This is a genomic window from Ensifer sp. LC163 (assembly GCF_001695855.1).
Classification (GTDB): domain Bacteria; phylum Pseudomonadota; class Alphaproteobacteria; order Rhizobiales; family Rhizobiaceae; genus Ensifer.
Window position 1 is genome coordinate 112,661 of the sequence record NZ_MBSS01000001.1, and the last position, 53,625, is coordinate 166,285.

Sequence of the window (53,625 nt, forward strand, 5' to 3'; positions counted from 1 at the left end):
TCCAAAGTGGTGAAGGTGACGATCTTCCTGCGCTCGATGGAGAACTTCGGGAAGATCGTCGAGCTGCGCCGCAAATGGTTCTCGGCGCCCTATCCCGCCGACAGCATCATCGAGGTCGCCTCGCTCTATTCGCCGCAGGCGATGATCGAGATCGAGGCGATAGCACTGGCTGGGGATCGCTGAGATGAACGCCCACGGCACGGTTGCCTCGCCGATCCTGACCGGCACGACGCTCAAAGGGTTGGCCTTCGCCAACCGGCTTTCCGTTGCGCCGATGACCCGCATCAGCGCCACGACTATCGGCGTGCCGACCGAAAGGATGGCGCGCTACTACCAGCGCTTCGCCAAGGGTGGGTTCAGCCTCCTGACCACCGAAGGCATTTATCCCGACAAGGCCTATGCGCAGACCTACAAGGGCCAGCCGGGGCTTGCCGACCGGAAACAGGCGGAAGGTTGGAAGAAGATCGTCGATGCCGTCCATGCAGCCGGCGGGCGCATCTTCGCCCAGTTGATGCACGGCGGCGCGCTTGCCCAGGGCAATCCCTTCCGCAGCGACACCATCGCGCCCTCGGCACTGAGGCCGAGAGGCAAGCAGATGGTCTCCTACCACGGCCAAGGCCTCTATGCCGTGCCACGGGAGATGGACGAGACGGATATTGCCGAAGCAATCGCCGGCTTTGCGCAGGCTGCCACGCTTGCCATCGAGGTCGCCGGCTTCGACGGCATCGAGATCCATGGCGCCAACGGCTATCTGCTGGACCAGTTCTTCACCGATTACACCAACCAGCGCCAGGACCGCTGGGGCGGCGACATCGGCAAGCGGCTGGGCCTGAGCCTCGCAGTGCTGGACACCGTTCGCAGCGCCGTCGGCGATACGGTGCCCGTCGGCATCCGCCTGTCCCAGGGCAAGGTCAACGATAACAAGCATAAATGGATGGAAGGCGAGGACGGCGCGGCCATGGTCTTCAAGGCGCTGGCCGCCAGCCCCGCGGACTTCGTGCACGTGACCGAGTTCGAGGCCTGGCAACCGGCCTTTTCGGAGGGAGGCAGATCGCTGGTCACCCTTGCCCGCCAGCATGCTCCGGATCTGTTCGTCATCGCCAATGGCGGACTGCACGATATCGCCCGTGCCGAGCAGGTGCTGCAGGCCGGTGCCGACATGATCGCGCTTGGCCGCGGCGCGCTCGCCAATCCCGACTGGCCGGACATCGCCGCCGGGAAGCGCAAGGCTCGCCCGCTGGCGCTGGAGATGCTGTCGCCCATCAGCGACATCAAGGACAGCGAGCTTCAGCCTTGAGACGACAGAAGGCGGCGCCATGACAAGGCGCCGCCTCAACCTGCCGACAAACCCTGACAATGCCAGCTTGGCCACTTCGCCCCTCCGTTAAAGCCCGGCGACGAAGCGATACCTGGCGCCGTTTCGCTCAGCCCGCCCGATGCCGGGATAGCTCCAGTGGTAGCCGAGCAGCGTCAGTTTTTCCGTGGCCGCCCGGTCGATCAGCGTCTTGCGGGTTTTCAGCGCCAGTTCCGGCTCGGTATCGAAACCGAAATGCCAGTCGGGATGCTCGAAAAAGACGATATTGCTGGTCGCCGCATCGCCTGTGATGACGAGCCCGTCGCCGCCGTCAAGCTCCAGCGAGATATGGCCGGGCGTGTGCCCGCGCGTGTCGAGCACCTGCATCCCGGTCACGATCTCGTCACCGGGCTTCACCAGCGTCAGCCGCTCCTTGACCGCAAAGAGGTCGCGCTGCGCGCCGCGAGCAAAGCCGTGCAGCGCCTTCGGCATGGTCTGCTCGTAGTTCGGGTCCGTCCAGAATGCCCATTCGCGTTCGGAGACGAAATACTGGGCATTCGGGAAGGTGAGCTCACCGCCTGCCCCCACCGTGCCGCCGGCATGATCGGGATGGGCGTGGGTGAAGACGACCTTGGTCACGTCAGCCGGGTCGATGCCTGCCGTCGCCAGATTGGCCGAAAGCTTGCCGGCGCTCGCCTGGAAATTGCCGCCCGATCCGTTGTCGACGACGATCAGGTCGCGGCCGGTTCGAATGATCGGGATATTGGTGTGAAAGGGCGCACCCTCCGGCGTGCCGCCAAGCCGGCGCATGATCCCGTCACGTTCCTCAGGTGCTGCGTCCGGCAGCACGATACTGACCGGCAGCGTCAGGAAGCCGTCGCTGACGACCGCGATATCGAAATTCCCATAGGTGAACCGGCGGGTGTCTGCGGCGTAAACGCCCTTCGGCAGCAGCGGCAAGGCCGCACCTGCCGCCGAACCGGCGAGAAAGGAACGGCGGTTGAGGCACGAGGTTTTATCGTCAATGCGGGTCATGGATCGGTTCCTTCCGTTTCGAGGGAGAGCGCCCGGCCGGCAGCCTTTTCCGCAGCACCGGCCGGCGCCAAGGTTCAAGACCGGGCGAATTCGAGCAGGTCGGCGTTGAGCTGGTCCTTGTGGGTATCGGTGATCCCGTGCGGCGCGCCGGGATAGACCTTCAGGGTGGCGCTCGGCACGAGTTGCTTCGAGGCGCGGGCGGCGGCATCGATCGGCACGATCTGGTCGTCGTCGCCATGGATGATCAGCGTCGGCACGTCGAACTTCTTCAGGTCCTCGGTGAAGTCGGTCTGCGAGAAGGCGACGATCGAGTCATAGGTGTTCTTGTGCCCGCCCATCATGCCCTGCAGCCAGAAACTGTCGATCATGCCCTGCGAGGCCACCGCACCCGGCCGGTTGAAGCCGAAGAACGGACCCGAGGCGATATCGCGATAAAGCTTGGAGCGATCCTTCAGGCTTGCCGCCTGCAGCCCGTCGAACACGTCTTTCGGCAGACCACCGGGATTGCTGTCGGTCTTGACCATCAGCGGCGGCACCGCCGAGATCAGCCCGGCCTTGGCCACTCGGGAGGTTCCATGGCGGCCGATATAGCGGGCGATCTCGCCGCCGCCGGTGGAGAAGCCGGCCAGGAAGATGTCCTTCAGGTCGAGAGCATTGATCAGGTCGGCGAGATCGTCGGCATAGTGATCCATGTCGTTGCCGTCCCAGGGCTGGGAGGAGCGGCCATGACCGCGGCGGTCATGGGTGATGACGCGGAAGCCGTTGTTGGCGAGATGGAAGGCCTGTGCCTCCCAGCTGTCTGATGACAGCGGCCAGCCGTGGCTGAGCACGACCACCGGGCCGTCCTTGCGCCCCCAGTCCTTGTAATAGATCTCGACGCCATCGCGCGTGGTGATGCGGCTGCCCATGGTCGTTGCTCCTTGCGTAATGGTTGTGTTGCTGGGTGCGGTTTCGGCTTTCGCCGGACGAATGACGGCCGGAACGGCGGCGACGGCGGTCGCAGCGCCAAAGGCGGCCGAAAGAACTGTGCGGCGCGAAAGGCCAGTGGAGACTGCTGTGGAAACTGCTTTTGCTTCAATCATTGTCCTGCCCTCTTCCATCTCGGTTGACCGGCGATCTCCGTTCCGGAGCGCTGGTTGAATTGATAGAATGACCGGCCTAACCTCTCGACCGGCAAAGCTGACAACGATGGGGGCAGAAGTGACAAAACGACTCGAAAGCGAACCGGCGGAGATCGGCATCGTCGTTTATCCCAGGGCGCTGAAGTCGGCGATTCACGGCCTGACCGACATGTTCCAGGTGGCCGGCATGCAGGCGACAGAACAGGGCGGCGCAAGCGCACCGCGGATCCGCATCAGCCACTGGCAGCTTCAGGAGGATGGCTCGGTCGAAAAGACGCTCGACACCCACCCCGGCCCCTCCTCCGGTCTCGTTGCGCTGATCCTGCCCCCCACGCTGGCGGAGCTGCCGGTCGGCGGGCGCATGGGCCAACTGCCCGCCTTCGTGCGTGAACAGCATGCAGGCGGCACCACCATCTGCTCGGTCTGTGGCGGCGCCTATCTGCTGGCCGAATCCGGGCTCGTTGCCGGTCGCACGATCACCACCCATTGGTCACACCAGGACCTGATCGCCGATCGCTACCGCGACGTGCGCATCGACACCGACAAGCTGCTGATCGACGAGGGCGATATCATCACCGCCGGCGGGATGATGGCCTGGATCGACCTCGGGCTGAAACTTGTGGACCGGCTCCTCGGAACCAATGTGATGCTGGCAACTGCGCGTTTCATGATCATCGATCCCGGCGCCCGCGAGCAGAGCTACTACAGTGTCTTTGCGCCAAAGCTCGACCATGGTGACAGCATCATCCTGAAGATCCAGCACTGGCTGCACGGCGCCAACACCAAGGGCGTGACGCTGCAGATGATGGCCGAGCGCGCCGGGCTCGGCGACCGCACCTTTCTCAGGCGCTTCCAGAAGGCAACCGGCTTCAACCCGACGGAATATTGCCAGCGGCTGAGGATCGCCAAATCGCGCGACCTGCTGGAGCGCTCGCACCTGTCGATCGAGCAGGTGGCCTGGCAGAGCGGCTACGACGACACCAACGCCTACCGCAAGATCTTCCGCAAGATCCTCGGCCTGTCGCCGCGGGAGTACCGGTTGCGCTTCTCGGTGTCGGACGGCACCCGCCGCCCGGCCATGGCAGGCCTTGCCGCCGCCGCGCCCGCTTGATCAGGGCGGCGCTGGCGTCGGCATGTTTCGCCGAGCATCGCTGAAACGCCCGTCGCGGCAGGGGTCCGGGCGATACTGGACGAATTGCCGCTCGAGCGCGAAGCGATCGTTGCCGCTCTCTTCGAAGCGGCTGTGTTCCATCTGGGACGGCACCCCGAACAGGTGACATGCCAGCAGACCGATTCTGAGAAGACACATGGGATGACGCCAATCCTCATTGTTGGAGCATTGGCGGCAAATTCGACTGATTTCATTACCCCAGCATTGCACTGACCCGTGCTGCCGGTTTCGCCCTTACATGCCTTGCCGTTCGCCCGACCCGCCCTTCGAGCATCGGGAATGCGGTTCAGGCCCGGGCGATCACCCGACGTCGGCGCAACGGTCCTGCCCTACTGCATAATTCCTTAAATCGGAATCGATTTAAGGAGAAAATTATGCAGCAGATTTAAGGCGTTACAGCGTCCTTTGCGCGTCGTATTTGACGCGCGGCGCTGCAGCGAATCTGAAAAGATCGCGCAGCGCGTTAGATCCAGCGGTCGTTCTGCGCCGTGCGATCGCCACCGGCATGGCCGGTGTTGAGAACGCCACGCGGTTCGATCAGCAGCAACCGCACCTCGCTCTCTGCGAACGGCTTGTGCTCGACGCCCCGAGGCACGACGAACATCTCGCCCGGGCCAAGCCGCACGGCGCCATCGCGGAAGTCGATCCGCAGCACACCGTCGAGCACGATGAACGTCTCGTCGGTCTCCGGATGGTCGTGCCAGATGAAATCGCCCTCGATGCGCACCAGCTTGAACTGGTAATCGTTCATTTCGGCGACCACGCGCGGTTGCCACAGTTCCACAATCATCTCCAGCTTCTCGGAAAAATTGATTGCCTTGCGATCGGTCGTCTCGATGCTATCCGTCATGTCGTTCCTCGTGTCGATGGAGCGCCAGCATGCATAAAGCACAGATGCCGATCTTGAACGATCGTGCGCGTGGCGGTTCGGTGTTTGCGCAAACACAGCCGCAGGAATGGCTCACATCTCTCGGCGGCCGGCGCAGGCAAATATTTCCGTATTGCCCAGTATCGCGACTGATGTATCCTCTCTTCTTTCGGCATTGGCTATGGACGTCCATGAAGGAGGTTCGAATGCATGATCTCCCGGAGGCTTCGGGCAGTGAATTGAGTCCGGATGACATCGAAATGCTGCAGCGGGTATTCGACGCGACCTGCTTTGCCGCACACGTCCCGCGCCGCGGCGAAAGTGCCAACCGGCTGGCCAAGTTCATCATGGATGAGTTTCGCATCGGCAATAGCAACGAGCGCACGCTGCTCGAACGCGCGCTATGGCGCGAACTGCGAAGGATGCCGTCAAAGACAGAAGAGATGGAAACCGTCGACATCTGGGTCGCCAGACCCGCTCGGCGCAGCCCGCATCACCGCTGAGGCGGTGACAAAAAAATGCGGCCTCTCCGTGGATAAACGAGACCGCATTCAAGATAATGTGTAATGGCGCATTCTATTCCGGTCCCGCTTGCAGAACCACAACTGCAACGGGCCGCGTGTGGCGATTTCTGGCCTATCACAGAAAATTGTCGACAACCGTCGGTCGTGAGGCTGCCTGGGCAGATGAATTTTCACCGAACACAAGGCGACGCGTGCCGTGCAGACGTCCCCGGCTGCGCCGCGGGCAAGATGGCGCTCCGCGCATCGAGAGCAGGGTCTGAACGCACCTGAAAACGGAATTTTCAACACCGTGGAACCACCGTTCGCATCGGGAATTTATCCTCCAGAACGGGAGGTTCGTTATGTTTGCATCAGACACGAAAGGACAGTTCGGCCGAGTCGTCAAAAACTGGAACACGCGATACGATCTGGAGGAGTTTATAGCCGCCTCCGGCCTGCCGCCGCTGGAGGCCCGTGAGGTTTTCGCAAAGCACGGACCGTATAAAACGGACCTCGACCAGCTGATACGTCAGCGCAAGCCGATACGGGCCGACAAGGCAAGATAAGAACCGCCGCAGTCGCATATGGGAGGTTCAAATGCAGCATCATTCCAAGCGTCTGGACTGTGCGTTCAGCCCGGCTGAGATCGCCATGCTCCAGCGAGTCCTCAATACCGCCTGCCTTGCCGCAAGCATGCCACGCACCGACTATCGCGCCGATCGCCTGGCGAAATTCATCATCGGCGAATTTCGCGGCGGCACGCGTGACGAGGCAGCCCTGTGCGAGCGGGCCTTGTGGTTCGAGCGCAGAAGCGCGCCATGGTCGGTGGCACCCGACCAGTAATGTGGTCGAAGCAGCAAGGACGATCGGCGCCGGCACGGATTGCAGATGGTTCGCCTGCCGGCTCACCGTTACCAGCATCATGACGTGCAAAAGACGCCGGGGTTGCAAAGCAACCCCGGCCGCACCTATCCTATTGTATGGTAATCGCCTTTCGGCCTATCAAGACGTCAAACCGCCCTTGCCTGACCGGCCGCGCAAATGCAGCCTCGCCACGCAGGCAAGGGCCAGGGACCGTCACAGGATTGGTTCGCTCAGTCAGGACATGTTATAAACGCTCATGACCCAAACAGAAGAAGACCTCGAGCTTTCGGAATTGTCCGGCGAGTTTGCCGACGACGACGTCGTCGTCCATATCCGCATATCACGCCCGACGGGCTCCAATCTCGACTGGACGCTCGAGGTAATCGACGAGGAAGGCTACTCCACCGTCTGGGAAGATTCCTTCCCCACGGACCGAGAAGCCTATGAAGAGTTCCTCGCCACCATCGAACGCGACGGCATCCACACCTTCACCGAACACCCCGTCCAGACGCTTCATTAGACTTCGCATAGGTTGGGCCAGTCCCAATCGAACCATTTCAGCAGCCCCCATCATGCCTCATGCTCTGCTGACACCGCAGAGATAGCGGTAGGTCATCGGGCACTCATCTCCTGCGTTCACGCCGTCCGGCCAAGGCGAACCAGTGCCCTCGGATGGCACCGTCACCCCTTGCCGACAATGACGAATACGATCCGCCTTATCGCCTCGGCAAAGCTGACTCCGAGCGCCATGGCGGCGATGCCGGTAACGCCGAGTGCGCCGATGCCCATCAGCTTCCAGCGCTTGACGTCGTCGGTCACCGGTTTCATCTCCGCGACGTCACCGCCGAGCGTGGAAACGGAAGTCTCCAGATCGCCGACACGATCAACCAGATGGTCCATCCGTTGATGGACGCCGGCCCGGCTGCTTGTCGCCTTGTCTTCGGCACGTTGCGCGCCCTCCTCGATCCGGCGGATCGATTCCTGCAGACCGCGCATGCCCGCGACCAGTTCGCCGAGCTGGCGATGCACGCTGACGTCGATGTCAGCGGGAGACATTCTGACGCCCTCCATGCCGTGTGCAGTCCGCCTTTGACCAGACTGCCGCCGCGCACAGGCCGACGACTGTCCTGTCTATCTTGCGTTGATCTGCCGGCGTCGCGCCGCGCGCGCCGACAAGATCGACGCCGACGACGCTTCTAAGACCGATGACATTTTCCGGCCCCGAAGTCCCACAGCCCGCCAGCATCAAGGCAGGAATCGTAATCAAGGCGCTTCTCCTGAGCGCGGTTCGCAGCGTCATTGTTCTGCCTTTCGATCGCATGAAGAACGGACCGGGCGCCGTCCGCCCGGATTTCGAGCACGGCCCAGGTGATGGCAGCGAGCACAAGCCCGCCGGATAGGATCTTCGGCCAGGCGATCATGCCGGATCGAGCCTCTTGCGCAGAAAGAGGAAGGCGCCGATCGCGAAGGCAGCGGCAATGATGCCGGCAAATGCCCATTGCAGCGGGCCGTTGCCCGTAAACGCGAAGCCGAGCGAGGAAAGAATGCCGGCGAGCCACGAGATGTTCTCCTTGCTCACCACTTCGGGCGGATTCGGCGCGGCTGTAACGGTGTTGGAGGCGACGAACTCGCCCTTGGCCCAAAGCCCGGCTTCAGCAGACCGGCGATTGACCAGTCCCTTCACCCGCCTGCCGCCGGCATTGACCCACTTCATCAGCTCCAGCGGCACGGCGTCATAGTCACCGGCATTCAGCTTTTTGAGCAATGTCGATTTGCCGAGCCTGCCGGTGTTGAAATCGAAGGAGACAAGCACGGCGAACTGGTTGTCGGTAAGCGGCACCTTGACGAGGCGCGACACCCGCTCTTCGAATGTCGCCAGGTCCGTCCTCAAGATTTCCTCTGCCTGCGCCTCGGTAATCGCCATTCCCGGCTTGACCATCGGAGCGCCCGCAGCGCTGGTGTGGCCATAACCGATGGTCCAGATGCCGGCGACGTCCCGATAGGCCTTCGTCTTCAGGCCTTCCCATTGTTTGACGAGCGAAAGGCCCGCCGCATTGATGCGTCGGTTCATGTTCATGTCGTTTGTCCTGTTTAGATTGGGAACCAGAAGCAACGGTGACGCGTTGCTAGGCATGTCGCGCAAAAGTGTGCAGCGGTTTTGCGAGAACGACATGCGCGAAAACGATAGCGTAAAGCGCAGAAAGCGCATCTGAAGGACCGCGATGCGCTTTAGGCGATCAAAGGGGAGATTTCGCCATGATGGATGCCGCATTCGTGAAGATGACCGCACTGGCCATCGTGCTTGTCAGCTGTGTCGTTATGGTACAGCCCTACTGACAGGCCGGAACTCGACGGCAATACTTTTGGCGCGCCCCGCATCGTGCAGGCGCCAGTGGCGGCCCTGTTCGATTGGCTGGTGGGTAGAAGCCGCCAGTCTTGAGCAATTCCAGGAAAAGTATGAAACGGTTTTCCGTCCGGAATTGCGTAGTTTCAAAGAGTTAGATCATTTCGCTGTTTCAATGAAACAATGAAATGATCTAGGAAACGGATGGCGGCTTTGGTGGCGACAATGAACCCAGCAGCTTCTTGAGGCTTTCGCTGTCGGCGAGGTGTTCTTTCTCGCCGCGGTCGTCGCTACATCTCGAACGCAGGCCACGCAGAAACAGGGCGACATCGCAGAGTTCGCCGACCTCCACGCGCACCTGCGCCTCGATCGTCCTGTAGATTTCGTCCAGCTCCGATGCTTCATCAGCGTCGACGGAGGCGGAAAGGGCCGAAACCTTCTTCTTGAAGTCGTCCAACAACCCGTCGAACTCGCTCACGTCGCGCGCGGCTTTCGCCTCCAGGCTTGCAATCAGCATGTCGAGAATATCCAGGTGCCTGCGCTCCACCGACTGCATGTCGAAGGCCGCGCGCAGGTCCTTGCGGGTGCGTTCGCCCTTGCGCAGATGCGCCTTGAGGCGCACACCGTTTTCCGCGCAACGCTTCCTGATTTCATCGATGGAGAACTGCCCCTCCGCCAATTGGTCGAGAAAGGGCCGGATAAGCGCCGGCGGTACCGTGACATTCAGTGCGGCCGAATAGAGGGCCAGGTCGATCGAAGCATCCGGCATGCGCTACCTCCGCCTCACATGGAGCCACGTGACGCCAGACTAGCAGCATCCAGAATGCGGAAGCATAGTTTTGTCGACAATGCTTTCCTATTTGTTAAGCAGAATCATCGATCGTCCGCGTCACGATATAAAAGTCGGCGGAACGAGACGATGAGCTACGATTGGACCGGCGCACGCCGCCGCCGCATCACAGTGGCCATATACGGCGCCGCCCTTCTGATGGCTACGCTTCTCCTGGTACTCGTGGCTTCAGTCGCAAGTTGGGCTTGAACCTGAGCAGCTTACCATTGATCTTTCTTGCTCCCTCAATCGCAAAAAGAGATAGGCTGTGAACGGACACGGCTGGGCAAGAGGCGGATCCGTAAGCGTGAAGGCATCGTCAGTCGCCAGCCGGCGCATTACCGCACTTAACGGCGGACTGTTCGACGCATCGAGCTCTGAGCCCACCCCGCACTTGCCAACACCTCCACCATGCAATTCGCCCCGACAGCACCGCAAGCGCGCGAAGTCAGCGAAAGCCTCACAACACTTGCCGACAATTTAGAGCTGGCTCGGGAAATTTGAACAGCCGGGATAAGTGGAATTTCTGCCTGACGTTGGCTTAGATGCCGGAAACAGGAGAAAGCATGACGAGACGACCACGCCGGAACCACAGCCCGGCTTTCAAGGCGAAGGTGGCGCTCGCCGTCATCAGGGGCGAACAGACGCTGGTGGAATTATCCCAACAGTTCGACGTGCACGCCAATCAGATCAAACAGGGAAAGACCAGCTGCTTGAGGGGGCGACGGGTGTTTTCGGCGATGAAGCCAGGACGGAGCCGGCAGGCCCAACCGTCGATGTCAAAACCCTGCATGCCAAGATTGGAGAACTGACGCTGGAGAACGATTTTTTGTCCGGTGCCCTCGGCAATGCCGGGTTGCTGAGCGGAAAGAAATGATCAACCGCGGGCACAAACTGTCGGTCGTCCGCCAGGCGAAGCTTCTCGGGTTCAGTCGGGGCAGCGTCTATTATTCGCCGCGTCCTGTGTCAGACGGCGATCTGACGCTGATGCGACGGATCGACGAACTGCATCTCGACTTTCCATTTGCCGGAAGCCGGATGTTGCAGGGGCTTTTGAAGGCGGAAGGGCTTCAGACAGGACGGCTTCACGTCGCGACGCTGACGAAGAAGATGGGCATTGAGGCGATTTACCGTCGTCCCAACACGTCTAAACCGGCACCTGGTCACAAGGTCTATCCGTATCTTCTGCGCAAGCTGGCGGTCACCAGACCCAATCAGGTCTGGGCTATGGACATCAGCTACATCCCAATGGCGCGGGGCTTCGTCTATCTCTGCGCTGTGGTCGATTGGTTCACTCGTCGGGTTCTGTCGTGGCGGCTGTCGATCACGATGGAGACGGCTTTCTGTATCGAGGCAGTCGAGGAAGCTCTTGCTCAGTATGGCAAGCCGGACATCTTCAACACGGACCAGGGATCACAGTTCACCTCCGTCGACTTCACGGCGGCGCTGAAGAAGGCTGAGATCGACATCTCGATGGACGGCAGGGGCGCGTGGCGGGACAACGTCTTCGTCGAGCGGTTCTGGCGGTTGATCAAATATGAAGAAGTCTACCTCCACGCCTACAAATGCATGCCGGAGGCCCGTGTTGGAATTGGTCGCTATACAGGCTTTTACAACCAACGACGCCCACATTCATCGCTTGACCGGCAGACGCCGGATCAGGCTTACTGACCTGAGACCCTAAACTTCCTCCGAATTTTGTAGAGTCCGTCGCAAATGTGAACCGCCCCAAGTTTCTGGACCAGCGGATGGTAGAGTTTGAAGGGTTCAGATCAGTTCAGATCAATGACGGACCATTGCCGATCGCTCAACCAGAATTCGCTTCCCATGATCCAACTCCAATCTGCTCGAAAGAGAATCATAGAAATCAAGCACCATCAATATGCTGATTGGGTTTTGACTTTAGCCCGCTGTGAAGCGCGATGAGTTACGCGAGCGACTGACGCCAGACCCCACGACCATCGAGGAGTATGAAGATCTCTGTCATAAACTGGAGGACGACATTATCAAGATGCTCGCCGGTGTGAGCCCCCCGTACAGTCCGTTGAGGCAGCATCCTCAGAGGCTAACCGCTGCGAGCCACATTGCGTCAATCTGGGTATCACTCAGGCGGAGCGCGGCGCCGACGGTCGCGATCAGCGGGTGCATTCGGTTGAAGCTCGTCGCATAATCCCACTCCACCTTACGGTATTCACGTTGATTCGGATCCGGAATCGCAGCGATTGCAGTATCAACCGCCGAGAGACTGTATCCGTTGGTAATGAGTCCGAGCCGGAGTTGTCTGGCAGTGAGGCTGGGCATTCGCGCCCTGACTTCTTCCGGAGTCGGGAGCTCAGGCTCATACGGAATGATCGGAAATTCCGGATTCATTTCAAGCCACTGACGCACAGACGGACCGATCCCGTAAGGATCATCCTGGCGGCTAATGAAGATGTCTCTCCTGACGTCTTCATCCAGAGTCGTGATTGTAGCATCCACCTCGTACACACCAGAGGTGGCCGTGGCTTTAACCGAGTGAACTTTATGCAGCGTAGTCATAGGTTTCCCTCTTATGCGACTCGTTGAACTATCCAACTATACGAACCCCCACCGTGTGATGCGGTTAGTCCACGGAGTCGCCAAGTTCCGGCCAAAGCCGCTCCGCTTGCGTATCCGACATACTGCCCGGAGTCCCCAGCGTAGAGGCTTGGAATAATTGTCGCGTTTCTGGCAATGATGCCGCCATTGTGAGACAGAGAAATGACGTGACCGACAGGGAAATTTGTATCGTTGGCACCGCCACCTGTGTAAAGCTGAGCGAAGGCCGAGGCATGGAGACCATCGACCGTGTCAGCATTACCTGCGCCGTTGGCGAAGTTCACATTGAAATTCGACGGGTTGTACACGTACATGTTGATGCCGTCGTTACCGCCCCAAAGCCAAGACGGTTGCCCACCTTGACCAGACCAGTTGAAGTTCAGGTCACCACCACCGATCCTGCGAGGGTACGAACGACCATCGGTGGTGATCTTGCTGTTGAGGACGTTACTAAGGTAGTTCCCCGCCCACGGCATGTAGACGTTCCCGTCGCCTTGGTAGATGGCGCCGCCGGTGATGGTTAGATTACCGCCGATGCTGAGACCGGCCGCCGGCATGATATAGTTGGCACCGTCGTAGTGCAGGTAGCGCGAACCACCTCCAAGGAAGACCACCCCAGTACCGTTGCCTCGGCTGGCAGTAACATCCTGGGCGTTGATACCGCCGGCACCGTTGCGCTGCACTGCCGTCCATGCTGACGCATTGGTGTCAGGAACGACGCCGCGCACTGTGTCAGCATCGAGGCCCGAGCCGGACCCGTCGTTGCCCTCGTGCCAGACCTTATTGTTACCCCAACTGATACCGCCGTCGTGGTTGAGCACGAGGTCACGATACCAGGTGCCTGCGGGGTCAAACAGGCTGACAATTATTGCGTTGGCGCTTTGATCGTGTCGCACCATGCCGCGCGTAACACCTGCTGCAGAGCGAAGTACAACGTTGCGGTTCCCATCCGAGTCGATCGCGACCGTATCTTTGGCGGCGATAGGAGAGCTGAACGTCTTCCCTCCCATCGTCGTCGGCAGCCGCGCGTCACTGACGGTACCAGCCGTCAGGTTCGATGCATTGTTCGCCCCTAGCGTCGCCCGAGCAGTTGCCGCGTCCGCGTCATCGAGCAGCGTTCGAGCAAATGGCGTCAGTGCGGTTGTGGCGTACACGTCCAACGCGGTCGTGTAGATAATCTGGTCAGCGACGGTCACCAGACCGGCGATCGACTGCAAGCCTGCATCATACGCCTGCACGTTGGTTCCGATCTCAACGCCGAGTGCTGTTCGAGCACCACTTGCCGACGTCGCTCCGGTACCGCCGGTCGTGACCGGGCGAGCCGCATTGGCATCCGCCGCCAAGTCATCGATCAGCGTGTTGTAAGGCACGCTCTGGATTGTCGTGTTCGGCACCCCTTTGGTGCCGGCGGGGGGCGAGTAGACGCCGCCTGTTCTGGGCATGGCTTTTCTCCATAGAAACACCCCGTGACAGGGGCTTCCAAGTCGTTCGAGTTATTGGTGAGATGGTTGCGCTGCAGCCCCGGTGCATCTGCTTAGGCGCACGAAGGTCCCTGCCAGACCTTGGCCAGCTATGTTGTTTCGCAGTTGGATCGAGATTTGACTGCCCTTGTCGTAGATCGGATTGAAAGCCGGTGGCCGCCGTTGCGCTCGCCGCCTGAATCTGGGCCGCCTCGCAAGACGTCCGCAAACACGGCGGCCTGCCACAACGGCATCCCCGTCAAATGCCTCCGTTGTCGGGTCAGACGCGTCGAAGTGGCAGGCGATGTCGCGCGATTTCGTCGGCGGTCAGCCGCTGGGACCCGTGGCGTATCAAGCACCGCAAGCCGCCTACCGCTTCTTCCTCCCGGCGGAAAACAGCCGGCCATAGTCGACGCGGCGCATGCCGTCCGGGTCGCAGCTGACGGCGTCGGGGCGGGTCTTTTCCACCTCCTGCGCCATCACGCCGATGTGCTTAGCGCCACGCTGCGGCTCGTCCTTGTAACGGTATTCGTAGAGCGAATGCCCGTCGAGTTTGCCGACTTTCTTGATGTCCTTCTTGAGCCGACGATCCGATTGGGTTCCCTTGCCAAAGTTGAACATACCGAGCACATTTCCCAGCAAACCACTGGCCGCCTGTTGGCGCGTCCTATAAGCGTCCAATTGTCCTTGATAGTTGCTCTGCACCAGCCCGGCATAATTCACCGGCTCGATCCGCTGCCCCTGCGTCGGCACGAAGTTGGGGTTGCTCACCTGGGCGCCAGAAAGCAGGCTGGAGATCTCGTTGATCGGCTGGTTGCGCTGGGCATACATTTCGTTGAGATATTGCGCCCTTGCCGCGTTCTGCGCGGCTATCTGCGCCTGCTGGGCGTTATAGGTTTGGTCCTTCAGCGCGTTGTTGGCAGCCGCTGCCGACTGGCCGTTCTGGTGCATCTGCTGCTGCGCCTCGTTGCTGAAGCCGGCGGCCGCCAGCGCCTGGTTGAAGCTCTGCTGCTGGGCGGCGTTCATCGCCTGCTGCTGCGCCTGGTTCTGGGCAAAGAGCTGCTGCTGCGCAGCATTCGCCTGCTGCATGGTGTTGGCGTTCTGGGTGTATTGCTGGTTCTGCGCCTGATTGGCGAATTGGCCGCTCGTCAGCGTCTGGTTATAGGCCTGTTGCTGGGCATTGTTCTGGAAACCAGCCGCATCGCGCGCCAGCCCCACGAGCCGCGATTGTTCCTGCCCGGCATTGAGAATGGCGCCGAAACGTGCATCGTTTGCCTGCCGGCTCGCCTGGTCGATCGCCCGGTTGTAGGCTTCCGAGCCCGGCTGCAGGCCCTGGTTGGCAAGCTGCGTTTCCAGTGCCGCCCGATCCCGCTCGAGCTGCGGGTTCATCCGCGCCATCAGCGCGTCCTCGTAGCGCTTGGTGTCGAAGTTCGTCTCGTAGGAGCGGGTAATGTCGCCGGCGTTGCCGACAGACGTCTGAATGGTACCGGCATTGCCGACACTCTTCTGAATGTCGCCGGCCCCGGCAATCGTGTTCTGGATGGTGCCGGTGTTGCCGAGGTTTGTCTGCAGGCTCGGACCGCCGCCATATTGCACGTAGTTCGGCAGGCTGATCGAGGACGGATTGCCGGCTGCCGGCGCCCCGGAAAGGTCGATCGGCTTGCCGAGCAGGTCGTTCAGCCTGCCCGACTGGTTGTTGGCAAGCGTCGCCAGGTTCTTTTCCGCGGCGTCCGTCTGATCCTTGATCGCCTGTTGCGCCGGCGAGAGCGTCTGCGTCGCCGTCACGGTCGGCAGATCGTAGACAGCGCCGCTCATCGGGTCACGCCACTTGTTCGTGCCGGTCTGCGTATAGGTCAGGCTGCCATCGGGCGTTACCTGGTTGACGTTGCCGATATAGCCGTTCGCTACCGCAGTGGCGATGTTCGTCGAGGTTTGCGCCGCCGCGGTTTCGCGCGGATCCGGCGGCTTCGGTGCTTTGGACTTGCCCATGTTACCTGCCTTTGCCCATGTTGATTACCTTTGATTGACGGGATGTGCCCGCCAGTCGTTGTCAGTGAGTGTGAAGATGATTTCCGCCTCATCCCGCCCGCGCAGGCGCGGGATGCGGTAGCTGTCAAAGCCGAAGCGCTTGGCGATGGCGATCATGCCAGTGTTGCGCTCGGAGACGCGCAGCACCACCATCTGGCAGCCGATCTCGTCCAGCGGATAGCCGAACATGGCTTTCAGCACCTGCCGCGTCAGCCAGCGCTTGCTTGTCGAGGCGGAGGAAAGCTCGATGACGCCGGCCTCCGGCACATAATTGTGAAAGACCACACCGGCGATCAGCTTGTCCCCCTCGGTCACGCCCATGGTAGTGAAGTCGGCAAAGCCGCGTTCGCAGCCGTCGATGTGGCCGGCGACGAAGTCGGCGATCGCCTGGTTTGTCGCCGGGTTGCCGGCGCCGCCCCAGATGATATTCATGTGCTCGCCTCGCCGGCTGCCACCTGCAACGTCGCGAGGTCCACCTCGAGGTCGAGCTTTGCAGGCCCGCCCGAGGTGATGACACAGCCAACGGCGAGCATGTCGCCTGCCGCGCGCACGTTCTGGCGAAAACTGTAGCGCTGCTGCTGCGACAGCCCGTCCCAGACGCCGACGTCCCAAAGCCCCACGTCCCACTCCGATGACGCGGCATCGCCTGCGGTCACAGTGGTGAAGGTCGGTATTGCGTTGTCGAAATCGGCGCGGGCAAAGAGGCGAACCTTCGGCTCGGACTTCGCCCGGAAATACATGTGTGCCATCGTCGCCGCCGTGCGCTGACCGAACTGGCCGGCCGATGCAAACTGCGAAAGATAGGCGGCGGTAAAGGTCAGCCCGTCATCCGTGCCTGTCGTGTCGCCCTGCCAGCACAGACCGTTGAGCGAGCCGAAAAACAGGCCGCCCTGCAGGGTCTCGTAGCAGGTCGCCTTCCAGTTGCTGATGGTCGACCAGCGGCCGTTCAGCACGTTGAGCACGAAGGTCGTGTCGATGACCACGGCATTGGCAGGAAAGGCGATGAACACCAGGTTCTGCTCCGGCCATTGCTTCATCACCCAGCCGGCACCCGTGGCGTTTGCCGCTCGGCGCCAGTCGTCCTCGATCGGCCGCGACACCGATACCTGGCTCAGCGCCTGCCGGTCGCGCTGAAACACCTGCGAAATCGGCGTCAACCCGTCGCTGGTGGCGATCAGGATGTCGCCGCCGGCACGGATCCAGGCATTTTTGCCGAGTGGCCGGCCGATCTGGTAGACGCCCTTCAATGCAAAACTATTGGCGTCACCAGGGTCGGAGCCGGCATAAACGGCCACCTCTCCTTCGCTCGAGACGAACACGCAGAGATCGGAAAGACCGTCGCCGCTTTCGACCGACCAGGAAAAACCGGTCAGGAGTGAGCCGCCCTTCTTCATCACCCCGCCAAGCGGAAACACCGCAGCCGCCCCGCCAATGGCGTTGACAGGCAGGTAGTAGGCATCAAGCGTCGCATTCTTCAGGAAGAACTGACGGTTCTTGAAGAGCCAGCCGTAGTTCAGCTGGGCGGCAGTTGTTGCATCGGAAAAGGTGATCGCCGGTGTCGTCGCCCATGTGCTGCCGTTGTAGACGCGGCGCTGGTCGGCGCCGTTGAGGCAGATGAGGAAGGAGTTGCCGGCGTTGGTGTGCTGGAACGTGCACCAGTCGCCGCTGGTCAGTCCGGCCGTTGCCGCCGACGTCGTCGCCGGCGGTGCGGCCGGCGACGTCATGTCGTAGATCGCCGTATCGGTCGCCATGAACAGCTTTTCGATCGCGCCGTATTTGTATTTGAAGGCACTGCGGATCGTGCCGCCATCGAGAGCCTTTCCACGCTTCTGCGATCCGCCGCGAATGCGGCATCCCACCAGCGTCGGCAGGAAGTTGCGTAGCACAGTGGCCGAGCCCGACTGTTGCGAGGCCATGTCCGCCGTTGTCACCAGACCGTTCTTCGGCGCCGGAAAGGTGATCGGCTGCGACGTCTGCTGACGCCCGATGGCGACCGCCCCGCGGTTGCTCTGCCCGATCCGGCCGGGCCGCACATCCATTCTCATGATGCCCCCCGGTCGGCGTTGATTTCCTGGATCAGCTCGGCCTCGAATTCGGCCAGGCTGTCGTCATAGGGCAGCCCCTTCTGGCGCTTCCACCGCCAGAGGATGCCCTTGGTCAGAAGCCGCTCGGCAAACAGCGGCCGGTCGTCGTCGGCCTTCAGCGTGTCGCGCTCCTCGAAGGGATCGCCAAGCACCCAGTTCCTGGCGACGTAGTCGATGACGGCGCCCACCCCGGCAGAAGCCGGAGACAGGTGGATCTGGTTGTCCCTGATGAAGAAGTAGGGTTGCGCCGGAGCGGCCGCGGCAATCACTGCCCACTGCGAACTGTTGGTGATCGGTCGGAAAAAGCTGCCCGTGGCGGTGCGGATCGCGCCGCCCGGCGTCAGGCGCTGATAGTCCGCCGGCAGGCTCAGCGGCAGAGCCAGCACCACGTGCTGCTTCAGCATGCGCTGCCAGTCGCCGCGCCGCGAGATCTCCTCGCCCGCCTCCTGCGCCAGCGCCACCATCGTCTGGGCGTTCGGGTCGTTCGATCCATAGACGCTGTCGAAACGGTCGAGCGAAACGATGTCGCAGACCTCGTTGATTACGGAAATCAGGGTCATGGCGTGGCTCCTCCGACAGTCATCTGTGCATCACCCCAGCGCGCGCGTTCGTCGCCGATCTTGAGGCCCGAAAGCGCCATCAGTTTCAGTTCCTGCGCCGCCCCGGCCTTGCCGGCATCGCGCTCCCAGACGGCGATTTCCTCGACCAGTGCGTAGAGGTAGACATCGGCCGCCTTCTCCAGGAGCCAGTTCGTTGGATTGGCGGGGGAAAGCGGCGGGACCTTGCGGTAATAGGTCATCGTCAGCCCATGGTTGCCGCCAGGCAGAACCTTGATCCGGTTTCCGACAATGGCATATCCGACCGGCGGCCCCGCCCCTCCTTGCGCATTGGCAGCAAGCTGCTGTAGCGCGACGGCCCGGATCGGCAGGCCGCTTGCCGAAAGCACCTGCCGCGTCTCCAGGAAATCGGCCGGCAAGGGCGCCTCGCCGTCGATGACGGCAATCGGCGCCTTGTGCTCCATGTCGCTGACGCGCAGCGCGCGGTTGAGCTTCAGCTCGGCAAGGCCGAGGAAGCGGGAAAAGAGATGGGCGACGTCGTTGCGGCCGCTGTATTCGCCCGCATCGACGATCAGGGAGGCATAGTCGGAAATTGTCATAGCTGCCCGTCCTTCGTGCGCCAGGCACGGTTGTCGCCATCGTTGAGAAACCGTTTGACGAACCGGTCGTCACCCTGCGAATGCGCCTCGACGAGGCCGGAGGAATGCGCGACGTTGAGAGGAATGGAGGCAACGCGGTGCCAGTCGCCGCGCCAGACCTTTTCGGCGCTGTTGCGCACATCGAGGTTTTCGCTGATCAGGTTGTCGACGGGATAGTCGACGCGATAGACGTCCTTCTCCCCGTCGAACTGGTGCCAGACGCACCGGCCGCTCGCCATGTCGTGGTCGTAGAGCGTCCACGCCCCGTCACGGATCAGCATGATCACTCCCCCGGCAGCGGATCGGCGCGCTCGGCCTTGCCGGCCGCGATCAGCGCCTTGGCCTCGTCGAGGCCGACGGACACGACAGCACCGGCAGCCGTGCGTTCGCCTTCCTGGAACCAGACGTCATAGACGAGACGGACCGGCACGGATTTCTTTGTTTCGGACATCAAAATTCTCCATGAAAAAAGGCGGCTCCGAAGAACCGCCTTGCCAAGATTTGTTCGATTGAAAGTGGCACACAGCCGCGCATCAGCACGACGGCGCTGCAACACCACCCAGCGATACTACGGATTCAGTGCCATCTCGGCACTACGCAGACCGGTGCCAACGGGCGGTCAATGCCACCCCTATTGGCACGCATTCCGGGTGATATCGGCGGTGTTCGACAGTGCCTCGACGCTTCGTGAAGGACCGTGCCGCCGATTATCGATCGGAGAAGCCGGAACCCGAAAAGGCCGGTGATCGGTTACCTCGGCTTCCCGTTTCGATCTCATCGCTTGAACAAGCTTTCGGGCTCGGGGAAGACCGTCATGTCGCCCATCATGTCAGCGGTTGCACCACAAAGCACATTTATGAGCATCGGGAAATGCGACGGTTCGACCTTGAAGACACGGTAGGCGGATTCCTTCGCCGCCTCACCGACAGCATTCGCCCGAGGGCGCGTTTCCATCACCCATTCCCCCCAGCCGGTGCGTTGCGCCTTACTCAGGGTCTCGGCGCGCGTCGAGAGCCAATGGGCAGCGAGCCGCGCGTCGTCCTTCGCACGGAACCCCCACCAGAAAGCAACCGGCTTGCTGTCCTTCTTGTGCAGCATCTGGGTATACCCTGTCAGATCCAGCCCGTAAGCTCTGACTGGCTCGGCAAAGGTCACCGGCGACCGGGAAAAGCCCACTCCAGAAGCCTTCTTCCCTCAAAGGGGCTTTCGACCGCCAGTTGTCGGAGTTTGCCTGCCTCCATCCTTCACAGGTAGCTAAAAGCAATAAAGGGATGAAATCATTGCGAAATGCAATCGCGTCAACCGCGGTTTCGGCAACCTTGAAACAGAGCCACGGCGCGTATCCGCTTCCTACTTACAGTGGCAACAACAGATATCTAACAAATAACACTGCGGACAATGCCCCAACGAATCTGACAACTGCCGGTGGCACACCCCCCATTCTTGGTGCGATCTTTAGAATTTCCCCAAGCAGTGAAATAAACAAGTGCACAAATGCGGCAAATATCAGCGCTTCCTTAAGATGGTGCATATCTGGGCCCTTTGAGGGAGAGACGGTCTGCTCGACCCTTGCATAGGGGAGACCCGCATCGCTTTCAACGCAGGCCGCTCAGATCGCCGTTGAAACCGCCTCGCCCCACGGCCCTGCCGGTTTCCTTCAGGAGGCCCGGCCCATAGCCTCCGAGATAGTGCCCGCCAACAGCACCCGCAACCGACGCCGCGCCGCTACCAAGGAGGCCCCCAATCGCGGAACCAAGCACAGAACCAAATTCACTCCAGCCGATATCGTTGGATCCGTCCCGAGTGGATTTCATGGCAGCGTTCATGCGGCCACCTTCGGCGACACGATCTCTGCCTCCAGCTTTCGAGGCAATATTGTCGGCGGCCCGATCTGTCGCCACCAACTGTCGAAAGCTCTCGGTTGGAAGCAAGGGATGGCGCGTGCTGAAGCTGCCGATGCCGGGAGCCCCGTGGGAGGGCATTGCCCCAACGCCGAAATCGTCACTCAGGAGTTCGCTTACCGGCGGATAGCGGAAGCGCGCTTCCGCGCTGTGCGGCGCCTCGACTTGAGCAATACGTTTATTGCTCAGGGCCGGACTTTCGTCGAAATAGTTGATCGCCTCGCGAACGGATTGAATTCTGGCGGGCAAGCCCACCCAGTTGAGCGTCTTGTCATTTTGGGTCACATCTCAACTCTCGTTATCATGGTTTGTCGTGCGTACGCCGTCGCCAATCCCGGTTCGGGTGGATCATCACCGTGCCGAACGGGCCCTCGTAATAGTCGGCCGTCGCCACGATGGTGTTGCGCTCACCCCCTTGCGAAACAGAGCAGCGGAACGGCGCCACGTTCGCGTCGGACATGAAGGTGACGAACACCGATTTCACATAGGGCGAAACCGAGACGTGGCGGAAGTTGGCGCCGTTCTGGTAGCCCGTCTGCATCACCTGTTCGAGGATCGCCTTGGTAAGGGGCGCTGACTGTACAGAACATTTCAAGAACAAGTGCGAGATCAGACAGAATGAAACGCCTCCAGTCCCTTACGCTCTCGGCTGGCGGCGCCGCAAACGCCCTTGCGATCTGGAGTTCGGGAAAGGTCAGAGGGTCGTGTCACGGACGCGCCCGGGTATCGGCGTCCTTGAGGGGCGGTGATCGTAAAGCGTGTCCGTTTCGTAGTTTGACAGCTTCATCGCGTCGCCGGCCGCATTCTGTCGCCTGTCCAGATGCGCCAGGCTTTTGTTTGGAGACAGAAACGTGTCGGACACGCGTTTCGTTGCAGATTGAAGCTCGTCGGTGGCGTAGAGTGAGTTCATGAACTCATCCCAGCATCGGTAGCAGTGCTTGGACCTTTGCTCCCAGCGTGCTCAATCCAGCCAACCAAAAATCCAGGCTTGCCATCGGCTCCCGCTGGCCCAAGTCTCGGAAAACAAATCCACGACGTCCGGTAAGGACCAGATGTTGCCGAGATCTTTTCGTCCCGAATGACATTCCAGATTGGCGCCGGTTTCCCCGGCCAGTCTCGGCTTTGAAATCGCGAAGAGTTTCCCCGGCTGATCCGGATACCCCTTTGTCGCCTGCAGCATGTCAACGGTTCCCCGGAAGGGCTTCTCGCCGGGAAAGTACTTCCAAAGGGCGAGGGCAGTCCCTACGGGCGTTTCATCAACCTGAAACCCCCAGGAAAAGGCGGAAGGCCGAAGGCCGTAATTCAGCACCGTGTCCTGTCTATAGCTGGTGAGGCGAAGGCCAAGCACTTCCACCGGCGGATCAAATTCGACAATGTCTGTACGCAGATGTTCGTAAAGGACCGTCCTGACTTCCTGAGAACGGAACGCCGATCGCTCACTTTTCAGAACCTCGAAAAAGTCGGTGTCGCAGGCAAACAACGCCTCGACCACCCGTTCCGCCCCAGCGGCGGCGGGTAACGCGAAACCAAAAAACCAGAGGGTGGCCAGGGCCGATACTGTCACTCTAAACAAGAAGCCTCTCCGACTCACGCCGAACGCCTTTGACTACCGATATGTTATGTTTTCCGTCCGCGCTCGTGCATCCCAACGAATGCGACCGATGCGTTTACAAGCCATTATTTACCCGCTCAACCTGTAGAACATTTCCGGAACAAACGCAAGACACCGGCCGCCTATCGGAGCTTGGCAGCGCATGCCCGCCCACGCTCGCGCTAAAAAGCCCCCGCTCCCAAGTCGTCACTCAAAAATCCGGAGCGCGTCTCGCAGCGAGAAACTGCGTCGGTTTCGAGCACCATCGGGATCCCAACGGTTGTCCGCCTCAGGCGCCGCCGCCGGAGCATACTTTCGCTCAAGCGCCTCAAACGTGAAGTCATCGGAATCATATTCGGGATAGGACACATTCAACTCAGCCGACTGCCCGGTCTTCCGGTAGAAGTCGGCGAAACGATCCATCCCGTTCGTAAGATCGATGCAACCGGCCGACCCTGGGTCCGTGCCGCCATGGATCGAAAAGCCACTCCGGTGCGCAGCCTTAGGATGTGTCGTTGATGTTGCGTTTAGAAACGCCCTGGAATTGCCCCAGGCATTCTCCAACCCCTTCCACGTCCCCCTGTTAATTCGGCCCTTGAAACGCTCCCAGCTCCCCGCCGGCGGCGGATACTGAAGCTGATCAACGTCATAGACCCCCTCGGGTATCGGCCCCCTATCAATAATCTCCTGCCATTGGGGTTCTTGAAGACCCTTTTCGCCACTCACCCCATCCCAACCACCGGCATACCGACCATTCTCGGTAGCATTCAGTCGCTTCCCATCGAAGTGAAGCTTGATTCTTTTCCCGTTGTTTCCCTGGTTCATCGCATCGTTCCTTTGTTAGACTCCTGACAGATCGGCGATCCGCATCGGATGCCTGGGCCGACCATCATCATCCCCGTGGCGCGCACGAGGACGATGATCTGAATCTGCTCGCTAGAAGACCAGCTCGCAGCACTCAGCCCAAACAGGTCCGCCGCAACACCGAGGCCCTTTTCGTTGTGCACCTTCAGCGTGCCCTCGCCGATGATCACGCCCTTGTCGGCGTCGCCGGTCTTGGCCACGTCCTTGTCCTCCTGGATCTTGCGCAGCCACAGGAAGGACAGCATGTCGGTGTCGAGGAAGAAGGCGTTGCGCGCGAGCTTGGCGGTGCCCGCCTGTACCCGGTTCGGGTGGATCATCACCGTGCCGAACGGGCCTTCGTAATAGTCGGCGGTCGCCACGATGGTATTGCGCTCGCCCCCTTGCGAAACGGCGTAGCGGAACGGCGCGACGTTGGCGTCGAACATGAAGGTGACGAACACCGATTTCACATAGGGCGAGGGCGAGACAGAGACATGGCGAAAGTTGGCGCCGTTCTGGTAGCCGGCCTGCATCACCTGGTCGAGGATCGCCTTGGTGAACGGGCGCTGCGTGCCGTCGGTCGGCGCCACCGTCAGCCCGGTCGTCGGAAGGATACCGCCTGGCTTTTACTTTCCCTGTTCGTTCCGAAAGAGGTCGGCCGGCTCTGGCGGCTTCTTGCCGGAACCAAGGGGTGTCGTGCAACCGATGAAGCCGTCAGCGAAGCCCAGCGCCTCAGAAGGCGTATAGACGGTCGCGTCGGCTTCTAGGTTCAGCGCCCACCCGTCCTTCTCTACATAATTGCTTCCGGTGCGGTTCTCCGCAACACGAATAAGTTCGTATTCATTTCCCGGCGTTTGGAAACCCCAGATCAGTTTCGGCTCGCCGGCGACATTGACACGTTGCTGAATGTACCCGGTCAAGAGAAGGCTTGAAACATATACCGGCTTCTCAAACGCTACTCGCAGTGTCGCACGTGCAGCGTCTTCAGGCTTTCGATATGGTCCCATGGCCGCCTTGAACGTCACCTTGCCAAAGGCGTCCGTCTCCTCACCAAGCGCCGCAAAGAAATCCCGCCGGCATTGCAAGAGCGCGTTCATCAGCCTGTTGCCGCCGATCAGCGGCGGCGGCCCGAACTGGGCCAATCCGAAAGTCTCTTCCGCCCACGGCAAGCGGAAGCCTCTCGTTTCGCTTTCGTCGGGCTCACAGGTTACGGCTGTCTGCTGGTCGGGATCAAAGTAGGAATCGAACTCCAGGTCCTTCGACACTGGGCCGGCAGCGGCATCCTTTGAGCTTAGCCACCAGGAACCAGTTTCAAATCTCACACGGTATCGCTCCGCAATGGCGCGCGCGGCCTCACCGGGCGTTGCGATCACCTGAAAAGCCCAGGCAAAGCGCGTCGGTTTGCCCTCCTGAATCGACTTTCGCTGAAAGAAGCGCACGACGGAAAAATCACCGACTTTAATGGGACGCTCGAACGTCACGGCTTCGCTGTAGGTACTCTCGGCCCCGGGAACATGAGGCATATTTTCTGGGCTTTCAAAGGCTTCGACCCGGAACCGCGGAAAGGTCTTTCTTTCGTCCCAAAGCACATTGAAGAACGAAGGCCTGCAGGCGACGAAAGCATCGAGAATTTTGTCGGCTTTAACGCCCGGCACTTTCGCCGATGGAAACAGGTCCTCCGGTGAAGGCAAACGCTTCCTGCCCGTCTCCCCGTTGGTTGCCAGATCCGACATCCGATCCTTGGAAGCGTCGCACATCACCAGTGCTTGCGTGGGGTTATTCGCCTGGCGAATGACGATTTTCCTGTAGCTGTCCTCCGGCGCGACCGATGCGTCGCCGTGTTGCGCCTCCGGCTCGGTGTCGAGCTTCAGTTCGAGCATATGGCCATCTTTGGCGACGAACCTGGCTCCGGGTAGCAGTTCCTCGATCACCTTGGCAACCTCAGGCACATTCCGCTCCACCTCGAAGCCCCAGGCGAAGTGCGGAACGGCAATGCCGACGGCTTCGAACTGGACATACCGGCTAAGCGGCAGTCCAGAGGCGTCGACAGGCGCTGCGAACGCGATGTAGTGCCCGGTTACTCCGTCCGACGCGTAGTCATAAGGGGCGATCGTTATTGCGCGAAAGTCTGCCTCATCGCTCGTGAGGAGGGAAAAGATGTCGGCATTGCACGCCAGGAACGCGCCGAACACCCGTCCCGCATCGATACGCTCAGCCGTCGCTGCAGGCGTCGCAAGTGCGAGCAGACAAAGGACCGCGCAAAAACGCTTGAGGCTCATGGACACCATTGGGAACCCGCATAGTTTGTAGAACATTACTGCTTCGCCGTCAGAAACAGTGTGGCAGGGTCGGATTCTGCTCCATCGGCCGGCACGGTACAGGTGAGGAGCCCATCAGCGATCTTGAAAGAGGGCGACGGCGCATAGCCCGTATCCTCGGTCGTCAGATCAAGCCCCCAGCGGTCACCTTCGAGCGGCTGAGCGCCAGTGCGTAACCGCAGCACCTCGGCAAGCTGATCCCGTCCATCTCTCGTCTGGAAGCCCCAGGTCAATTGCCGCTTGCCGTCCACGGAGTCCGTCCGCTGTGTATAGCCCGTGATTGCGATACCCCAGATCTCTATCGGCACCGGGAAAATGACCAAGGCGGCAGCGCGCGAAGGCTTTTTGGATTTTGACTGGCTCGATGACAGCACAGTCCGCCGCTCAAAGACTTCCGTTTCCCCGAATGACGCCCTCTCCTTCTTGAGTCTGACGAAAAAGTCTGGCTCGCAGAATAGAAGCGCCTTCATCAGGCCGTCGGTGTCCTTGAGGGGTGGCAACCCGATCTGAGGCGCCCCAAAAACCTGTACGGCCTCAGGCATTCGGAAGTCGCCGATATCCCCTGACTCGAGTTCGCAGGTGATTGTCGTCGTCCCGCCATCATAGCCCGCGATTTTCAGCAGGGTGGATATCCCGCCTTGTTCCTCCGGCGCTGCCTCCGGAGCCACGCCCCAGGCTCCCATGACCCAGGGCCTGACCAGTTCCACGCCGTAGCGCTCCTCCATCAACCGCCTGACATCCGTCAGTGTGGCAGCCACCTGGAATGCCCAGCTATAGCTCTCCGGCTTGCCGGCAACGATGTGTCGTCGCTGCAAGAAGCGCAGAAGGGAGAAACCATCAGCGTTGACCGGCTGGCCGAACGTCACTGCTGACCAGTATTCGCTTTGTGCGCCCGGTCCGTGCAGAGCGTTTTTGGGGTCATCGAATACTTGGATCTGGACGGGGCCGAATGCCTGACGCTCAGCCTTCAGCAGCGCAAAAAAATCAGGCTTGCATGCACGCAAAGCGTCAAACACACGTTTTGCACTGGCAGATGACGCTTGCGAAGAGGATGCGGGGATTGCTGAACTCAAGACAAACAAAGCCGCTAGGGCCGACACCCACAATCTGAACAAGGCTTCTCCTCGGTCGGCGTGCCGAACGCTATTTATGAGTGGAAAATTGAGAACGAATGCGGGGGCCGACGCTCAGTGCGCAGGCGAATGCGAACGATACGCTTATCCCTTCATTCGCTCGCAAAACGAGTAGAACATTGAGAGAACAAACACAAGGGATTTTTTAGCGGAAATCGTGTCACTCGCAAGGCACAACCGCACTCGCCACAACGACAGCGTCTGTCGTGACGAAGCTCGGCCCCGGCAGCGAACTCATTCGAACCAATTGCCTGCGGCATCCTTCAGGGATCTGCGGCGTCCAAACAAACGATCCCAAAATCCCGGGGCATCCGAAGGAGGCGTCGATGAAGCGGGGTCCACGCCACCGTCCTGGGATAGTTTCGTGCCGGGGTCGCCCCCCGCAGGCCGCAGCAAGTGTTGACGCAGCTCTTCAACTTTTCCGGCAAGCGCCATTTGAAGCGGTCCATCTTGTTCGGTAGGGGGAATCGTGACGGATAGCCTGTCTTCAAAGGGCCGCCCCTGCGGTATCGGCATCCGGCCCTCACGCGCGCGCAGGTTCATCTGATAGGTGTCTAGAAATTGCTCCGGCGTCATGCGCTGCTCTTTGCCACCAGGTAAGCTTGTCCAGGTCGTCGCCAGATTGCCGCCAGCAGCCTTGATTGTACTGGGGTCTGCGGACATCAGCGCTTCATCCAAGTCTCCTCCCTTCGTTACTCGCCGGTAGGCGTCCTGCGCGATTTTCCAGGCTGCGCGATCCTGATTGTGCGGCGAGAAGTCCTCCAGTCGCATCTTTTTCGCATAGGGGTCCCACGTCGGGGCCCGGATCTGATATCTGCCGGCGGCGGAACTCATTTTGCCTTTGTTCTCTCCCTTGTCGATCCGGCTTGGATTGCGAGGATGATCGGAGAAATCGACAATGCGCGCCTTTCCCTTCGGGCCGTACATGTTGTCGTACTCGCCACCTTCCGCGGTGGCTATCGTATCGAAAAGAGCGCGCTGGTACCGCTCAAATGGATCTCGCTTGCTTTTCAAGAGCATCGCCTGGCGAAAACCGGGCATATCACCTGACTCGTTTCCCACTTACTTGTCCCTTTCGAAAGAAAGTTGCCTGCGCAGCCCTTCGTGCGCGGAAGTTTACCAACACAGCCAAAGGACGGCCGCTCCTGGCGCTGCCTCAATGGCAAAGGCGGACCTACGCCCGCCCCACCACTTCTCGCTTGCCTGCTAGTCAGCTCGCAGCACTCAGCCCAAACAGGTCCGCCGCAACGCCGAGGCCCTTTTCGTTGTGCACCTTCAGCGTGCCCTCTCCGATGATCACGCCCTTGTCGGCGTCGCCGGTCTTGGCCACGTCCTTGTCTTCCTGGATCTTGCGCAGCCACAGGAAGGACAGCATGTCGGTGTCGAGGAAGAAGGCGTTGCGCGCGAGCTTGGCGGTGCCCGCCTGTACCCGGTTCGGGTGGATCATCACCGTGCCGAACGGACCTTCGTAGTAGTCGGCCGTCGCCACGATGGTGTTGCGCTCGCCGCCTTGCGAGACGGAGTAGCGGAACGGCGCGACGTTGGCGTCGGACATGAAGGTGACGAATACCGATTTCACATAGGGCGAGACAGAGACATGGCGGAAGTTGGCGCCGTTCTGGTAGCCGGCCTGCATCACCTGGTCGAGGATCGCCTTGGTGAACGGGCGCTGCGTGCCGTCGGTCGGCGCCACCGTCAGGCCCGTCGTCGGGTTATAGCCGCCATTGGCGCCGGTCGCCCCGCGCGAGACGTTGGTGGTGATCCAGGTCGGCAGCGAACCGAATTCGCGCGTCGCACCGGAGACGGAAGCATTGGTGTCGACGATGGCGTATTCGATGTCCTTGCGGATCTCCACGCCCTTCTTCAGCTTCTGGTACTTGCGCTTCTGCACGTTGCCGGCCTCGGAAACGACTTCCTGCGTCGCCGAGATGATCCAGTCCTTGCGCATGATCTGGGTGTAGTTACCGAGCCTGGTCGGCGCGATGATCGTGCCGAAGGTGTATTCCTCGCCTTCCTGGCGGATGTTTTCGCCGGGCGAGGCCAGTTCGTCGGTTTCCCATTCCGGGTGGTGCGTCTTGCACGTGCCCTTTTCGATCAGCGAGTAGATCGGCGTATCCTCGGGCGTGATGCGGGAAACGACGTCGGAGAGGTCCTCGCGGTTGCCCACGGCCTGAGAGGTGGTGAAGGTGTTTGCTACAACAGCCATGATAGTGGTCCTTGAATGTTGGGATGGATCGCACGCGCCGGCCTGAGGCGAGCGCGGGCGATACGGATCGGTTTTGGTCGGGGCATGTCGCCACCACGTGAGCGGCCCAGGGAATGTGCGCGCAACCGCGCCTCGCCGGAAAGCACGTAAAGACAAGGCGCTAGAGCCGTTTCCGGACTCTGTTTGTGCGCTTTGCGCGAACATCGATCAGTCGAAGTCGACCGCCATCGCGTCGCGGATCGAGCCGGTTTTCGACAGTCGCTTCATCGCCTCCAGGCTTTCGCGCGGGGAGCGTTCCGCCTTTGCCGACGGCCTTGGGCGCGCCACCGGCGACGGCGCCCTTTTCAGCTTGGCCATTGCCCGCGTCTTTGCCTGTTCGGCCGCAAGGCCGAGCCGGGCGTAATGCGCGAGCTTGAACATGCGGTGGTCGGCGACCTCGCGCACCTCCTCTTCGGAGAAGCCGAGGGTCCGCGCCACGTCGAAAGCGCCGGCGAAGAAGGCCAGACGCCCCTCCTCGTGCGCGGTCTGCGGAAAGGCTTCGATCAGCTTGGCGTTTTCGGCCTCGAGCTCATCGTCGCTGGCCACTGATGCCAGCGCGTCGACGACGTTTGCCGGCCCTTCTGCAATCGCGAGGATCTCGTCGATCCGCTCGAGCCCCGCCTGATGCAGTCCCCATTGGCGGCGATAGCCGTCGGGGTCGAGCGCCGCCATATGTTCCGGCGGCTCCGGCGGTATCTGGCTTGCCAATAGGTTGGCGAAAGCGTTGGCAGATTGGGCGACGCGGTTGGCCATACCTTCCAGCGCCCGCCCGCGGTTGGCGATGTCCTGCGTCTTGTGGCGGTAGTCGCGGTCCCGCATGTATCCGAGCTTCAGCTCCGAGAACGGCACGTCCTCGCCGCCCTTGAGCCGCACCAGGAAATCCTCGGCTTCGTTGGCCGCCTCGTCCTCGTGAGGCTCGGTCGGCTCGTCGTCAAGGTCTGCGGGTTCACCGGATGTCAGGCCATCGTCGATGGCCGCATCCGTCTCGCCGTCATAGTCCGCCTCGTAGAGTTCCGGGTTGGCCCAGTCATCGATATGCGGCTCCCGGAAGTTCAGGTTTTCGGGGTCGTCCAGATCGGTCGAGCGGTCAACGGTTTTGCTCCCGCCGTAAGGCAGGTTGGCACTATCGTTCATCATGGTGTGACCTTTTTGAAAGGTGGTTCAATGCATTGGGTCATTCCGGCGAAAGCCTGGAACGACCATAGAAAGCGCTTGCCCTTAAGCGGGTGCGCCCTTGCCGTCAGCCTTGGCTTGCTCCGTCAGGAACTTGAGCTTGGCTCGGAAATTTCGGATGGCACGGGTCTCGGCGGCATAGGCCGCCCGGCCCGCGTCGTCGGTCAGGCCGGCATGGATGCAGCCGTTGATGGCCGCCCCCTCCAACTCGTTCATCAGTTCGTCGAAATAGGGCACGTCGAGTATGGCGCGCGCAGCGGCCGCCCGTTCGTCCGGTTTCATGCTGTTGACCTCCGCTGGAGAGCGGCGAATTCGACCGAAATTTTCATCGAAGGCCGCCTTGATTCTGCTTTTGTTCCGCACTACCCATGTGTGAACTTGAGTGATTTGCCATCCTAGGTAGCCACCCCATCTGCGACCGAAATGATACCTGAGCGGCCGTTTCTGCATCAGAGGCCTCGGTCCGCGTTGCCCGTCCCTGCGCAAGGCCCGAACAGAGCGGATGGCCGGCGCCAGTCATCGACACGCGCTCGTCTATCGAATGAGGAACACATGAGAAGATTATCGAGCTTGATATTGTCCGCCCTGCTTCTCGCTGCCGCGGCTTCGCCAGTCACCGCGATCGGCCAATCGGGAGAGCCGCGCTACCTCGTCAAGGTCTTCCTGCTCAAGACGGACAAAACCTTCGATCACGCGACTGGCTGGTGCGGCCAGGACAGCGTCTGCACCCTAATGGTCGGCGATTATTTGGTCGGCTTACGCTTCTTCCTGAGTGGCGAAAGCTACCGCCTGCGTGTCAAGCCGTCCTCGGATGGCGACGATCGCTGCTGCGTCTTTAAGGATGGAAGCGACGAGGCCTCCGTCGCAAACGGTCGTCCGCACGACGAAAGGCTCTATTACAGGACAGCCTCTGGCCGCCGGGAGCTCGGCACACTCTACATCGCACTCGAAAACCTCGAATAGCCGCGCGGCGGCTCACTCCTTCCATTTGTCGAGCGCTGTCCTCAGTGAAATGGGCTGCTCCCGTGTAGGATTGTTCCAGGGCATATCTTGCCAGTTCTTTGGCAACTGCGGGTGGTTCCTAAAGGGATCCTCGTAGAAGCTCTGGTACTCCTTCAAGCTCAGCTGTTCTTGCAACGATTGAATGGACGAGACGATGTCCTTCAAAGTTGCCGTCCCGTCGTCGTTCGAGACCTTGGACTGCAGTAAGTCGAGCTCGGTCTTTACGTCTTCAACGTTTTTCTGCATTCCGCTCAGGCCCCGACGTCGTCCGGCGCTGTTGGCGTCGTCACCGCGAGGATCCTTCGACAGTGCCCCAGAGGCTTCCGCAACCCCTCCGCCGTGTAGGCTTTCGGCCCCTCGAAAGCGCTACGCAAAAGGTCTTCCGCATAGGCTCTCGCATCGTCGGGACTTAGATAGCCCGCCCCAGGGCTAGGCAGATTGCGCCGCTCCACGGCACCGGAACCGGGCTTCGCTCGACGCGGCGAGATGAAATCATCCATGGCTTTTCCTTTCAAGATTGATGGTCAGTGGCTCTGCGCGCAGGGCTTCGTTGCGCCCCGGTGCAAAGCGTCGGCACACACGGCACCCGTCTGGCTACAGCACGAGGCAGATAACGCCGCTCATGCGATCAAGCGCACGACAGGACAAGGTTAGATTGATTCTTGCTTTGTTCTTAATTATCTATTGGGAAACGCATTATGAGCGATACCCCCAGGCGACGGTAGCAGCGAAAGCCCGTACGCATTCTGCGACTGGGCAAAACAGGGTTGGAAACATGAAGAAAATTGCCCTTGCCTTTGATGTTGTCGTCGGGACGATTTTCAACCTCATCGACCTTCTCATCTTCGAGTTTCTCCTGCATCGGACTGCCCGCGTCATCGTACCGCTGGTCAGCTTCGGCAAGATTGAAGTCGAGGATATTCATGCAGTCCCTACCGGCTTCAACTGGCTGGGTCTAAAGCGCCGGGATGACGGCCGATATGTCCTGAACTCTACCATGAGCATGTTGGCGGCCGCGATCTTCTGGCTTCTTTGCCTGGTCGTCTATTTCGCCTTCACCCGCGATTTCTGAAACCATACGGCGCGCACGGCATTCGGCCTCATTCACGCCACTTGCGCTGCGCCTCTCGCAGGGTTGCTCGTCCGGGAAAAAGCCCGCCCCAAAAACCGCCGCCCTTGGATGGTTGGTCGCCAGCAGGCGCCACTGGCAGCCGGGACGTTCGGGACACAGGCGCCATTTTCGGACCATTCTTGGGAACGTTTGGATCGCCCTTATACGCATCCTCCCAGAATCCCGGGTTCTGGCCATAGATTTCATACGCGTCGTGCCATTCGTTGCCAAAGTCCTGTGCAATCCTGTCCGCGTAGGCTTCGGGTCCATTGAGCGTGTCGTTAAACATCGACTTGCCCAATTTCCTGCCGACCCACTTCAGTCCCTGATCGATCAACAAGGGATTCATGTAACTCTCCGTGATAGGCGCGAAGCCCGGGCCGGGCCGCGCAGAGACGCAGGCCGTGCGGCAGTTCTTGGCGCCATTGTCTAGATGTTGTTGGGATTTGTCAGATGAGCGCGAGTGGCTTCCGCCACGTGCTCTCGTGGAATTTCACGCCGGCATAGCCGAGATGTGGCGGGCTCATCAGCGGCCAGGCTCTGCTGGCGTTTGAGGTTAAGTTCGGCGTCGATCTGGTAGCGCTTCAGCGCCCCGTTCTGCTGAATCTCGGCAAGCTTCAACTCGCGCTCCATCTCCAGCTTGCGTCGTGCGGTCTCGCTTTCCACGCGGGTCTTTTCAGCCGCAAGCTGCGCTTCCACCTGCAGACGCTGCATCGCCACATCCGGCGGCTGCTGCTGCGTCGCCTGCATCCGCTTCTGGATGTCCTCCGGCGTCGGCTTGGTGAAATAGAGATCGGGCGATTTCAGCCCCGCCGCCTCCACCGTCTTGGCAATGCAGGTGAGCGCACGTCCCGCTGACTGCCGGCAGTAGCGCTAGGGCTAGATCGTGCCCTCGCGCGCAGGCGCTGCAATCTGTGCCTTGGCAAGTTTTCTGACTGGAAGGTCGAGGGCGATATAGGTCAGCAGAAACACGAAGGTCTGGGGTCCAAGAAGGCCAAACAAGACCACAATTGCGATTCTTTCCAAAAGAAGATTGACACTGTCCGTGCCGTCGACAACGACGAAGTACCCGAATGGCACGATCATCAAAACGACAGCCGCCAAGGTGATATACAGAAGCCGCTTCCACAAACGCACGGCCGGAAGCGGCACGAAGGCGAATAGGTAGAGCGACGAAAACAGCAGGGCCATGGTGAGGTCCAAGCGACCGAAAAACCAGGCAACGGTTGTCAGCATGGCGCTATAGCTCAGCAGAACCCGGATCGTATTGAGAGCCATGTAGCGCATGACATACCTGAAGTGTGAAGTGTCGATCTTGCCGGCCTAAACTCTAGCAGGCCGATCGTCACTGCTTAGAAGCCAACCGTGGCACATCTACGCCCTCAGTGCGAGAGGACGGCAAAGAAGCTCTCCCTGATTGCACAAGGCATCGCCCGATCTATTTGTTCGCGCCCACCCGGCCCTTTTTCGCCATCAGGCGCCGAAGGCTCTCGACATCATTGGCTTCGCCGACGTGTTTACCCAAACTGCGCAACTGATTGTCGAGCGCAACTGGCCACTCTGTTTTCTCGACCTCACCAAATGGTCCGATACCGAGTATCGCCTTGGTCACATTGGTCGTACAATCAAAAACTCCCCCACCGCCAAGATCGTCGATCCGCTCCTGAATTTCGGCTTCCTGCTCGGGCGTTGTGTTGAATTTGCGCACAGTTACATTGGGCCCGCCGGTCAAGTGATACCGCAGGTAATCTTCGGGCGAGACTTCCGGTCCATAAAGAGCATCCCCGGTGCCCATCTCTCTGGGCTTGTAGTGGCCGGAGGGATCGTAGAGGAGCCGTCCCTCGGGGTCGCCGTCATCGGGCATGATGAAGAGACCGGTGTGAGAATTGTTACCGAGGAAGGGGTAACCCGTTGGATTGGTATTGGACATGACATAGGTGGCTGCCACCTCCACGCCCTCGTCACGCCCGCGCTCCTTGCCCCAAATCGGCAATCGGCTGCTGGCTTCCTCGCCGAACTCGCGCAGTTCCAGAGCCGTCGTTGACTTTGGGCCAGTCTCGTAAGCGTCGTCGTCCGGCGCGAGACCAAAGGTGTTGAAGCCCGGTTTGACGCCTTGGGCGTCATAACCCCGCTTGTTAATTCTGATCATCCCGGCAGTCCTCCGATATGCGCTGTGCTGAGCGCCGTGCCGCCGGCCATTTCGGCCAGGTTCTGCTCGCGTTTGAGGTTGAGTTCGGCGTCGATCTGGTAGCGCTTCAACGCCCCGTTCTGCTGGATTTCGGCAAGCTTCAGCTCGCGTTCCATCTCCAGCTTCCGCCGAGCGGTCTCGCTCTCCATGCGGGTCTTCTCGGCGGCAAGCTGCGCCTCCATCTGCAGCCGCTGCATCGCCGCATCCGGAGGCTGCGGCTGCGCCGCCTGCATCCGCTTCTGGATGTCCTCGGGCGTCGGCTTGGTGAAATAGAGGTCGGGCGATTTCAGCCCCGCCGCCTCCACCGTCTTGGCAATGCCGTTATAGAGATTGTCGGACGAGACATAAGGATTGTCGGACCCGAGCGTCGTGAGCAGCTTTTCCTGCAACTGCTGGATCATCTGGATCATCAGCATGTCGCGCTCGCGCGTGCCGGCGCCAAGGCCGGTGTTGACGGTCGCGTCTATGCCGGCATTCCAGTGGCGCGGATCGAAGGCCACTCCCAGTTTGTCGGGCGAATGGCATCTACGCGTTTAGTCTTTGGAGCCGAAAAGGCAGCTACTCGCTCGGAACATTACCGCTCGCACGGTCACGTCGTTCGCATTCGGAATGCCAACACTGAGCCGGAGCTATGGGATCAACCCGAAGACAGTTCTGAAGTGGCGCAAGCGGGCTACGGTCGAGGACCTCAAGACCGGGCCGAAGGAGCCGCACTCAACTGTTCTCAGCGAAGAAGAAGAGGCGATCATCATCGCATTCCGGCGGCACACGTTGCTGGCGCTGGATGATTGCCTCTACGCTCTTCAACCGACGATCCCGCATCTGACGCGATCTTCATTGCATCGATGCCTGCAGCGCCATGGGATTTCGAGACTGCCGGATGTGGAGGGCGACAAGCCGTCGAGGAAGAAGTTCAAAGCGTACGCAATCGGCTATTTTCACATCGACCTGGCTGAGGTCCAGACCGGAGAAGGCAAGCTCTACCTCTACGTCGCTATCGACAGGACCTCAAAGTTCGCCTTCGTCCAATTGGTCGAGCGCGCTACCACCCGAACGGCGTCAGACTTCCTGGAAACGCTGGTTGCAGCTGTGCCCTACGAAATCCACACGGTGCTGACCGACAACGGCATTCAGTTCGCCGACATTCCGAAGAACCGCAACGGACCCACCGCGCAGTTCCGGGGCCATCCGTTCGACCGGGCATGCTGGCGACATGGCATCGAACATCGGCTGACCAAGCCCAAGCATCCTTGGACAAACGGCCAGGTCGAGCGGATGAACCGGACAATCAAGGAGGCAACTGTCAAACGCTATCATTATGACAGCCACGACCAGCTCCGCAGACATCTCGGCGACTTCGTCTCGGCATACAATTTCGCCCGCCGCCTCAAGACGCTCAAAGGCCTCACGCCCTATGAATTTATCTGCAAGGTCTGGACTTCACAGCCAGAGAGATTCACTCTGAATCCGATCCATCAATTGCCGGGACTGAACAGCTAGGCCCCGATCGACACACTTCGCGATCGCGCCGACCGTCTTTGGCAATAGTGTGGCAATCGCCATCAGATCAACGCCCCACATCATAAAGCCTGCCAAAAGTTCTGGCAGCGGGCGCAGACTTTTCATCATCCGGTTTCGCAAATTGCTGATACCCCACGCCGACAGGCGCAGCGTAGGGAAGGATCTTGCCATTGAACTGGATAACATTCCGAAGGCGGGAATTGTCATTCACGTAAGACCGAATGCGCGCGGCCGTCTGCGGCGCTATCGTCTTCATCGTGTTCGGATTGGCCATGCGGGCGCCATGTCTTTCCCGCAGCCTTCCGCCGGCTCAGTTCTCAATCGGCCAGCCCGGACAAATACTCCCTTGCGCGCACCAGTTTGGCTCGCATTGCCTCAGCATTGTAAAGAAATTCACCGCCTTCCGGACGGTACATGGCAAGCATGGCCACCAGGTCCCGGACATAGTCGTTATCCGGGTAGGCATCATCCAGCGCGACCTCGATCTCGTTCGCCAGGAGAATGCTGGGACGATCTGCGGCAATGAACTCGTCCAGCATCGCCTCAATAGTCTTGTTCATCGGATTACCGGCCCGGCCCCAATCTAATCCCTGATCCGCGCGCCTTCTTCACCCGGCCTCTCGATCGCAACAGCCTTGGCCCGGATAGTGGTCTTGACGTTCACATAATCCCCGAGCTCGTAGCCCGAGCCGATTTCCATCACAACTGTGAAGCGATCGCCGTCGTAGCCAAGAAACTCGACGACGCCGAACTCGTCGTTCAGCAAGCGACCAGGCGGGTCGAAGGAAATGTGATCGACCCCTTCGAACACCAGGAAGCCATCGTCTATATCTTCCTCATAGTTCCAGATCCCCCCCCGAAGACGCGACACTGCGTTCATCTGGATCTTCACCTCACCCTTCCAACCGTCAAGGACGACGGCCTTACAGGCACGGTCGCCCAAGTAAATGCTGCTCAAGAACTCGTCCGGTTTCATCATTCTTATCTCATCGGCCAATGTGCATCAGGACTGTTCCAGGGCACGATGTTTCCAAGGACATCGAGCGAGGGACCCTGCCCGCTGGTGTATGGCCCCCTTCCTTCGAGATGACCATGGGTATGCGGTGTTTTTCTGGGACCATGCCCCTGCGGATTCAGCCTATGGTAGTTTGATCCATTCGGATAGAGCGTGTGGGTGTCAACGGGATTTTGACCCGGCACAGTGCGGCCTCCCAACGGCTCGAACATGATATTGCCTCTGCTGTCGCCGATAAAACGCTGGATCGGCCAGCCCGTGCGCTGATCGGTGAGATAGGCTCTTTGAAGCTCTTCCAGCCGACGCTGTAGGCTGTCTCTCGCCTGCACGGAGTAGGAGCCGCCGGCGGGTTCCAGAAATGTCTCGTTCGGATTGAGCCGCTTTATCTCGCGCATCAGGCGGCCGATCTGAAATCCCATCGCTTCTTGAACGGGGTCTCTCGGCTGGGTTCCGCGCCGCGCCGGTAGCCGCGCCTGGGCAAACTCTTGGCCGCCCCGGCGATCGCTGCCGGCACTCGGCGCCCGATTCGGCAGCCAGCTGTTCGCCTCCTCGCCAAAATCGCGAAGCTCCAGCGCGCCGCCAAGCCCGGTCGGCGCCTCGTAAAAATCGTCATAGTCGCTGATGCGTCTCATCCCGGAGTTCCCCCGATATGCGCCGTCGTCAGCGCCGTACCGCCGGCCATTTCGGCCAGGTTCTGCTCGCGTTTGAGGTTGAGTTCGGCGTCGATCTGGTAGCGTTTCAAGGCGCCGTCCTGCTGGATCTCCTCAAGCTTCAGCTCGCGCTCCATCTCCAGCTTGCGCCGCGCGGCCTCGCTTTCCATCCGCGTCTTTTCGGCGGCAAGCTGCGCTTCCATCTGCAGCCGCTGCATGCCCACATCGGGCTGCTGCTGCGGCTTCGCCGCCTGCATCCGCTTCTGGATGTCCTCCGGCGTCGGCTTGGTGAAGTAGAGGTCGGGCGATTTCAGCCCCGCCGCCTCCACCGTCTTGGCAATGCCGTTGTAGAGGTTGTCGGGCGAGACGTAAGGATTGTCGGGCCCGAGCGTCATCAAGAGTTTTTCCTGCAATTGCTGGATCATCTGGATCATCAGCATGTCGCGCTCGCGGGTGCCGGCGCCAAGGCCGGTGTTGACGGTCGCGTCCATGCCTGCGTTCCAGTGGCGTGGGTCGAACGTCACCCATTGACCGCGCAGGCGCACCGCCCGCGGCCGGTCCTGGTGCTTGATGACGAGGCCAAGCAGGCCCTTGAACACCCGCTTCAACCCTTGCGCAAAGGTGCGCACCATCAGCTCCGTCTGGCCGATGCCCGCCTGCTCGACCAGCGCGGTTGCCTTCGCCGTCATGTTCTGCAGCGCGTCCGGCGCCATGCCGCTCGAGGCGTCCGAAATCCCGGTGCGATCGGTCGCCTCCTGGTCGAGATAGCCGAGCATCGAGAAGGATTCCCGCGCCACGAACGGCACCGCCGTGTAGCCGACGGCGCCGCGCACATCGACGCCCTGGCCGACGCGGATCGGCTGGCCGAACTTCGGGTTCAGCACCGATTCCGGGTTCTGGATCACACCTTCCTGCACGATCGGCTGCTGGTTGTTCTGCCAGTAGAGATTGTCGAGCGTCTGGCGCAGAAGCACCGTCTTCACCCGCTGGATCTCGGCCATGTCGTCGGTGACGGAGTTGCCCTCGCGCTGGTGCGGGCGGCGCTCGGTGATGAGGTCGGCAAAGGGCACCTCGTCCCATTCCTCGTCCTCAAGCAGGTTGTCCGGCCCGGTGCCGCCGGCAAAGACCAGGCGCCTGAGCTCGGCAATGCCGTCGTCGTCGGCATCCACCTTCACGTAGAGTTCGTAATACTCCACCTCCTGCAGCGCCGTGGCAGTCGCCTCGCCGTCGCCAAAGACGTCGCGGCGACGGGCAAATGCCTCATCGTCGCCGTCATGGTCGCCGGCAACGGCAAAACCTTCCACCTTCGCCCGGTCATAACCCATGGCGATGAGATCGGAGCGGCGCATGCGCAGGTTAATGCCGGTGATCGGACTATCGTCGATCGAGATCGCATCCGGATGGATGAGGAATTCCTCAAGCGGCACCGCGGCAAGCCGCGTCGTGCCACGCTCGCCCGTGCGACGGATCTTCACGTTGAAGACCGGCTGTTCCACCCGGCCGGTCGGCAGCTCGATCGTCTCGATCGATTGCGATTGCTCCAGCACCTCCACCGCATCGTCGGCGATCAGTTGCACCAGCGCCGCTTCGTCGAGCCCGGTATGGCTCGAGACCTCAACGGTCTGCTTCTTCTCGTACCACCAGCGGATCACGCCGTTCCTGAGCTTCAGCGCGTCGTGCGCGGCGTCCTGCACCGCGTCGTAGCCGTCGCTCTCGGGAAAAACGATATAGTTGATGTAGTCGGTCGCCTGCTCGGCACCCGCCTCATCGCCCTGGTTGACCGGCTCGTACTCGACCACCTTGTCATTGCCGAGCACCGTGCGGATCAAGGAAGGCAGTACCTTCTTCACCGCCGCGCGCACATCGCGCGAAACCACCTTCGAGCGGTTGCTGTCGGACGGCACGTCCTTCATCACCCCGTCGTAATATTCCATCGCCCGGATGCGATCGACCGACAGCGCGTCGCGGTAGGTTTCGCAATCCCTGACGAGCTGGCTCACCAGCGACGTCAGTTCCGGTTTTGTCATCGCTGCCATTAGGGAACCTTCCGATTGAAACTCTAGTTTGTGTTTGCTTGCATTCGCCTCGACGCAACATTTCTTTCTGACAACCAAGCTCAGAACGAACGACGGCACCAAAAGTGCCCCTTCAAGACAACCTAGGTCTGTGCGAAGCCGTAACTTCGACCTCATCGAGCACTGGCTTGCCTAAGTCTCAGCCATCGCGCGGTTCGAACGCGGCGAAACTTCGGGGGATCGGACAATCATCGATCTCGAGAGCGCCCTTGAATCTGCCGGCGTCGAGTTCATTGCCGAGAACGGTGGCGGTGCCGGCGTCAGGCTCAGGAAGAACAAGCCATGATCCGAACCGAGAGCGCAGTATCGCCACAGCAGGTGCAGCAGCCGGTCGTCATTGCTCCGTTCGCCAGTGTTCATCTGGATAATGTCGGCTAATCATGCAATATTTCCGTGAGCCCGGCGGGTCAGGATACAACTGACCTGCGAAACAACGAACAAAGCCGGCAGTTGCCGGGCCGGGCAGGACGGTCGCTTGCCGAAACCAGCCTCTGAGCGGACAAGCCCGGCGGGAAGGCATCGCGTTCAGCGATGATGGAGGACCTTATGCGATTCATCGATCTGGCTATCGCATCTGTCTTTGCCGCGACCATACTGGCTTCGGCACCGGCGTTGGCTGTGGAGAAGAAGGTGGTGCCCGGAGGAAACCTAGGCATCCGCAAAGTCGCGCCGCCGATTGCTGCCGGCAACACGCTCGAATGCGGGGGAAAGACGTACAAAGTGAAGACCGGGACCAATGCCGGGACTTGTAAGCAGTCGAAAGACAGCGCGGGTAACGTTTATCAGGTTATTTGCAACGACGGCGAGAACCATGCATCCGCAACTTGCGGGAAGGGTTGCGGAGCAACCTATGGCGCAGGCGACTGCGATCTCAAATAGGTGCGTTCCGTGGGGCTGCTGCCTCAGCTCCCGCAAGCGCAGCCACGACCCGAAATGCAAGTTGAGCGGCTTCAAGCGTGAGGCTGACGAAAGGCTGATCGTTCAGCTTGTTCCTTGAAGGCTGAAGCGCGGCGTTGCGAGACTGGGCACAAGCGCTGTTGACAACCCCGAATCCGGTTTCGTCATCGCTGCCATCAGAGAACACTCCGGTCGGTAAAGGCCCAGGCGGCGTCATTGGCCTTCACCCGGGCAAAGCGTTTCATCATCAGCGCGTAGCGGCAGGCCGAAAGAACGTCGTCGCGTTCCTTGACGATCCGGCCGTCCTTGCGGTGGTAGAGCCTGAACTCCTCGAACCATTCGCTAGCGGTGGAAAACACCTTGAAGCGCCCGGTCTGCATGCGCTGCAGCATGTCGGAGATCCCCGCCTCGACGCCATTGGTGCCGTCGTCGAAGGTCGCCCGCTCCTGGAGCATCGCCAGCCCCTGCCCGCGATATTGCGCCGCCAGTTGCTCGCCCGAGCCCTTGTCGTGCTGCAGGCCGTCATGCGGCCATGCCCAGGGCAGCCAGGCGCCCCAGGGTTTCAGCGCCGCTGAGTGAATGATCGGCGTCGCTTCGCGCTCGCGGTAAACCTTCGTCACGTAGAAGACGTCCGCATCCCGGTCCCAGGCGCAGGCAACTGCCGCAAACGGGTGATCCCAACCGAAATCGAGCCCGCCGATCTGCACCCAATGTTGGGGGAGCTCGAAAGGGTCGATGCGGATCTGTTCCTCGGTCACCGGGAAGATCCGGCCCGAGCCCAGCGTCGGCACGCCCTTGGTGCGCGCTTCCTTCTCATGCGCGGGATAGCTCGCAATGATCTTCGCGCGCTCTTCCGGCGTGTAATGCTCGGCATCGTCGATCGTCATGGTCACCACCACCCTGTCCTCGGAGGGCTCCAGCAGGTAGCGACTGACCACCGAGCTCATGCCCTTCAGCGGTGTAAACGTCACGGCGACGGAGCCGCCGGTCGCATTGGTGCGGGTGATGCCCTCGAAATAGACGTCCTCCGGCGGCTCCTCGTCGAACCAGACATAGTCCACCGTGTTTGCCTGCCATTTGGCGCGGCCCTGTTCGTAGGCCTTCAGGAGCAGCGTCGAGGTGCTGCCCGTCGCATGGCGCACCGTCACGCTGTCGAGCGCGCCGGATGCGCTGGATCTGCGCGTCCAGCCCGCTATCGCAGCCTTCGGGATATAGCCGGTGCCCCAATCCTCTTCGTTCATCGGCGGGCCGACGAGCAGCCGCTGCACGCCATCGCGCGTCAGCTCGTGCGATTCCGAGCCGCCGATCATCACGATCGGACGGTCGAAGCGTCGGCCCGCCCACCATTCGGGGTAGTCGCCGGTCAGGTGCATTGCCGCTTCGGCAGCACCGGCCAGCGTCTTTCCGAGCTGGTTTCCGGCCATGAACAGCCGCTCGCGGAAGGTGGCGCCCGCCTCGTGAAAGGCGGTCTGCCTGGCATAGGGCCGGTAATAGCGCAGCCTATTGCTGCTCTGCCGCCGCCCGATCTCCGTCGCCAGTTCCATCCGCTCCCTGAGCAGCGAGGAAAGGCTTGATGGTCTGGTCGAGCTTGCGGATCCGCTCGAGGAGTTGCTCATCCGTCATCTCGCCGATCTGGTTGACATTGACGTTCACGTCCTTCGGCATCAGCGAGGCCACGGCCTTGAGGAAATCGTGCGGACTCTTTTCGATCAGCGCATGGATCGCAGCCGCCCCCCGGCTCTCCCAGGCGGAAAGCATGTCTTCGAGAAACAGCTCACCGAGCTTGGTGCGCACCGCCTTGCGGGCGCGCGTCCGGACTGGTGTCCCCGCCCCCGGCACGCGCGGCAGGAAGCGCCCCGTCTTCGGGTCCTTGGCTGGCTTGCCGATGCTCATGATGATGGCTCCCATGCAGCGCTACCGCGCCGCAAAGCTCTCTAAAGTCGTTCAGGCACCCACGCGCACAACGACGGGAAAACAGTCGGCGGCCATCGGATATCCACGGCGAATTGCATTCACCCACTTGACCTTAGGTTGCATTCTGTCACCAATATGGAGTTAAGCGTCGTGCATTCGCGGCGGATAGGGCGGCCAAAGGCGCCGCTCACCGGACATGACAGGCAGGCAACGCATGTCGCGCAAAAGTGTGCAGCGGTTTTGCGATAACGACATGCGCAGGAACATGAACCTGAAGCGCGGCAAGCGAATCCTAGAGATCGTAACGCGCTTTAGATACATAACACTTTCAAATCGCAGCATAATTTATCCGTTCGATCGATCCCGATTTTTAGGAATTATGCGAAGAATAAGACGGGTGTCTGATGATCCAGAACGCAGTCAGAAGGTTGAAGACCATTTTCACGCCGCGGCTCTCGGCCGCAAACGTCTCGCCAAGGTTGCTCGAACTCGCCACGTCAGGAAATCTCGAGGCCCAGGCGGTGCTTGGAGACATCTATTTCAACGATGGCCGCGAGGAGCATTACGCCGCATCCTATCTCTGGAACGGGCAAGCCGCCCGTCAGGGCCATGCCGCATCGCAAGTCCGCCTCGCAACGATCTATCACAAGGGCCTCGGCATCGAGCCCGACCCGCAGGAGGCGTTTCGCTGGTGGCGCAGCGCTGCGCGCAAGGGTCATCACGGCGCCCGCCAGGCGATCGACCGTCCCCATCAGGGCGAGAGCAGCGCCGAACTGAACACGGCACCAGCCGGCTTCTGGGCGGCAATCCATCCCAGCGGAAGACACGAAAGACCAACCGAAGACATGCCGGCGGAGAACCTGTCAAATCAGGCGCGTGAGATGGCCGAAGACGAGCAGAGAATGCCGGGCGCGGTTGAGCGCAGCGAGCGACCCGCGAGAGCATCGCGCACCCGATTCCGTTGACCCATATCAGCGCGGGCAAGAATCCCGCGAGCCTCGAACTTGTCGGGCTCTCATATCGATCGGCCCTGAAAATCGCCCGACGAGCAGCGTGTGCGGGTTGCGACACGCCTGGCGCCAGATGTTCGCGGAAGGCGGTAGACACTACAGCGCCGCGCGTCAAATATGACGCGCAAAGGACGCTGTAACGCCTTAAATCTGCTGCATAATTTTCTCCTTAAATCGATTCCGATTTAAGGAATTATGCAGTAGGGCGGACGAGCCGCCTGTCCCGCCGAAACAAAAAAGGCCGCTTCGATTGCGAAACGACCATCCTGTAATATCCTTAGCCCGCTTCCGGACGCATGGCAACCCCCTCGGACAAAATTTGTTCTGGCTTTGTTCGGTTTTTCTCGAACATTGCCCCCCGCCTTCGGATGTGATCTTCCTTCACCGATCGCCGGCGCATTCGGCCGCGGCGCCAGGACACTCCGGTTATCGCCCCGCGGATCCTTTCCTGCGTCGGAACCGCTAAACTGTGGCCCGGCATTGCCGCCTCGCCGCGCACTTCCCCGGGAATAATGTATATTAGCATCTCGATATCCGCATCGGGCTGCCGCGGCGCACCGGCCAGATAGCGGCTCGTTCGAACCGGAACTGGCGCCTCGTCCCGGACAGCCAACAGAGCGGGCGGTCGCCGGGCGGCAAAAGGAAGATGTGACGCCGACACAAATCACCTGCGTGGCCACGACGGCTGCGCCAAGTCAGGCCCGCATAACGTCAAGGCGCATCGCTTTACCGCCGGGAGGGCGGGTAGCGCCTATAGAATGGGAGGAAAACATGAACCATCCTTTCCTGATCCTCACCCTCGTGATCGCGCTGTTCTCGCTTGGCGCCTGCACCAGCGCGCAGCCGAGCCGAAATGCCGGCTCCGCGCAGAGCGAAGGCAGCCGCGACAGCGGCGGCTCCGGCTACTGAACCGCCGTGCACCTATTGCATTACTTCTTAGGTCCGGATCGGGTTTTGAGAAAATTATGCAAGAAATTTAAAGCGTTACAGCCCCTTTTGTGCATCACAATTGACGCGCAGCGCCGCAATGCGTCTCGCGCGAATGTCGGCGACGGTTTCGGGACGACGACATGCATGACATGGGCGCAAAGCGCGTTGCATGGTCCGGTTCTCAGGCGACGTGTTTTTGGGACGCCGGAACAATGTAGGTGCCGGCCTCGTTGCACGTTCGGGTTTGAGGACTCCGGTTCTCGCGAGCGTGCGCATATTTGGTTGTGCGCGTCCGATTGTGTTATCATCCCCGTCGGGAGGAGAATGTCATGGAGAATTTCTTCGCACTACTCGCCGTTGTCGTCGGTTCCGCCGTGCTGGGGCTTGCCCTCGCCTACGGCATGCGCCGCCAGAAGGAAGCGCACCGCCCACCCGAACATGACGACGCCCGACTGAAGTTCTAAACCCGCCACAGCTTTCCGGTAAATCAGGTACACGGTCGAGGCTTCCGCGCGCGCCTGCCCCGTCAAAGGTGAGAGCTCGGCCGGCATCGATGCTCACCTGGCGATCAGGAATGAGCGAGAAGCGCCCAACGGTCTTTTGAGGGACGACAGCCTTCCCAATCCGTGGCTTGCAGGCCAGGTGGAGCGCCGTGCAGGAAGCCCGCCGGCCAATTGCGACCGGCGGGCCTGATCACCTCAATAATACGGCGAGTAGCACTGCTGCCGCGGGCCGCCATAGGGCTGGAACGAGTTGTCCCAGGCGCGGTAGGAGCGGTAGCGATCATAGCACCAGTTGGTGTGCCGCGGGTTCACGCCGGATTCGACGCGGCGCGGCGGCGCGGCGATCGCACCGCCGATGATGGCGCCGGCGCCGAAGGCTGCCAGCGGATACCACCAGCCGTCATTGTGACGACGATATCCGTCGCGATAACCGCGATAGCCGCGGTGTCCGTTGTACCAGCCATAGCGGTATCCGCCACCGCCATGCCAGCCCGGCCGTGGGCGGTAGCCGCCGTGCCAACCCGGACGCGGCCGATATCCGCCATGGTTCCAGCCTGGCCGTGGCCGATGCCTGTCGCCGCCCCATTCGCGATATTGCACCCTATCGACGTCGCTCTGCTGCGCCAGCTGAACCGCTGCAACCGGCACGGCATTCGCAGGCGCGTAGCTCGTCAGAGCCGTCACCGCCGCAAGGATCACAATGCCTATCTTCTTCATCTCGACACCTATCCGTTTCGAATAGGTGCAAGCTATGCCCCCTTGACGTGAACCCATGGTGAATGCGCCCTTCGTCATATTAGCATGTAAAAACATAGCGATATCGATGACAGCTGACTTCACCCGGAACCCGGCGCGGCGCGGTGGTCGATCTCGCTGCCCGCGTATCTTGCCACCCGCGGCAGGCGACATATCTTTGCGAAGAGGCCTTCTCCGCGCTCGCCGGCGATACCACCTGAGCACACGGCCAGGCGTTGCAGAAACTCTGCGCTCCCTCTTTGCGTGGGTTCACGTCGAGGCCACGACGGGTTGCGGAAAAAAGTTTGGGCACAATGTCGGCCCCACCGTGGCCCGTTCGTCATTCAAGCAGAGGGGCCGCCGTGGCTTCGTCGATCAAAGGAGAAAAGACCATGCGCGTGATAGTTATGGTGAAGGCGACCGAGGATAGCGAAGCGGGCAAGATGCCCTCGACCGAGCTGCTGGAAGCCATGGGAAAGTTCAACGAAGAGCTGGTCAATGCCGGCATCATGCTGGCGGGCGAAGGCCTGCACCCCTCGTCCAGGGGCAAGCGCGTCGCCTTCGACGGCGCAAGCCGCCTTGTTATCGACGGCCCTTTCACCGAGACCAAGGAACTGGTCGCCGGCTTCTGGATCTGGCAGGTCAAGGACATGGACGAGGCCATCGCCTGGGTGAAGCGCTGCCCCAACCCGATGCCGGGCCCAAGCGAGATCGAAATCCGCCCGGTCTTCGAGGCGGCCGACTTCGGCGACGCACTCACCCCGGAGATCGCCGAGCTGGACGACCGCCTGCGCGAACGCATCGGCGGCAATTGAGGTCGTCTACTACAGGCAAAGCATTGCGGGGAGCCGGGGTTCCGACGAAGCCCGGCTCTCAACGCTGGCAATGACCCCGTCACCTTTGCGGGGGGTGTTACGCCAACCAATCATTGGTACAGAGTTCTCAGGATTAAGCGCCAGGCGGCAAGCGAGTTCCGTTGTTCCTCACTGCATCAGCGTATTCTTGTAGATGATGCCGTCCTTCATGATGATCTTGAAGTTGTTGGCGGGGTCGGCCACCAGGTCGATGTTCTCCAACGGATTGCCATCGACGAGCAAGAGATCCGCAAGCGCGCCTTCCTCGATCACGCCGAGCTTTCCCGGATAGGGATTGCGCGGACCGGAAAGCGCCAGCAATTCCGCATTGGTTCCGGTCGCCATGGAGAGGGCTTCGGCAGGCGTGTACCAATGCGTGAGCGAGGCCAAGATTGCCCCCTGCTGCTGTGCCAACGCGCGGGAGAACAAGACATCGGTGCCCCACGCCGTCTTGATCTTGTACTTCTTTGCCAGATCGTAGGCTCTGCCGATGCCGGGCCACACCTCATCCGCCTTGGCCCGCTCGACTGAGCCCTGCGGAAAGCCTTGCCTCAATAGGTCGGGAAGCGGCTGCAGGCTTAGCCAAATGCCCTTCTCGGCAATCAGCTTGGCGCTTTCCTCGTCCATGAGGAAGCCGTGTTCGATACACTTCACGCCGGCTGCAATCGCTGTTCTGATGGCATGCGGAGTGAAGGCGTGCGCGGCGACGTAGGTGCCCCAATTGTCGGCTATCTCAACCCCGGCCCGCAGCTCAGCCTCGGTAAACGTGGTAACTTCGAGCGGGCTGTGAGGTGACGACACCCCGCCGCCCGCCGTCATCTTGATCAGCGCCGCCCCCTGCATCAGTTGCTCACGGACCCGCATGCGCACCTCGTCGGGACTGTCGACCACCATGCTGCCGCCGATCTGCTCCATGCGGGTGAGCGGGCCGCCGATCGTCCGCGGCAGGTCGGTGAGCTGGCGGAAATCGCCATGCCCGCTGGTCACGGTGAGCATGGCGCCGGAGGGGTAGATGCGCGGTCCGTCGACGACACCAGCGTCGATCGCGCGCTTGAGACCGAACACCGGTCCGCCCACATCGCGCACGGTGGTGAAGCCGCGCATCAGCGTGTCCGTCGCCTCGTCGCCAGCCACAAGATTGTTGAAGCCGACGTCGCCGAACGCCTCGGCCGGAGTGGGCCGAGCCAGCATTGCGTGCCAGTGCGCATCGATCAGGCCCGGCATGAGCGTTCGGCCGTTCCCGGCAATGCGCTGTGCACCCTGCGCCTCGACAGGGCCTGTTGAGATGCGAGCGATCACATTGCCTTTGACCAGCACATTCGACGCAGCGGAAAGTGAGGTGGCGCCTTTTCCATCGAAGATGCGGACGTTTTCGAAAAGGACGTCATCCGCCCTCGCGGCCGGGCAAACCCCGAGCACCAGAGCTGCCACAAGCCACCGTCTGCTGGACAGCACCATCTTGAAAGCTGTGCGGGCATAAGCGTGCACCGCTGCGGCGTGCGACAAGGCACGCGCCGCAAACGTGGCTTTCATCAACTCCTGCGATTCCAAAGATTTGATACGCACGGCGGTTCTCCGACCTTGAGGAAGGGATGGGTCGTGGCAAGAGAGAAAGTCGTAGCATCCATTGCGATAGGGCCAAGGCGCGAGCCACCGCTCGTCCATGCGATTGCACGGCCACGTTCGCAGTCAGGCCGATCGCAAGCGGCACGAAACAATATCAACGTCTGCTTGTAGGAACAAGCAGACGTTGAGGACGCAAGCCGAAGCTCGCCTTGGCCACAAGGGCGAGAACAGGGAGAACGGAGCCACTCCCAGGCATTCTCAGCAATTACCGGCAACCTGAAGCGGCCCTGCCAGAGGCCGCGCCCTCGGCAATCGGCTCGCGTTCAAACCGCTTCCTTCTCCCTGGAAAGCCCAAGGTGCCAGTGCAGTTCGGTCAGGCCGCGCTTCAGCCAGGCCAGTTGCGGTTCCGGCATGGTGCGCAGCACCTCGTAGTCCATGACGCAGACGTTGAAGACCGTGGTCTTCACCCGCGGCCCTTCCGGCAGTTTCAAAAGCACGCCCTCGAGCTCCATCATCCGGTTGGCCGCAGCCCTTGCTGCCCGCGTGCGCTCGGCGGTCGTCTCGCCTTCAAAGCCCTTGACGCTGAACAGCGACTGCGCCCTGACACTGGGAAAGGGAATGCCGGTCAGGCTGTAGTAGCGCGCCATCTGCCGGGCATATTCGTCGCCCGCCTCGCGCTCATGCGCGGTGAGCTTGCCGTCGAGAAACATCCGGCCAAGCGTGTAGCCGGCAAACGGGCTGCCGGCATCCACGCCCTTGGCGCCTGAGAAATGCATGCGCTGCCGCGCCGCGATAGCGACGGAGCGCACTTCCCTTTCCGTTTCGCCATGCTTGATCTGCCCGCCGGGATAGCGCGCCACGTCGGCCTTGCGCGGCCGGCCCGCCTTGCTTGCCCGCTTGATGCGTATGCGTTCCGCCTTGGATGTCATCGTCCTCTTTCCTTCTCTTGGTCTGCGTTCCATAGGCCGCGCTCGTCCGCCCGAGGGCCGGAGTCCGGTTGCGGCGATGCCAATGCCCGTTCTGAAAATGTTTGTCTGTCGGTGCGCGCCCCGTGCGGCGTGCGGGCACACGCCGCCTTTCCCTTGCGGCTCGCAACCACGACGATCCGCCACCCAAGGCCGACCGTCCCATCGCCACCGATCATGATCGCCCCTGCCCCTGGCCATGACCCTTCGGTCGTAGCGCTCAGGTTCCGGCACATCGCTTCGCCCTGCCCTTGTTGACCGCGTGCAGCACCGAGGTGTGGTCGCGCCGGAAGATGCGGCCGAGCGCCGGCAGCGACAGGTCCTCGCGCTCGTCGTAGACCGCCGCCATGCAGCGATGGCGCGGCTCCACCAGCCGGCGCTCCCGGCGAACCCCGATCACATCGGCCCAGCCGATGCCGGGATAGGCAAGCAGCACCTCCTCGACGATTTCGCGCACCGGCCGACGGCTGAAGAGACCGCCCTCGCCGCCAGCGCCCGTGCCGCAGAGCAATTGCGCCTGCGAAAGGATGCGCGCTTCGGCATCGGCAAGCGCAAGCTCCAGCTCCAGCACCCGCAAGCGCTGCGCCTTCACATGCGCGCTCAGCGCGCCGAGCAGTTCGTCAGGCGTCGGGACCTGCTGTGGTTCGTCCTGCCCGGCACTGGCGGTCGCCGCACCGCCTGCGATCTGCAGGACGTCCGGTGCCCACCCGGCACTCGGCCTGCCATGTCCGCCGTGGGCGGCGATCGCATCGCTTGCGGTTCCATCCCTTGCGGCTCCATCCAGGGCGCGCAGTCCCGCCAATTGCATCGTCGAATGTCTCGTTTCAGGCTGCATCGCTCGTCCCCTCCATGGTGAAATTTGTTGCCGCACCGCGCCCTGCGCGGTGGGCCGTGTCGCGCTCCAGCCTCACCCGAAAGGCGCGCTGCTCGTTCGTGACATCGGCGGTATCGGGAAGGTCGAGCATCCGGGCCAGCGCGCCGGCCCGCTCGACCGAAGGCGTTTCCCCCGGCATGGGCGCTACCGCCTTGGCGGCGGTGTGCTCGGCGCGAAACTGCCGAAGCCGCACCCTCACCCGCTCGCGGATCTCGGGCGAGCGCTCGGCCACGTTCAATGTCGGATTCAGCGCCTCGGCGAGGTCGCGTCTGCGGGCCAGCTCGGCGCGGGTCGCCGCCGCCTCGCTCTTGGCCAGCGCCGCCAGCACCGGGGGCTTGGGAATGGTGCCCAGAAGCACGTTGGCGTTGGCGGCATAGTCGCCGCGGATCAGCTTCTGCGTCGCCGCTGAAAGCCCGCAGGCAGGCACCCCTGCCAGCGCATATCGGTAAACCGGTAGAAGCTTCCCAGGGTCGATGCCCTGCGGCATGGTCATGCCGGCGGTCTGCATCGCGTTGAGGCTGCGCAGGATCGCATCGTCGCTTGCCGGCGCCAGCCGGTCAGTGAGCGCGGTAATCTCCCGGCTCAAGGTCGAAAGTCGGTTGCGTGTTGATAAGGTCGTCATTGTCTCGGTTTCCATTCAGTTCTCGCTCTATCGCTTGTCGGCATTCCCGCTGGTGGCGGGCAAAGGCGCTTTCGCGTGGCGGCGCCTGCGGCCGGTGACTGCTGCGCGGCCTTGCGGCGTTGCGCATCCAGTTGCGCCAGGTGGCGAGCCAGTCGAGCTTGGCCGCGTCCCGTCCGGATTTTGCCGTCCAGTAGTCGCGGAATTTTTCAAGCTCCAGCTCCGTCTCCGCCGCGCCGAAGCCCAGCCGGATGGCAAAATCGCGGTCCGGCTCGAATTGCTCGGGAAGGCGCATGGCCCGCCTGCCGCCTGGCACAAGGCGCGATGGCGCAGGGGCCTGGGTCTTGCGCGATGGCGCGGGGGCTTGGGTGTTGTCGGGAGAGTTAATTTCTTTAGGGGGTGTGGGGGACCTTTCTTTATCAGAGAGGGGCACCGTCGCCGTGACGGCTCGTGACGTCACGTGAGCGCGGCGGCGCTGTTGCCGTTCGCGATCGCTCGCCCGACGCTTTTCGATGTCCGATTGCTGACCGGCTTCCGCCGCGCGCACGGCGCACAGGATCATTTCCGGCGTCGCGCCGCATAGAACCAGAGCCTCGACGATCAACGTGATCCGCATCGCCTAGACCTCGACCGTCAAGGCGAGCGCCACGCGGCCGAAGCAACCGGCTTGCCGCCGCGGCAAGAGCTGCTGCACAAATCTGTTGATCCGGCCCGCACACGAGCACCGTCGAGCGAGCGGGACGCGCCTCGCCAGGACCACTGCCACCGGCGAAAACGCACAACAATCCCCCCGCACAACAGCAGCAAGCACACTGCCCCATCGCGAAGATCGCACAGCCACGTCGCGCCGGCCGCGCTTGCCCCGGCACGAACGAGAGGTCGAGCCGTTGGCGCACTCCGCCACGCCTTCTTCTGCCGAGGGGTATGGCGCACAGAAAATTCTCTGCAAATTCACAACAGGCATGACGTCGTCTCCGCAAGAATGGCCGCACGGGTTCGCCTCGCCTGAATCGACGATCGGTCTCCACGTGCGCTGCACCTGTTCTGGTTTTCCCCGCGCTCTCGCCGGCAAGCCGCCCGAACCCCGCTCATACTTCGCCGAGGCGGGTCCTTTCGAACCCGCGCATGATCACGCACCGAGATCGCGTGCGATCATCGGGGGCATGCGTCAGAAACGGCTTGCCGGCGCCGAAATGGAAGCGAGGGGCCACCGGGGAGGAGGTGGGCAGCAGCCCCTCGCTGTGATCGCCGCCGCGGCTGCGCCCGCGTGCCGGGTCGGCACGCAACGGACGCTGCCAACGCGCCACATGTCACCCACACCGAACCGATCGGGCAACCAGGCAGGAGGGCGACGATCAGTCTCGTCTATGGCCTCGCCCGTCGTTGCCGACGAAGCGAACGCCCCACAATTCCTTGGCCCCTCGCCCCTTCACCCAAGGGGTGAACGAGGGAGCGTCCCCCTCCTCGCCTTCAGCCGGCGGCGGCAAACCACCGGCAAGGGCAATGACGACAGTCGGGCCGAACATCAGTATTTCCTCCTGTCTCGCCACACCGACGCGAACGCCTCGTCCATGGCCGGCCCGCTCCGGGTCGGAGCGGCATCCGGAAAACCCGGTCCCGTAAGAAGCGATTGACTGCTTGTTTCCGTTCATATCCTATCAATAATAGGATCCCGTCGCTTTATCAAGAGGAAAAATCCTATTGGACGCAGGAAACGAAATCTGGGATGCCATTCCGATGGATCAATTGCGGCACCTTATCCGGGAAGCAGTCGACGCGAAGAAGACGACCTACAAGGATCTGTCTATCGCGATCGGGAAAAACCACGCCTATATCCAGCAGTTCGTCGAGCGCGAGAGCCCGCGCGAACTGCGCGAGCGCGACGTCCGCACGATCACCGACCTGATCAGCGCGACGCCGGACGCGGGCGAGGCCAGCCAGCCCCGCAGCCCCACCGGCTTCAATCCTCAGATCGTTCCCGGCGAGCAGCTCGTCGGCCATCGCGATCTGCCGATCTTCGTCGCCGCCCAGGGCGGCGACGGCCATGTGATCGTCACCTTCGATGCCGTTGAATACGTCAAGCGCCCCTCGGTGCTCGAAGGCGTCAAGGGCGCCTATGGCATTTACCTCACCGGCACCTCGATGATCCCGGCCTATGAGCCCGGCGACATGGCCCTGGTGCATCCGCACCTGCCGCCCGCCCGCGACAAGGACGTCGTGCTCTATCACGTGCCGCCCGCCAACGATGCCGAGGCGATCATCAAGCGCCTCGTTTCGTTCAACGACCGGGAATGGACGCTGAAGCAGTACAATCCCTACCTGGAATTCACCGAGAGCCGGGTGGAATGGTCGTTCTGCCATCGGGTCGTCGGCAAATACAGCGCCCGCTGACGCCGCCTGGCATCACAGCTCAGTGGCAGCACCGCAGAGCAACACCATAACCATTTGAAAAACAAAATATTTATCGCGTCGACGCAACACCTGATCCTACGTCAGGCACCGATCAGGCAGCGAAAGCTGCCAATGTCGACGTGACCGGCAGCAAGATGCAGCAGATCCCGCCGATCCGCCGCGCGCCATTCCAGGTATGCGCGCACCAAACAATAAGCCCGAGAACCG

At 61.3% G+C, this 53,625-nt stretch carries 64 protein-coding genes and 3 pseudogenes (1 of these 67 running past the window's edge); 17 read left to right on the forward strand and 50 right to left on the reverse strand.

Translation table 11 applies throughout. From position 1 onward, the window contains the following. Both BC360_RS00535 and BC360_RS00540 read left to right on the forward strand, forming a co-directional pair. Positions 1-183: the 3' end of a RidA family protein gene (locus BC360_RS00535; RefSeq protein ID WP_065783424.1), read on the forward strand. Its footprint begins 210 nt before the window's first position; the window shows 183 of its 393 coding nt (coding positions 211-393); its start codon lies off the left edge, out of view; the stop codon is at positions 181-183. Position 184: 1 nt separating this feature from the next. After that, positions 185-1,297 carry an NADH:flavin oxidoreductase gene (locus BC360_RS00540; RefSeq protein ID WP_065793878.1) on the forward strand — a complete coding sequence of 371 codons (1,113 nt, stop codon included), beginning with the start codon at positions 185-187 and terminating at the stop codon, positions 1,295-1,297. A gap of 87 nt (positions 1,298-1,384) precedes the next feature. Here the strand turns inward: BC360_RS00540 and BC360_RS00545 are convergent, their stop codons facing one another. After that, entirely contained in the window at positions 1,385-2,329 is a 945-nt protein-coding gene (locus BC360_RS00545; protein WP_065793879.1) for an MBL fold metallo-hydrolase, read from the reverse strand. 74 nt (positions 2,330-2,403) lie between these two features. Then, on the reverse strand, positions 2,404-3,411 hold the full coding sequence (locus tag BC360_RS00550; RefSeq protein WP_065793880.1) for an alpha/beta fold hydrolase: 1,008 nt from the start codon (positions 3,409-3,411) through the stop codon (positions 2,404-2,406). A gap of 118 nt (positions 3,412-3,529) precedes the next feature. On the opposite strand from BC360_RS00550, the gene BC360_RS00555 reads away from it, so the two are divergent. Beyond that, entirely contained in the window at positions 3,530-4,561 is a 1,032-nt protein-coding gene (locus BC360_RS00555; protein ID WP_244512642.1) for a GlxA family transcriptional regulator, read from the forward strand. Here the strand turns inward: BC360_RS00555 and BC360_RS00560 are convergent, their stop codons facing one another. Together BC360_RS00560 and BC360_RS00565 are read right to left on the reverse strand one after the other, a co-directional pair. Beyond that, the gene (locus tag BC360_RS00560) at positions 4,562-4,759 is read right to left on the reverse strand and encodes a hypothetical protein (protein WP_065783429.1); all 198 of its coding nucleotides are present in this window, start codon (positions 4,757-4,759) and stop codon (positions 4,562-4,564) included. It abuts the gene before it with no gap. Positions 4,760-5,084: 325 nt separating this feature from the next. Next, the gene (locus BC360_RS00565) at positions 5,085-5,471 is read right to left on the reverse strand and encodes a cupin domain-containing protein (RefSeq protein ID WP_065783430.1); all 387 of its coding nucleotides are present in this window, start codon (positions 5,469-5,471) and stop codon (positions 5,085-5,087) included. A gap of 224 nt (positions 5,472-5,695) precedes the next feature. Here BC360_RS00565 and BC360_RS32050 point away from each other — a divergent pair, with 224 nt between their 5' ends. The 4 genes from BC360_RS32050 to BC360_RS00585 all read left to right on the forward strand — a co-directional run bounded on the left by BC360_RS32050 (position 5,696) and on the right by BC360_RS00585 (position 7,376). Continuing rightward, a complete protein-coding gene (locus BC360_RS32050) occupies positions 5,696-5,992 on the forward strand; it encodes a hypothetical protein (RefSeq protein ID WP_065783431.1) in 297 nt (98 codons plus the stop codon). Positions 5,993-6,354: 362 nt separating this feature from the next. After that, on the forward strand, positions 6,355-6,558 hold the full coding sequence (locus BC360_RS00575) for a hypothetical protein (RefSeq protein ID WP_065783432.1): 204 nt from the start codon (positions 6,355-6,357) through the stop codon (positions 6,556-6,558). Positions 6,559-6,589: 31 nt separating this feature from the next. Then, positions 6,590-6,835: a hypothetical protein gene (locus BC360_RS00580; protein ID WP_065783433.1), complete on the forward strand. Its 246-nt coding sequence runs from the start codon at positions 6,590-6,592 to the stop codon at positions 6,833-6,835. Positions 6,836-7,112: 277 nt separating this feature from the next. Then, on the forward strand, positions 7,113-7,376 hold the full coding sequence (locus BC360_RS00585) for a hypothetical protein (RefSeq protein ID WP_053252552.1): 264 nt from the start codon (positions 7,113-7,115) through the stop codon (positions 7,374-7,376). Positions 7,377-7,537: 161 nt separating this feature from the next. Here BC360_RS00585 and BC360_RS00590 read toward each other — a convergent pair whose 3' ends face one another. From BC360_RS00590 to BC360_RS00605, 4 genes are all read right to left on the reverse strand, one after another. Continuing rightward, positions 7,538-7,912 (reverse strand): DUF1515 family protein, encoded by a 375-nt coding sequence (locus BC360_RS00590; RefSeq protein WP_065783434.1) that lies wholly within the window; start codon positions 7,910-7,912, stop codon positions 7,538-7,540. Further along, positions 7,899-8,156 carry a hypothetical protein gene (locus BC360_RS32595; RefSeq protein WP_083222368.1) on the reverse strand — a complete coding sequence of 86 codons (258 nt, stop codon included), beginning with the start codon at positions 8,154-8,156 and terminating at the stop codon, positions 7,899-7,901. Before BC360_RS32595 ends, BC360_RS00590 begins: the two co-directional genes overlap by 14 nt. A gap of 117 nt (positions 8,157-8,273) precedes the next feature. Continuing rightward, positions 8,274-8,927, reverse strand: a complete 654-nt coding sequence (locus BC360_RS00600; RefSeq protein WP_065783475.1) for a lysozyme — start codon at positions 8,925-8,927, stop codon at positions 8,274-8,276. A 466-nt stretch (positions 8,928-9,393) separates the two neighbouring features. Further along, a complete protein-coding gene (locus BC360_RS00605; RefSeq protein ID WP_065793882.1) occupies positions 9,394-9,969 on the reverse strand; it encodes a hypothetical protein in 576 nt (191 codons plus the stop codon). Between the two features lie 626 nt (positions 9,970-10,595). On the opposite strand from BC360_RS00605, the pseudogene BC360_RS00615 reads away from it, so the two are divergent. Continuing rightward, positions 10,596-11,700 (forward strand): annotated as a pseudogene (locus tag BC360_RS00615) (IS3 family transposase). Between the two features lie 387 nt (positions 11,701-12,087). On the opposite strand, the gene BC360_RS00620 reads toward BC360_RS00615, so the two are convergent. From BC360_RS00620 to BC360_RS00720, 22 genes and pseudogenes are all read right to left on the reverse strand, one after another. Further along, positions 12,088-12,567 (reverse strand): hypothetical protein, encoded by a 480-nt coding sequence (locus BC360_RS00620; protein ID WP_065793884.1) that lies wholly within the window; start codon positions 12,565-12,567, stop codon positions 12,088-12,090. Positions 12,568-12,578: 11 nt separating this feature from the next. After that, on the reverse strand, positions 12,579-14,048 hold the full coding sequence (locus BC360_RS32600; protein ID WP_065793885.1) for a hypothetical protein: 1,470 nt from the start codon (positions 14,046-14,048) through the stop codon (positions 12,579-12,581). Positions 14,049-14,435: 387 nt separating this feature from the next. Beyond that, entirely contained in the window at positions 14,436-16,055 is a 1,620-nt protein-coding gene (locus BC360_RS00630; protein WP_065793886.1) for a tail fiber domain-containing protein, read from the reverse strand. 24 nt (positions 16,056-16,079) lie between these two features. Next, complete coding sequence (locus BC360_RS00635) at positions 16,080-16,526, reverse strand: GNAT family N-acetyltransferase (RefSeq protein ID WP_065793887.1); 447 nt, start codon at positions 16,524-16,526, stop codon at positions 16,080-16,082. Then, complete coding sequence (locus BC360_RS00640; protein ID WP_413813720.1) at positions 16,523-18,133, reverse strand: hypothetical protein; 1,611 nt, start codon at positions 18,131-18,133, stop codon at positions 16,523-16,525. The genes BC360_RS00635 and BC360_RS00640 overlap by 4 nt, the downstream gene beginning before the upstream one ends. Before the next feature lie 2 nt (positions 18,134-18,135). Continuing rightward, positions 18,136-18,738 (reverse strand): hypothetical protein, encoded by a 603-nt coding sequence (locus tag BC360_RS00645; protein WP_065793889.1) that lies wholly within the window; start codon positions 18,736-18,738, stop codon positions 18,136-18,138. After that, the gene (locus BC360_RS00650) at positions 18,735-19,334 is read right to left on the reverse strand and encodes a hypothetical protein (protein ID WP_065793890.1); all 600 of its coding nucleotides are present in this window, start codon (positions 19,332-19,334) and stop codon (positions 18,735-18,737) included. The genes BC360_RS00645 and BC360_RS00650 overlap by 4 nt, the downstream gene beginning before the upstream one ends. Then, on the reverse strand, positions 19,331-19,654 hold the full coding sequence (locus BC360_RS00655) for a hypothetical protein (protein ID WP_065783442.1): 324 nt from the start codon (positions 19,652-19,654) through the stop codon (positions 19,331-19,333). Before BC360_RS00655 ends, BC360_RS00650 begins: the two co-directional genes overlap by 4 nt. Before the next feature lie 2 nt (positions 19,655-19,656). Beyond that, positions 19,657-19,824, reverse strand: a complete 168-nt coding sequence (locus BC360_RS32280) for a hypothetical protein (protein ID WP_167590792.1) — start codon at positions 19,822-19,824, stop codon at positions 19,657-19,659. A gap of 323 nt (positions 19,825-20,147) precedes the next feature. Further along, positions 20,148-20,549 carry a hypothetical protein gene (locus tag BC360_RS00660; protein ID WP_065793891.1) on the reverse strand — a complete coding sequence of 134 codons (402 nt, stop codon included), beginning with the start codon at positions 20,547-20,549 and terminating at the stop codon, positions 20,148-20,150. A gap of 419 nt (positions 20,550-20,968) precedes the next feature. Beyond that, positions 20,969-21,559, reverse strand: a complete 591-nt coding sequence (locus BC360_RS00665; RefSeq protein ID WP_065793892.1) for a hypothetical protein — start codon at positions 21,557-21,559, stop codon at positions 20,969-20,971. A 16-nt stretch (positions 21,560-21,575) separates the two neighbouring features. Beyond that, a pseudogene (locus BC360_RS00670) lies at positions 21,576-21,839 on the reverse strand (DUF5309 family protein); the annotation flags it as partial. 129 nt (positions 21,840-21,968) lie between these two features. Next, positions 21,969-22,184: a hypothetical protein gene (locus BC360_RS00675; protein ID WP_065793894.1), complete on the reverse strand. Its 216-nt coding sequence runs from the start codon at positions 22,182-22,184 to the stop codon at positions 21,969-21,971. Positions 22,185-22,235: 51 nt separating this feature from the next. Then, the gene (locus tag BC360_RS00680) at positions 22,236-22,847 is read right to left on the reverse strand and encodes a hypothetical protein (protein WP_065793895.1); all 612 of its coding nucleotides are present in this window, start codon (positions 22,845-22,847) and stop codon (positions 22,236-22,238) included. A 225-nt stretch (positions 22,848-23,072) separates the two neighbouring features. Then, on the reverse strand, positions 23,073-23,690 hold the full coding sequence (locus BC360_RS00685) for a L,D-transpeptidase family protein (protein ID WP_065783447.1): 618 nt from the start codon (positions 23,688-23,690) through the stop codon (positions 23,073-23,075). Positions 23,691-23,812: 122 nt separating this feature from the next. Continuing rightward, positions 23,813-24,328 (reverse strand): annotated as a pseudogene (locus BC360_RS00690) (DUF5309 family protein); the annotation flags it as partial. 6 nt (positions 24,329-24,334) lie between these two features. After that, entirely contained in the window at positions 24,335-26,023 is a 1,689-nt protein-coding gene (locus BC360_RS00695) for a hypothetical protein (protein ID WP_139109856.1), read from the reverse strand. Continuing rightward, complete coding sequence (locus BC360_RS00700) at positions 26,023-27,141, reverse strand: hypothetical protein (protein ID WP_139109857.1); 1,119 nt, start codon at positions 27,139-27,141, stop codon at positions 26,023-26,025. The genes BC360_RS00695 and BC360_RS00700 overlap by 1 nt, the downstream gene beginning before the upstream one ends. 252 nt (positions 27,142-27,393) lie before the next feature. Further along, the gene (locus BC360_RS00705) at positions 27,394-28,221 is read right to left on the reverse strand and encodes a hypothetical protein (RefSeq protein ID WP_208858140.1); all 828 of its coding nucleotides are present in this window, start codon (positions 28,219-28,221) and stop codon (positions 27,394-27,396) included. 148 nt (positions 28,222-28,369) lie between these two features. Then, positions 28,370-29,365 (reverse strand): DUF5309 domain-containing protein, encoded by a 996-nt coding sequence (locus BC360_RS00710; protein ID WP_065793899.1) that lies wholly within the window; start codon positions 29,363-29,365, stop codon positions 28,370-28,372. A 207-nt stretch (positions 29,366-29,572) separates the two neighbouring features. Continuing rightward, positions 29,573-30,541: a hypothetical protein gene (locus tag BC360_RS00715; protein ID WP_065793900.1), complete on the reverse strand. Its 969-nt coding sequence runs from the start codon at positions 30,539-30,541 to the stop codon at positions 29,573-29,575. Positions 30,542-30,622: 81 nt separating this feature from the next. Beyond that, entirely contained in the window at positions 30,623-30,859 is a 237-nt protein-coding gene (locus BC360_RS00720; protein ID WP_065783476.1) for a hypothetical protein, read from the reverse strand. 270 nt (positions 30,860-31,129) lie between these two features. Between BC360_RS00720 and BC360_RS00725 the strand changes: the two genes are divergently transcribed. Then, positions 31,130-31,540, forward strand: a complete 411-nt coding sequence (locus BC360_RS00725; RefSeq protein WP_065793901.1) for a hypothetical protein — start codon at positions 31,130-31,132, stop codon at positions 31,538-31,540. Between the two features lie 12 nt (positions 31,541-31,552). On the opposite strand, the gene BC360_RS00730 is transcribed toward BC360_RS00725, so the two are convergent. Continuing rightward, a complete protein-coding gene (locus tag BC360_RS00730) occupies positions 31,553-31,825 on the reverse strand; it encodes a hypothetical protein (protein ID WP_065793902.1) in 273 nt (90 codons plus the stop codon). A 409-nt stretch (positions 31,826-32,234) separates the two neighbouring features. Between BC360_RS00730 and BC360_RS00740 the strand changes: the two genes are divergently transcribed. Next, positions 32,235-32,651, forward strand: coding sequence for a hypothetical protein (locus BC360_RS00740; protein WP_139109858.1), 417 nt, complete (start codon positions 32,235-32,237; stop codon positions 32,649-32,651). 28 nt (positions 32,652-32,679) lie between these two features. On the opposite strand, the gene BC360_RS00745 is transcribed toward BC360_RS00740, so the two are convergent. The 5 genes from BC360_RS00745 to BC360_RS00765 all read right to left on the reverse strand — a co-directional run bounded on the left by BC360_RS00745 (position 32,680) and on the right by BC360_RS00765 (position 35,378). Then, entirely contained in the window at positions 32,680-33,039 is a 360-nt protein-coding gene (locus BC360_RS00745) for a hypothetical protein (protein ID WP_065793904.1), read from the reverse strand. Between the two features lie 80 nt (positions 33,040-33,119). Continuing rightward, a complete protein-coding gene (locus tag BC360_RS00750; RefSeq protein WP_065793905.1) occupies positions 33,120-33,512 on the reverse strand; it encodes a hypothetical protein in 393 nt (130 codons plus the stop codon). A 57-nt stretch (positions 33,513-33,569) separates the two neighbouring features. Beyond that, positions 33,570-33,881 (reverse strand): hypothetical protein, encoded by a 312-nt coding sequence (locus BC360_RS00755; protein ID WP_139109859.1) that lies wholly within the window; start codon positions 33,879-33,881, stop codon positions 33,570-33,572. A 247-nt stretch (positions 33,882-34,128) separates the two neighbouring features. Then, complete coding sequence (locus BC360_RS00760) at positions 34,129-34,839, reverse strand: hypothetical protein (RefSeq protein ID WP_244512644.1); 711 nt, start codon at positions 34,837-34,839, stop codon at positions 34,129-34,131. After that, entirely contained in the window at positions 34,836-35,378 is a 543-nt protein-coding gene (locus BC360_RS00765; RefSeq protein ID WP_065793907.1) for a hypothetical protein, read from the reverse strand. Before BC360_RS00765 ends, BC360_RS00760 begins: the two co-directional genes overlap by 4 nt. 109 nt (positions 35,379-35,487) lie before the next feature. Between BC360_RS00765 and BC360_RS00770 the strand changes: the two genes are divergently transcribed. Beyond that, positions 35,488-36,378, forward strand: a complete 891-nt coding sequence (locus BC360_RS00770) for an IS481 family transposase (protein WP_139109860.1) — start codon at positions 35,488-35,490, stop codon at positions 36,376-36,378. 67 nt (positions 36,379-36,445) lie between these two features. Here BC360_RS00770 and BC360_RS00775 read toward each other — a convergent pair whose 3' ends face one another. The 5 genes from BC360_RS00775 to BC360_RS00795 are packed head-to-tail and all read right to left on the reverse strand — an operon-like array spanning position 36,446 to position 40,100. Beyond that, positions 36,446-36,673, reverse strand: a complete 228-nt coding sequence (locus tag BC360_RS00775; RefSeq protein WP_065793908.1) for a hypothetical protein — start codon at positions 36,671-36,673, stop codon at positions 36,446-36,448. Between the two features lie 43 nt (positions 36,674-36,716). Further along, positions 36,717-36,959, reverse strand: coding sequence for a hypothetical protein (locus BC360_RS00780; protein WP_065793909.1), 243 nt, complete (start codon positions 36,957-36,959; stop codon positions 36,717-36,719). A gap of 23 nt (positions 36,960-36,982) precedes the next feature. Continuing rightward, entirely contained in the window at positions 36,983-37,378 is a 396-nt protein-coding gene (locus tag BC360_RS00785; RefSeq protein WP_244512645.1) for a DUF6258 family protein, read from the reverse strand. 2 nt (positions 37,379-37,380) lie between these two features. Further along, entirely contained in the window at positions 37,381-38,046 is a 666-nt protein-coding gene (locus BC360_RS00790; RefSeq protein WP_065786974.1) for a hypothetical protein, read from the reverse strand. Continuing rightward, positions 38,043-40,100 (reverse strand): phage portal protein, encoded by a 2,058-nt coding sequence (locus BC360_RS00795; RefSeq protein ID WP_065793910.1) that lies wholly within the window; start codon positions 40,098-40,100, stop codon positions 38,043-38,045. Before BC360_RS00795 ends, BC360_RS00790 begins: the two co-directional genes overlap by 4 nt. Positions 40,101-40,685: 585 nt before the next feature. Here BC360_RS00795 and BC360_RS00800 point away from each other — a divergent pair. After that, positions 40,686-41,018, forward strand: coding sequence for a hypothetical protein (locus BC360_RS00800; RefSeq protein ID WP_139109861.1), 333 nt, complete (start codon positions 40,686-40,688; stop codon positions 41,016-41,018). Between the two features lie 194 nt (positions 41,019-41,212). On the opposite strand, the gene BC360_RS00805 is transcribed toward BC360_RS00800, so the two are convergent. Beyond that, complete coding sequence (locus BC360_RS00805) at positions 41,213-42,652, reverse strand: terminase large subunit domain-containing protein (protein WP_065793911.1); 1,440 nt, start codon at positions 42,650-42,652, stop codon at positions 41,213-41,215. Further along, the gene (locus tag BC360_RS30460) at positions 42,537-42,929 is read right to left on the reverse strand and encodes a hypothetical protein (RefSeq protein ID WP_139109862.1); all 393 of its coding nucleotides are present in this window, start codon (positions 42,927-42,929) and stop codon (positions 42,537-42,539) included. The genes BC360_RS00805 and BC360_RS30460 overlap by 116 nt, the downstream gene beginning before the upstream one ends. Positions 42,930-43,354: 425 nt before the next feature. On the opposite strand from BC360_RS30460, the gene BC360_RS00810 reads away from it, so the two are divergent. The 3 genes from BC360_RS00810 (at position 43,355) to BC360_RS32930 (ending at position 45,354) form a co-directional block, all read left to right on the forward strand. Beyond that, the gene (locus tag BC360_RS00810) at positions 43,355-43,915 is read left to right on the forward strand and encodes a tetratricopeptide repeat protein (protein WP_065793912.1); all 561 of its coding nucleotides are present in this window, start codon (positions 43,355-43,357) and stop codon (positions 43,913-43,915) included. Positions 43,916-44,731: 816 nt separating this feature from the next. Further along, on the forward strand, positions 44,732-44,869 hold the full coding sequence (locus BC360_RS32055) for a hypothetical protein (RefSeq protein WP_161491348.1): 138 nt from the start codon (positions 44,732-44,734) through the stop codon (positions 44,867-44,869). A gap of 350 nt (positions 44,870-45,219) precedes the next feature. Continuing rightward, on the forward strand, positions 45,220-45,354 hold the full coding sequence (locus tag BC360_RS32930; protein WP_268750794.1) for a hypothetical protein: 135 nt from the start codon (positions 45,220-45,222) through the stop codon (positions 45,352-45,354). Between the two features lie 234 nt (positions 45,355-45,588). Here the strand turns inward: BC360_RS32930 and BC360_RS00815 are convergent, their stop codons facing one another. Beyond that, positions 45,589-46,110 (reverse strand): BA14K family protein, encoded by a 522-nt coding sequence (locus BC360_RS00815; RefSeq protein ID WP_065786968.1) that lies wholly within the window; start codon positions 46,108-46,110, stop codon positions 45,589-45,591. A 410-nt stretch (positions 46,111-46,520) separates the two neighbouring features. Between BC360_RS00815 and BC360_RS00820 the strand changes: the two genes are divergently transcribed. Further along, entirely contained in the window at positions 46,521-46,943 is a 423-nt protein-coding gene (locus BC360_RS00820; protein WP_065793913.1) for a YciI family protein, read from the forward strand. Positions 46,944-47,111: 168 nt separating this feature from the next. Here the strand turns inward: BC360_RS00820 and BC360_RS00825 are convergent, their stop codons facing one another. The 6 genes from BC360_RS00825 to BC360_RS32060 form a co-directional block, all read right to left on the reverse strand. Continuing rightward, on the reverse strand, positions 47,112-48,440 hold the full coding sequence (locus tag BC360_RS00825) for a metal-dependent hydrolase family protein (RefSeq protein WP_065794233.1): 1,329 nt from the start codon (positions 48,438-48,440) through the stop codon (positions 47,112-47,114). 431 nt (positions 48,441-48,871) lie between these two features. Next, positions 48,872-49,477 carry a hypothetical protein gene (locus BC360_RS00830; protein WP_065786965.1) on the reverse strand — a complete coding sequence of 202 codons (606 nt, stop codon included), beginning with the start codon at positions 49,475-49,477 and terminating at the stop codon, positions 48,872-48,874. Positions 49,478-49,733: 256 nt separating this feature from the next. After that, on the reverse strand, positions 49,734-50,348 hold the full coding sequence (locus tag BC360_RS00835; RefSeq protein ID WP_065793914.1) for a helix-turn-helix domain-containing protein: 615 nt from the start codon (positions 50,346-50,348) through the stop codon (positions 49,734-49,736). After that, entirely contained in the window at positions 50,338-51,024 is a 687-nt protein-coding gene (locus BC360_RS00840) for a hypothetical protein (RefSeq protein WP_244512646.1), read from the reverse strand. Before BC360_RS00840 ends, BC360_RS00835 begins: the two co-directional genes overlap by 11 nt. After that, positions 50,945-51,622, reverse strand: coding sequence for a hypothetical protein (locus BC360_RS31250; protein WP_139109863.1), 678 nt, complete (start codon positions 51,620-51,622; stop codon positions 50,945-50,947). Before BC360_RS31250 ends, BC360_RS00840 begins: the two co-directional genes overlap by 80 nt. Before the next feature lie 739 nt (positions 51,623-52,361). Continuing rightward, entirely contained in the window at positions 52,362-52,532 is a 171-nt protein-coding gene (locus BC360_RS32060) for a hypothetical protein (protein ID WP_161491349.1), read from the reverse strand. 175 nt (positions 52,533-52,707) lie between these two features. Between BC360_RS32060 and BC360_RS00855 the strand changes: the two genes are divergently transcribed. Next, positions 52,708-53,397, forward strand: coding sequence for a helix-turn-helix transcriptional regulator (locus tag BC360_RS00855; RefSeq protein ID WP_065786960.1), 690 nt, complete (start codon positions 52,708-52,710; stop codon positions 53,395-53,397). The last annotated feature ends 228 nt before the right edge of the window (positions 53,398-53,625 follow it).

Bases quoted from the DNA above. Each gene is read 5' to 3' on its own strand.
- BC360_RS00565 (WP_065783430.1), bottom strand. From the start codon at position 5,471: ATGACGGATAGCATCGAGACGACCGATCGCAAGGCAATCAATTTTTCC.
- BC360_RS00810 (WP_065793912.1), top strand. From the start codon at position 43,355: ATGATCCAGAACGCAGTCAGAAGGTTGAAGACCATTTTCACGCCGCGG.
- BC360_RS00825 (WP_065794233.1), bottom strand. From the start codon at position 48,440: ATGGTGCTGTCCAGCAGACGGTGGCTTGTGGCAGCTCTGGTGCTCGGG.
- BC360_RS32050 (WP_065783431.1), top strand. From the start codon at position 5,696: ATGCATGATCTCCCGGAGGCTTCGGGCAGTGAATTGAGTCCGGATGAC.
- BC360_RS00760 (WP_244512644.1), bottom strand. From the start codon at position 34,839: ATGATCAGAATTAACAAGCGGGGTTATGACGCCCAAGGCGTCAAACCG.
- BC360_RS00820 (WP_065793913.1), top strand. From the start codon at position 46,521: ATGCGCGTGATAGTTATGGTGAAGGCGACCGAGGATAGCGAAGCGGGC.
- BC360_RS00775 (WP_065793908.1), bottom strand. From the start codon at position 36,673: ATGGCCAATCCGAACACGATGAAGACGATAGCGCCGCAGACGGCCGCG.
- BC360_RS00675 (WP_065793894.1), bottom strand. From the start codon at position 22,184: ATGAACTCACTCTACGCCACCGACGAGCTTCAATCTGCAACGAAACGC.
- BC360_RS00545 (WP_065793879.1), bottom strand. From the start codon at position 2,329: ATGACCCGCATTGACGATAAAACCTCGTGCCTCAACCGCCGTTCCTTT.
- BC360_RS00725 (WP_065793901.1), top strand. From the start codon at position 31,130: ATGAGAAGATTATCGAGCTTGATATTGTCCGCCCTGCTTCTCGCTGCC.
- BC360_RS00585 (WP_053252552.1), top strand. From the start codon at position 7,113: ATGACCCAAACAGAAGAAGACCTCGAGCTTTCGGAATTGTCCGGCGAG.
- BC360_RS00710 (WP_065793899.1), bottom strand. From the start codon at position 29,365: ATGGCTGTTGTAGCAAACACCTTCACCACCTCTCAGGCCGTGGGCAAC.
- BC360_RS00730 (WP_065793902.1), bottom strand. From the start codon at position 31,825: ATGCAGAAAAACGTTGAAGACGTAAAGACCGAGCTCGACTTACTGCAG.
- BC360_RS00575 (WP_065783432.1), top strand. From the start codon at position 6,355: ATGTTTGCATCAGACACGAAAGGACAGTTCGGCCGAGTCGTCAAAAAC.
- BC360_RS31250 (WP_139109863.1), bottom strand. From the start codon at position 51,622: ATGCGGATCACGTTGATCGTCGAGGCTCTGGTTCTATGCGGCGCGACG.
- BC360_RS32060 (WP_161491349.1), bottom strand. From the start codon at position 52,532: ATGTTCGGCCCGACTGTCGTCATTGCCCTTGCCGGTGGTTTGCCGCCG.
- BC360_RS00630 (WP_065793886.1), bottom strand. From the start codon at position 16,055: ATGGGCAAGTCCAAAGCACCGAAGCCGCCGGATCCGCGCGAAACCGCG.
- BC360_RS00605 (WP_065793882.1), bottom strand. From the start codon at position 9,969: ATGCCGGATGCTTCGATCGACCTGGCCCTCTATTCGGCCGCACTGAAT.
- BC360_RS00590 (WP_065783434.1), bottom strand. From the start codon at position 7,912: ATGTCTCCCGCTGACATCGACGTCAGCGTGCATCGCCAGCTCGGCGAA.
- BC360_RS00650 (WP_065793890.1), bottom strand. From the start codon at position 19,334: ATGACAATTTCCGACTATGCCTCCCTGATCGTCGATGCGGGCGAATAC.
- BC360_RS00745 (WP_065793904.1), bottom strand. From the start codon at position 33,039: ATGAATCCCTTGTTGATCGATCAGGGACTGAAGTGGGTCGGCAGGAAA.
- BC360_RS00835 (WP_065793914.1), bottom strand. From the start codon at position 50,348: ATGCAGCCTGAAACGAGACATTCGACGATGCAATTGGCGGGACTGCGC.
- BC360_RS00635 (WP_065793887.1), bottom strand. From the start codon at position 16,526: ATGAATATCATCTGGGGCGGCGCCGGCAACCCGGCGACAAACCAGGCG.
- BC360_RS32595 (WP_083222368.1), bottom strand. From the start codon at position 8,156: ATGACGCTGCGAACCGCGCTCAGGAGAAGCGCCTTGATTACGATTCCT.
- BC360_RS32280 (WP_167590792.1), bottom strand. From the start codon at position 19,824: ATGTCCGAAACAAAGAAATCCGTGCCGGTCCGTCTCGTCTATGACGTC.
- BC360_RS00720 (WP_065783476.1), bottom strand. From the start codon at position 30,859: ATGAAACCGGACGAACGGGCGGCCGCTGCGCGCGCCATACTCGACGTG.
- BC360_RS00785 (WP_244512645.1), bottom strand. From the start codon at position 37,378: ATGATGAAACCGGACGAGTTCTTGAGCAGCATTTACTTGGGCGACCGT.
- BC360_RS00655 (WP_065783442.1), bottom strand. From the start codon at position 19,654: ATGCTGATCCGTGACGGGGCGTGGACGCTCTACGACCACGACATGGCG.
- BC360_RS00560 (WP_065783429.1), bottom strand. From the start codon at position 4,759: ATGTGTCTTCTCAGAATCGGTCTGCTGGCATGTCACCTGTTCGGGGTG.
- BC360_RS00600 (WP_065783475.1), bottom strand. From the start codon at position 8,927: ATGAACCGACGCATCAATGCGGCGGGCCTTTCGCTCGTCAAACAATGG.
- BC360_RS00550 (WP_065793880.1), bottom strand. From the start codon at position 3,411: ATGATTGAAGCAAAAGCAGTTTCCACAGCAGTCTCCACTGGCCTTTCG.
- BC360_RS00805 (WP_065793911.1), bottom strand. From the start codon at position 42,652: ATGAGCAACTCCTCGAGCGGATCCGCAAGCTCGACCAGACCATCAAGC.
- BC360_RS00780 (WP_065793909.1), bottom strand. From the start codon at position 36,959: ATGAACAAGACTATTGAGGCGATGCTGGACGAGTTCATTGCCGCAGAT.
- BC360_RS30460 (WP_139109862.1), bottom strand. From the start codon at position 42,929: ATGAGCATCGGCAAGCCAGCCAAGGACCCGAAGACGGGGCGCTTCCTG.
- BC360_RS00640 (WP_413813720.1), bottom strand. From the start codon at position 18,133: ATGGATGTGCGGCCCGGCCGGATCGGGCAGAGCAACCGCGGGGCGGTC.
- BC360_RS00830 (WP_065786965.1), bottom strand. From the start codon at position 49,477: ATGACATCCAAGGCGGAACGCATACGCATCAAGCGGGCAAGCAAGGCG.
- BC360_RS00580 (WP_065783433.1), top strand. From the start codon at position 6,590: ATGCAGCATCATTCCAAGCGTCTGGACTGTGCGTTCAGCCCGGCTGAG.
- BC360_RS00790 (WP_065786974.1), bottom strand. From the start codon at position 38,046: ATGAGACGCATCAGCGACTATGACGATTTTTACGAGGCGCCGACCGGG.
- BC360_RS00685 (WP_065783447.1), bottom strand. From the start codon at position 23,690: ATGAACCAGGGAAACAACGGGAAAAGAATCAAGCTTCACTTCGATGGG.
- BC360_RS32055 (WP_161491348.1), top strand. From the start codon at position 44,732: ATGAACCATCCTTTCCTGATCCTCACCCTCGTGATCGCGCTGTTCTCG.
- BC360_RS00795 (WP_065793910.1), bottom strand. From the start codon at position 40,100: ATGGCAGCGATGACAAAACCGGAACTGACGTCGCTGGTGAGCCAGCTC.
- BC360_RS00755 (WP_139109859.1), bottom strand. From the start codon at position 33,881: ATGGCCCTGCTGTTTTCGTCGCTCTACCTATTCGCCTTCGTGCCGCTT.
- BC360_RS00695 (WP_139109856.1), bottom strand. From the start codon at position 26,023: ATGTTCTACAAACTATGCGGGTTCCCAATGGTGTCCATGAGCCTCAAG.
- BC360_RS00840 (WP_244512646.1), bottom strand. From the start codon at position 51,024: ATGGAAACCGAGACAATGACGACCTTATCAACACGCAACCGACTTTCG.
- BC360_RS32930 (WP_268750794.1), top strand. From the start codon at position 45,220: ATGGAGAATTTCTTCGCACTACTCGCCGTTGTCGTCGGTTCCGCCGTG.
- BC360_RS00540 (WP_065793878.1), top strand. From the start codon at position 185: ATGAACGCCCACGGCACGGTTGCCTCGCCGATCCTGACCGGCACGACG.
- BC360_RS00715 (WP_065793900.1), bottom strand. From the start codon at position 30,541: ATGATGAACGATAGTGCCAACCTGCCTTACGGCGGGAGCAAAACCGTT.
- BC360_RS00645 (WP_065793889.1), bottom strand. From the start codon at position 18,738: ATGACCCTGATTTCCGTAATCAACGAGGTCTGCGACATCGTTTCGCTC.
- BC360_RS00815 (WP_065786968.1), bottom strand. From the start codon at position 46,110: ATGAAGAAGATAGGCATTGTGATCCTTGCGGCGGTGACGGCTCTGACG.
- BC360_RS32600 (WP_065793885.1), bottom strand. From the start codon at position 14,048: ATGCCCAGAACAGGCGGCGTCTACTCGCCCCCCGCCGGCACCAAAGGG.
- BC360_RS00800 (WP_139109861.1), top strand. From the start codon at position 40,686: ATGCGATTCATCGATCTGGCTATCGCATCTGTCTTTGCCGCGACCATA.
- BC360_RS00770 (WP_139109860.1), top strand. From the start codon at position 35,488: ATGCCAACACTGAGCCGGAGCTATGGGATCAACCCGAAGACAGTTCTG.
- BC360_RS00620 (WP_065793884.1), bottom strand. From the start codon at position 12,567: ATGACTACGCTGCATAAAGTTCACTCGGTTAAAGCCACGGCCACCTCT.